Origin of the sequence: Bradyrhizobium sp. SZCCHNR3119, assembly GCF_032487775.1 — a bacterium.
Lineage (GTDB): Bacteria > Pseudomonadota > Alphaproteobacteria > Rhizobiales > Xanthobacteraceae > Bradyrhizobium.
The window spans coordinates 1248082-1304893 of record NZ_JAUEUV010000002.1 but is presented as its reverse complement, the minus strand read 5'-3'; the positions used below and the strand labels follow the sequence as shown (position 1 = coordinate 1304893).

Below are 56812 nucleotides of genomic sequence, written 5' to 3'. Positions count from 1 at the left end.
GCCGCTATGGCGGCGAGGAGTTCGTGATCGTGATGCCGGAGACCGATCTGCATGTCGCGGGCATGGTCGCGGAGCGGCTGCGCCGGTCGATCGCCAATGAGCCGTTTGCAGTCCATAAGGGCGTGAAGCGCATCGACGTGACGGTCTCGATCGGACTGTCCACGCTCGAGCACAAGGGCGAGCCGATCAGCGACGTGCTCAAGCGTGCGGATACGGCGCTCTATCGGGCCAAGCACGACGGCCGCAATCGCGTCGTCACCATCGCGCCGCCGAACCAGGCGAGCTATCTGCCGCAGGTGGCCGGACGAAGCCGCTGAGGGGCAGGGCGGTGCTGCGGCTCGGTTGCCGCGAGCGCCGACGGCGATGCGTGCTCGCATCTCTCTCCACCTGTCATTCCGGGGCGCTCACGACTTTGTCGCGCGCGGAATGACAGCGAGTTTGTTGTAAGAAACATCCCGACATAAATCTCGTCCTCGCAACGCATTTTGCGATCGAGCTTTGAAGTTCATTCCCTCTTCGAGACGGAACGTCTGAAGACGACTTCACGTCGGCTCGGGAGAGCTCCTGGCGAGCAACGCGGTACGTGCCTTGATCTTGCACGACCTCCGTGGTATGCATGTAGCATGATCAACGTCGTGCGCAATCGTACCCGTAAACACATGACCCGCTCTCGCTGGGCCGTGGAAGGAGTCGTGCGCTAGGAATTCGACGACGCGATCTTTTCACCAGGCCCCGCCGGCATCGGACGGGGCCTTTTGTTTGGCCACGCTCTCTGCCGGCACAACAGCAGGAGCATCCGATGCCACCCCAACAGACGAACAGCACGTCCGAGATCGAGCCCAATGCCGCAGGGCTCGGCCTCGATCCCATCGCGCTGACGAGAAACGCCGCAGGCCACGCTTTGGCAGCGGCGCGCCCCGATGCGTCCATTGCCGCGCTGAGAGACGCCTTGTCGGAAAAGGACGCTGCCGGACCACCGGCCGCATCGACGCGGAGTCTGTTCAGCTTGCTCGAGCGATACTGGCGCGCGTTTCAGGAAGGTCGCCGGCGCCGGAGGGGGAGAGCGAGCTTGCTTGAGCTGAGTGAGAGACAGTTGATGGATATCGGCCTGACACAAGGTGACATCGACTCCATCACCGCTCACCAAGCGATTGAGAGGCTCAAGGACAGCACGACGTATCTGTTGCTGTCCCGAGGTGTGATGTAGCTGATGGCAAGTCGCCGCGCGTTTGACTTGGCGCCGTCATATGCGGACATGTGCGTTGCGAGCGATTTGGGCCCGCAACGCGCTTCAAGAAAATGAGATGTCACGTAGAGAGAGCGTGTCCATGAGCGCCGATGTCATGATCCGACGCCTAAGGCCAGACGACGCGAATTCGTTCAGAGCCATTCGCTTGGAGGCACTGACGGTGAACCCGGAAGCGTTTGGGAGCACCCTTGCGCTTGAAGATAAGCTCGACGTGCCGTGGTTTGCGAGCCGACTTGAAAACTCCCACGTTATGGGTGCGTTTCGAGATGACGAACTTGTCGGGACGGCGGGTTTCGCTGTTCAGCAGGGGCAGAAGCATGCTCATAAGGGCAGGCTTTGGGGGATGTATGTTCGACCGAGCTCAAGAAACATCGGCGTCGGACGCTTGTTGGTGAGCGCCGTGCTGGATGTCGCGCGCGAGAAAGTCGAACTGATCCAATTGACCGTCGTCAGGGATAATCGACCTGCCCGGAGGCTCTATGAGAGTGTAGGTTTCGTGGAATTCGGTATGGAGCCGAAAGCCTCAAAGCTTGGCGAAAAATATTACGACGAAGCACATATGGCGCTCGACTTCAGTCAGTCAGGGCGGATCAGCGAAGCGTGATCCGCCGCTCTTCTACAATCGTTGTGGAATCCGCCCCACGGGCTGGTTCGCGCGTCAAACTCGCCGCAGCGGCCGTGGCGGCTGCGATGCGGCTCTGGCCCTGGGCCGTCGATACAAAACGGCCGGCGCGGGACCAATTCCCGGCCGGCTGTCGATGTGTCCGGATGAAGGGCTATTACGCCGCGCGCACGCCCTTGAGAAACTTCTCGAGTTCGTCCTTGAGCAGGCTGCTGTCCTTAGAGAGCGAGTGCGCTGCGGCCAATACCTGCGCGGATGCCTTGCCGGTCGCGCTGGCACCCTGACTGGCGTCGCCGATATTGCTGGCGACGCGGCTGGTGCCGCTGGCGACGTCCTGCACGTTGCGGGAGATCTGTCCGGTGGACGCGCCCTGCTGCTCCACGGCCGCGGCGATGCCAGCGGCGATCTCCGAGATCTGCTTGATCGTGCCGCCGATCCGCTTGATGGAGGCGACCGAAGTCTGCGTGGCGTTCTGGATGCCCTCGATCTGCTGGCCGATCTCCTCGGTCGCCTTGGCGGTCTGCGAGGCCAGCGCCTTGACCTCGGACGCGACGACGGCAAAGCCGCGGCCGGCGTCGCCGGCGCGGGCGGCTTCAATGGTCGCGTTGAGCGCGAGAAGATTGGTCTGGGCCGCAATCGAAGTGATCAGCTTGAGCACGTCGCCGATCCGCTCGGCCGTGCGGGAAAGCTCGCTGATGCCGGCATCCGTCTGCTCGATCTGTCGCACCGCTTCCTCCGCGATGCCGGTCGACTCGGTGACTTGCCGGCCGATCTCGTTGACGGAGGAGGCCATCTCTTCCGTGGCGGAAGCGACCGACTGCACCTTGGTCGAGACTTCGGTCGAGGCGGAAGCCGCACTCGACGACAGCACCTGGGTGTTCTCCGCGGTCTTGCTCAGCGTGGTGGCGGACGCCTCGAGTTCATGCGAGGCCGTGGAGACCTTGTTGATGATCTGTCCGACGGTGGCTTCGAACTCGTCCGCCAATTTGCGGACCGCAAGGTGCTGTTCCTGCTTGGCGGCGTCGAGATACACGGAGATCGCAAGATCCATGTCGAGCATGGCCGCGCGCGTGATCGCCGCCTGCAGCACCGCCTTCTTCTCCCGCGCGCCTTGACCGGCGAACCAGCCGTTTGCCATTTCGGTTTCGATGGCTTTCTGCAGACCGGTTACGATCATCGAATAGCCGGCAATATACCAGCGCGGTTCGATGCCAAGACGGTTGTGGGTCATGCCGATCCGCGTCACCGACTGCACATAGGCGTCGTCGAATTTGGCGGCCGCGAGCGAGCTCCAGTGATCGATCTGAGCCTGCTTGGCGTGGCGAATGACGGCCGGGTTGGGAAACAGCTTGGCGAGCTGGGGGTACTTGGTGACGTGGGCGTAGAACTGGTCGAGGATGCCGGGCAGGACGCGGCCGATCAGCGGGCGCAGCTCGCGTAGAGCTTCGCGGGTGGCGTTATCGATACCGATGAAATCGAGGCGGGACAAAATGGCATTTGTGTCGTTCATCGGCGAATCCATCGGTCAAAGCAAAACAGCAGGCCGCCCCTATCAGGGCCCCTATGGTGCTAAGCGTGAATTGCAAATGTTTGGTTGACGTTTCCCTAAGCGGAGAGATGCTCCGGTATTATTATCGGGTGGCGAGGTAGGCTGAGGATGGTGAGCGGGGAAGAGCCGACGCTGTGGGACGCGGGGCCGTTCACCGTGCGCCCCTGATCGTGATCCGTCGAGCCCAAGCGACCAAAAGTCAAAACCCAAATAAAAACGGGGCCTTGAAGGCCCCGTCAAAGTCGGCAGATACCCGCGATCTTACTTGATCTTGGCTTCGCGGAATTCGACGTGCTTGCGCGCAACCGGGTCATACTTCTTCTTGACCATCTTCTCGGTCATGGTGCGCGAATTCTTCTTGGCGACGTAATAGAAGCCGGTGTCGGCCGACGACACGAGCTTGACCTTGATGGTGACCGCTTTGGCCATGACTTGAACCTTTGTGGACGGAATCGGTGGGAGTGGGCGCCGGCCAAAGAGGGGGCGCAGTTGGTGGGCAACCTACCCAGCCAGCCTCCAAAGTCAAGGTTTCCGGGCCGGATTCTCCGGCCTTTAGCCCTCGAAGAAGCGGTTTTTCGGCCGGGGCAGGCCGAGATTTTCCCGCAGCGTCGGCCCCTCATACTCTTTACGGAAGATCCCGCGCCGCTGGAGTTCGGGAATCACCTTATCGACGAAGTCGTAGAGCCCCTGGGGCAAATACGGGAACATGATGTTGAAGCCGTCGCTGCCGCGGCTGGTCAGCCATTCCTCCATCTGGTCGGCGATGGTTTCGGCCGTGCCGACGAACGACAATCCGCCGTAGCCGCCGACCCGCTGGGCCAGCTGGCGCACCGTGAGGTTCTCGCGGGCGGCGAGATCGACCATGCGCTGGCGCCCGCTCTTGGATGCATTGGTCTCCGGGATCGGCGGCAGCGGCCCGTCAGGATCGAAGCCGGAGGCGTCGGTGCCGAGGATCACCGACAGCGAAGCAATGGCGCTGTCGTAATGCACCAGACTGTCCAGCTTCGCGCGTTTCTCCTTGGCCTCATCGACACTGTCGCCGACCACGACGAAGGCGCCGGGCAGGATCTTCAGATGCTCCGGATCGCGGCCGACCTTCTCCATCCGTCCCTTGATGTCGGCGTAGAGCGTCTTTCCGTCGGCGAGGTTGCCGCCGCCGGTGAAGACCGCTTCGGCGGTTTCGGCCGCGAGCTGCTTGCCGTCCTCGGAGGCGCCGGCCTGCACGATCACCGGCCAGCCCTGCACGGGGCGCGCGATGTTCAGCGGCCCGCGGACCTTCAGATATTTGCCCTTGTGATCGAGCACATGCATCTTGGCGGGATCGAAATACAGGCCTTGGTCGACGTCGCGCACGAAGGCGTCATCGGCAAAGGAATCCCACAGGCCGGTGACGACGTCGTAGAACTCCCGCGCCCGCTTGTAGCGCTCGGCATGCTCCATGTGATCGTCGAGGCCGAAGTTCAGCGCGGCGTCCGGATTGGACGTCGTGACGATGTTCCAGCCGGCGCGGCCGCCGGAGATATGGTCGAGCGAGGCAAAGCGGCGCGCGACGTGATAGGGTTCGTCGAAGGTGGTCGAGCCGGTCGCGATCAGGCCGATATTCTCGGTGACGGCCGACAGCGCCGAGAGCAGCGTGAACGGCTCGAACGAGGTCACTGTGTGGCTGCGCTTCAGCGCATTGATCGGCATGTTCAGTACGGCCAGATGGTCGGCCATGAAGAAGGCGTCGAACTTGCCGGCCTCGAGCTTGCGGATCAGCTGCTTCAGATGGGAGAAGTTGAAATTGGCGTCAGGCCACGCTCCAGGATAACGCCAGGCGGCGGTGTGAATCGAGACCGGGCGCATGAAGGCGCCGAGCTTGAGTTGACGTGGGGCCATAGGCTGCACTTTCCTGGATGTTATTTGCAAAGACATGGGAACGTTTGGTTCGTGAGTCATCGGCCGTCTCGGGGAGGAATGTTGCCATTTGCATTCCGTATGGGGAATATCGTTCCCCTGGTCGAACATGTCCGATGCATCGAACCGTCCAGCGGAGTCGCCGACAAACTGCCCAGTCACTGAGAGTACCTCATGGCAGCTGCAGCGGAAGCTGACATCATTCGCCTCGAACTACCGATGCCTTTGCTTGGGCGGGCGATCGCTTTGCCGCTGATTGCGGCCGGCTGCTACCTGCTTTGGAATGTGGCGGTTGGTCTTGGCGAGGTGCTGGCAAGCCCCAGCTATCCCGGGGGAGATTGGGCAGCAATCGCCATTTTTGCCGGACTTGGCCTCGCGGTCATCATTCCGGGTCTCCTTATTGCGACGTTTCGCGGGGCGCCACGGTGAGTCCGAGCGCTGGCGAAATCGTCATCTCGAGGAGTTTCGGGCCATTCCAGCTTCGGAGTGTCCGACGGCTCTCGAACTACAAGCTGATCAGCATTACCGATGATGGCGACGCCAACGCACGCGGTGTACGAAGTCAATTTGTGCGGCGGCAAAGGCGCTGAGCCGCTCAATGTGCGCGGTTTCAGCCGTTGCGAGGACGCAAACGCCTTGGCGCGGCAGTTCGCCGGCGCGCTCAAAATCCCGGTTAAGGACTTTGTCGATACCGAGCCTGATGCGGACGATGTCGACGGCTGATTATGCCAGCACGTCCTTGCATCTTGCCGCCGTCGGAAGTGGAAGAACGACTGACGCCGAATACTCGGAATGGCGTATTTGCCGAAGCGGTCGTCGTCCAATCCGCCACGGATACGTCATTTGAGACTGATCGACAATCGCGAAGAAGAGACGTGGACATCGTCCTTTGCACGCAAACTCATGCTGCGGAAGAGAGGGAGCAGTTGGCGGTTATCGCCCTTCGTGCGACTGCCCTCGCTCCGCGATCTCGAAAAAGTTCAGCCCTTGCTGGTGGCCTTGACGAAAGCGCCGATTTGGGCGGAAGCCTCGTCTGGATATTGATGATGCGGCCCGTGTCCGGCTCGCGCATAGGTGATCAGATGAAGGGTCGGCAGTTGTCGATTCAACGCGTACCAGTTCTCGATCGGGAACACGATGTCGTGGTCGGCTCCCAGGTGCAGGATTGGAACCGACGTCGTCTTCAAGAGCTGCAAAATCTGGTCTGACGGAAACACAGGATTGCGCGGCGTGTTGCCGATCTGCGCCATGGCCCAGTCGGCCGGAACGTCGGGGCTGCGGTCCTGCTTTCGCGCCATAATGCGATCGAACGAGCGCTTTGAAGCCGCCCGGCTGCCTGCGTCCGCAGGTTCGAAGAACACAGTCGTGAACTGCTCCAATGCGATGCCGGGGATTGCCGCGGTATCATAGAAGAGTTGCTCGCCCGTCTTGACCAGCGGGCCCGGAGGCGTCGTGGCCAACAGAACCACATGACTTGCCATCGGACCGGTCATTGCCAGCAAGATCTGCGCGGCGATCCCTCCGATCGACCATCCACCGATCGCGACGTCCTTGAGGCCGAGTGCCTCGATGAGATCCTTGCCATCCTTGGCGAGCGACATCGGATTGTAGGATTTTTCGCCAGTCGACTGGCCAAGACCTGAATAGTCGAAGGTTACGACCTGAAAGCCCTGTGCGGCCAATCCGTCGATGAAGGCGGGATCCCAAAGATCGAGGACGCCGCGAAAGCGGTTGCACAGGACCAGCGGCTTGCCCGTACCGACGGATCGATAGGCGAGGCGGCGTCCGCCAACGTCGACGAACTGGGTGGGGGCGGTCACCGAACTGGCGGCGGCCTGCGCCTTCAGCGGCAACGCAAGTGCCGCAGCGCCCAGCGCTCCGGCAGTGATCATCGTGCGACGAGATTGAGAGTTCATGTCCGTAATTCCTGCTAAGGCAGCATCGAGGCTGCTGGCTGGATCGACGGGATGGTTACGCGTTTCGAGATGAGGCTGGAGTACCGATCGGCCGGTATCGCCGACCGATCGGAGCGTTGGGACTAGGCGCTGGCGCACGCGCGGTAGCGCTCGGCGGGCTGCGCACCCAAACCTGAGGGCAGAACCGCGCGTGCGCCCTCGAACGCCTCCCAGAGGCCAAGGTCCGAAAGGGGCGGTATCGTCACGGCTTCGCGCCGATCGAAGCCGACCAGCGCCGCGTCGACCAGGTCCTCGACGCCCATGAGATTGGGAATTTTCGAGAGATCGGCACCCGCCCGTTCCCAGATTTCGGTCCTGGTTGCCGCCGGTACCACGGCCTGGACGTAGACGCCCTTAGGCCCGACCTCGGCCGCCAGCCCCTGCGAAAAGGTGAGCACGTAAGACTTGGTTGCCGAATAAATCCCCGGGAAAAACGCGGGCATGAACGACACCACCGAACCGAGATTGATGATGGCGCCGCTTCCGCGTTTCACCATGCCCCCGATCGCCGCCGAAGCCAGCAGGGTCGGCGCAGTCACATTGAGCTTGAGCAGTTGCTCCATAGCGGCGGGATCCGCCGCTTCGAACGGGCCGAGCAGCGCCGCGCCAGCGTTGTTGACCAGAATCTCGACTGGGCTGCCCGAACGCAGCCGGTTCGCCACCATTTGCAGCTGTGCGGCATCTGTCAAATCCGCTGTCAGGACTTCGACGGCAATCCCGTGCGCCTTGTGCAGTTCCGCCGCAAGGGCCGCCATTCGCTCCGTCGCGCGAGCGACGAGGACGAGGTCATGGCCGCGCGCGGCAAGGCGCCGCGCATAGACGGCGCCGATGCCGCTGGAGGCGCCAGTAATGAGTGCAGTGGACATGTCTTCTTCTCCATGGGAGGGGCCATCTGTCCCCAAATGTAGATGACGATCATCATCTAATTGCAAAGATGATGGTTGTCATCTACATTTTTTTGAACTGGGGGAGATTTATTTTGGCGAGAAGCCGGGAGCAGAAGGCGGAGAGCAGGCGGGCGATCGTGAACTCGGCCGCTAAGTTGTTCCGGGAAAAGGGAGTTGACGGTGTTACCGTCGCGGAGATCATGGACGCAGCGGGACTGACGCACGGCGGCTTTCCAAGGCACTTCGCGAGTAAACAGGAGCTCGTGACCGAGGCCCTGGCGGACATTTTCGAGTCCAGCAATCGTCAACCCTTGCTGCCGACGGATGTCCGTGGCTTCGCCCGCGCGTATCTGCGGCCAGAACATCGGGATGCGGCGGGGGCGGGATGCGTCTTCGCGGCGCTCGGGCCCGAGATGTCGCGGGCGCCGGCGCCCACACGCCGCGTCCTGACCGAGGAGATGCGACGGCAGATCGAACAATTCATAGCCTCGGCGCCTGGTGACGATCCGCACCAGAAGCGTGTCGCGGCCATCGGCAGTTGGGCAGCGATGATTGGGGCGATGTTGCTCGCGCGCATCTCCGATTCAGAAGAGCTGTCGGACGAAATCCTACAGGCGACCCGCGCCTTTCTCGGCGCGGAGCCCTGAGAGTTGCCGATATCGGAGCGCTTCGACAAGTAAGCGAATGCCTGCGCCTGCTGCCTGCGGCTCGGTCAATGCAAGTGATAGCCGGAAATTGGTGGGCACCAATCCTCCAGCACGCGCGAAGACGCCCCTGCGCGCGACCTCGGCCTTGACCTGTTCCTCGGGAGGCAGGCAAGTCCGAGCCCAGCCCATAGCCACCACCGCCCGCGGAAGTCTTGGCCGATCCGCACTGCGATCATGTCCTTCGCGACTTGCTCGCCGAGGCGGACCCCGGCGTCGATGGAGACTGACGTCTACGCGCCCAGCACGTCCCTGTGCATCTTGCCGCTGTAGAAGTGGAAGAATGGCACCGGCGCATCGTGGCGCAGCGGACCGGTGGCAAGGCGCCGCTCCAGTTCGTTGAGCACATTCTTCGTCATCGGGTGCAGATCGGCGAGGGGTTTCGAGCCGAGCTCGACCCACACGAGCTCGACGAGCTCGGCATCCGGATGCACCACACCCTCGACGCGATGGGTGATCGAGGAGGCGTCCGCCGTGAAGAAGCGGGTATCGAAACGCTTGATGCGGCCGGGCGGAGTGATTGCGCGCGCGATCAGGAACAGGCTGGACGGATCGGGCAGCAGGCCCGCTTGAGCAAATGGGGCCCAGGGCCCATCGAGTGTCGGCAGCGCGCCGTCGATCCGCCGCCCCAGGCATAGGCCCGTCTCTTCGCAGGCCTCGCGGATGGCGGCGACGGCGAGCGACTTCGCGCGCGATACGCTCGTCTGCGGCCGTCCCTTGAACAGATTGGCTTGTAGCTCCGGCGGAATAGGAGCCGCCACGGGCACGCGATGGTCCGTCTTGTCGACGCGTCCACCGGGGAAGACGAACTTGCCGGGCATGAACACCACCTTGTCGTGGCGTTTGCCCACCAGCACCTTCGGCGCATGTCCGCTGCGGTCGATCAGGATCAGCGTCGCCGCGTCCCTCGGCTTGGTGTAGGGATGATGATCGGCCTCCTTCTCGGCGGGCTTGCCCGCCGGCGCTCCCGTGGTCTGTGCCGTCTCGCTCATGTCCTCCCCATTTCCATTCGTTTGTTGGCCGTTCACACCGGCGGGATGCCTTCCGCGGGATTGTCGTCGAAGCCGTGCATGCGCAAGGCCCATTGCAGGCCGACGACGGTGCCCTTGACGGGTTGCAGCAGCGCCAGCGAGGCGAACAGCGTCAGCGGCAGATAGATCGCCAGCTGCAGCGGGACCGGGGGCGAATAATTGGTTTCGATATAGAGCGCGAGCGGCACCACGATGTGACCGACGATGACGATCACGAGATAGGCCGGCAGGTCGTCGGCGCGATGGCCGGAGAAATCCTGGCCGCAATTGTCACAGCTGTCGGCGACCTTGAGAAAGGCGCGAAACAGCTTGCCTTCGCCGCAGCGCGGGCAACGGCCGCGACAGCCGCGCTTCATCGCGCTCCAGACGTCGCGCGTCTCGACCAGACCGGTGTCGCGCGTCCAGGTCGTCGGGCGCACGCTCTTCGGGGTCGTGCTCATGGCGTCCATGATTTGCCTTTCTTCGATGTGCCGGACTTGCGTTTAGTCTTCGGCTTCGCGTTTTTCTGACGTTTGGTCCGTGTCCCAGCCTTCGCGCGCTTCGATGTCGCCTCTTTGCCCTTTTTGGCTTCCGATTTCAGCCTGCCTCTGACGCTCTCGCGCGCCTTGGGACCTTCACGCCGCCGATGGCGCGGGACCAGCACGTCGGCCTCGGTCAATAGTTCGAACCGCAGGGCGCCGGCCACGGGCTGAGCTTCTACCAGACGCACGTCGACGACGTCACCCAGCCGGTGCATGGCGCCGCTGCGCTGGCCGATCAGCGCGTGCCGCGTTTCGTCGTAATCGAAATATTCCGTGCCGAGGGTGCGGATCGGCACCAGCCCGTCGGCTCCGGTGTCGTTGAGCTTGACGAACAGGCCGGCGCGGGTGACGCCGGAGATACGGCCCTGGAAGGTGGCGCCGACGCGATCGGCGAGGTGATGCGCAATGAGACGGTCGGCGGTCTCGCGCTCGGCCTTCATGGCACGGCGCTCGGTCACCGAAATCTGCGCGGCGACTTCCGCGAGATGATCTCCCGTCTCGCTGTCGGGCAGGGCGCCATCGCCGAGGCCCAGCGCCCGGATCAATCCACGATGGACGACAAGGTCGGCATAGCGGCGGATCGGCGAGGTGAAATGCGCATAGCGGCGCAGGTTGAGGCCGAAATGCCCGTAATTCTCGGCGGAATATTCCGCCTGCGCCTGCGAGCGCAGCACCACCTCATTGACCAGCTGCTCGTAGTCCTGCCCCGCCACCAGGGTCAGCACGTGGTTGAACAATGACGGACGCAGCGCGCCGGACTTGGCGAAGGGGACATCGAGCGTCTTCAGGAATTCCTGCAGAGCGTGGACCTTCTCGACCGCGGGCTCGTCATGCACGCGGTAGATCAGCGGCAGCGATTTCTTCTCCAGCATTTCCGCCGCTGCGACGTTGGCGAGGATCATGAATTCCTCGATCAGCCGATGCGCATTGAGCCGCTCCGGCACGACGACGCGGTCGACCGTGCCATCGGGCTTCAACAGGATCTTGCGTTCGGGAAGATCGAGATCGAGCGGATCGCGGGCGTCGCGGCCGCGCTTGGCAACCTCATAGGCGGCGTAAAGGGGCTTCAAGATCGGCTCGAGCAGGGGGCCGGCGACGTCGTCCGGCCTGCCGTCGATCGCCGCTTGCGCCTGTGCATAGGCGAGCTTGGCCGCCGAGCGCATCAACACGCGATGGAAAGTATGCGAACGCTTGCGGCCGTCGGCGCCGAGCACAATGCGCACCGCGAGCGCGCCGCGCGGCTCGCCCGGCACCAGCGAGCAGAGATTGTTGGAGATGCGCTCCGGCAGCATCGGCACGACGCGATCGGGGAAATAGACCGAGTTGCCGCGCCGAAGCGCGTCGCGGTCGAGCGCCGAACCTGGCCGTACATAATAGGCGACATCGGCGATGGCGACATGGACGATGTAGCCGCCCTTGTTGTTCGGATCGGGATCAGGCTCGGCGTGGACCGCGTCGTCGTGGTCCTTGGCGTCGGGCGGATCGATGGTGACCAGCGGCAGCTCGCGCCAGTCTTCGCGTCCCTTCAAGCTTGCAGGCTGGGCGTCCTCGGCCTCCTGCACTGCAGCGGGTGAGAAATCGAGCGGGATTTCATGCGCGTGGATCGCGATCAGGCTGATCGCCTTTTCCGTCGCGATCGAGCCGTAGCGCTCCTTGACGCGGCCGGCGGGCAGACCGAAACCGCGTCCGCGCAAAAGGTCGACGCTGACGAGATCGCCGTCCTTGGCCTCGCGGCTGTCCGCGGGGGCGATGCTGAGCTCGCGTCCGGCCTGCTTCTTGTCGACCGGGATCAGCCGGCCGCCGCCGCCGGGCGATGCGCGGAAGATGCCGAGCACACGATGCTTGGCATGATCCAGCACCTTGATGACGCGGCCCCGATAGGACACGCCTTCGGCGGTTTCGCTGGAGTCGATCCGTAACAACGCGCGGTCGCCGACCCCGGCGGTGGCGCCGGGGCGGGCATGGCGCGGCGTGTGAATGCGGATGCGCGGTGGTTCGGATTGTTCGGCCTCGTCCCATTCGGCCGGGGTGGCGATCAGTTCGCCGTCGCTGTCACGACCGGTGATGTCGGCAATGAGCGTCGCCGGCAGGGACGCGGCCTCCGTGATCGCTCGTCGGCCGCTCTTCTTGACGGCGCCCTGATCGACGAGATCGCGCAAAATTCGTTTCAGCTCGGCGCGATCGGCATTCTTCAGGCCGAATTCGCGCGCGATTTCCTTGGTGCCAACCTTGCCCGGATTGGCGCGGATGAAGGCGACGATGGCCTCCCGCGAAGGGAAGCCGATGTCGCGCTTTTGGCTCATTTTCTCATCCGCGGGCCTTGCCGGCGCTTTTCTTCGCAGGCGCCTTCGCGCCGGAGGACGGTTTGGCCGAGGTCTTGACGGCCTTGCCGACCGGCGCGCGCGCCTTGCTGGTGGACTCTGAGTTCGATTTGGCTGCGGCCTTCTTCACCGCTGCTTTCTTGGCTGGCTTCTTCGCAGGCTTTGGCGTGTCGCCATCCTCTCCTTCGGCCTCGGCGGCCTTGGATTTGGCGGCCTTGGCTGCGGTCTTCCCTGGCGTCTTGGCCTTTTTCGCAGCCTTGCCGCCACCCTTCGCGGCCCGTTCATCGAGCAACGCAATGGCCTCGGGCAGCGTGATCGTATCCTTGTCCTTGTCGCCGGGGATCGTCGCGTTGACGCCGCCGGCCGTGACATAGGCGCCATAACGCCCGCTCTTCACGGCAACAGCGCCGAGCGAGGGATGGTCGCCGAGCGCCTTGCCGGGATCGGCGCCGAAGCGCTTGCTTGGACCCTTGGCGACCTTCTCGGCGATCAGCGTGACGGCGCGGTTGAGGCCGATGTCGAACACCTCGTCGCCCGCTTCCAGGCTCGCATAGGTCTTGTCGTGCTTCACGAACGGGCCGAAGCGGCCGATGCCTGCGGTGATCGGCAGGCCCGTCTCCGGATGCCGGCCGATTTCGCGTGGCAGCGACAGCAGCTTCAGCGCGAGCTCGAGGTCGACGTCGGACGGCTGCGTGCCCTTGGGAATGCCCGCGCGCTTGGGCTTCTCGCCTTCCGCATAATCCTTCTGGTCGCCGAGCTGGATATAGGGGCCGAAGCGGCCGGCCTTGATCGTGACGTCCAGACCGGACTCCGGGTCCTGCCCGAGCACGCGATCGGCCGCAGCCTCGCTGTCGGCGGCGAGCGGCCGTGTATAGCGGCACTCCGGATAGTTCGAGCAGCCGACAAAGGCGCCGAACTTTCCGGCCTTCAGGTTCAGCCGTCCGGTGCCGCAGGTCGGGCATTGCCTGATATCGCCGCCATCGGCGCGCGGCGGATAGATGTGCGGACCCAGCATCTCATCGAGCGAGTCCAGGACCTGCGCGACGCGCAGGTCCTTGATGTCGTCGACGGCGCCAATGAAGTCGCGCCAGAAATCCTTCAGCACCTGCTGCCAGGAGATCTCGTTGTTGGAGATGCGGTCGAGCTGCTCCTCGAGATCGGCCGTGAAGTCGTATTCGACGTAGCGGCGGAAGAAGTTCTCCAGGAACGCGACCACGACGCGGCCCTTGTCCTCGCCGTGCAGACGCTTCTTCTCCAGCTTCACATAGCCGCGGTCCTTCAGGACCTGCAGGATCGAGGCATAGGTCGAGGGCCGGCCGATGCCGAGCTCCTCCATCCGCTTGACCAGCGAAGCTTCCGAGAAGCGCGGCGGCGGTTCGGTGAAATGCTGGGTGACGGAGAGGTCCTGCCGCTTCAACGGCTCGCCCTGGCTCATCTGCGGCAGACGGCGGCTGTCCTCGTCCTCCTCGTCGTCGCGGCCTTCCTGGTACAGTGCCAGGAAGCCGTCGAACTTGATCACCTGGCCGGTGGCGCGCAGCTCCAGCGCGCGCGAACCTGCCTTGGCTGATATGTCGACCGTGGTGCGCTCGAGCTCCGCCGATTCCATCTGGCTGGCGATGGTGCGGGTCCAGATCAGCTCATAGAGCTTGGCCTGATCGTCGTCGAGCCGCCGGCGCAGGTCGGCCGGGCGGCGCGACAGATCCGTCGGGCGGATGGCTTCGTGCGCTTCCTGCGCGTTCTTGGCCTTGGTCTGGTACTGGCGCGGGCTGTCCGGCACATAGGCGTTGCCGTAGATCTCGCCGATCACCTTGCGCGCCTGCGTGATCGCCTCGGGTGCGATCTGCACGCCGTCGGTTCGCATATAAGTAATGAGGCCGGTGGTCTCGCCGCCGATATCGATGCCCTCATAGAGCCGCTGCGCGATGCGCATGGTGTGCGCCGGCGCAAAGCCGAGCTTGCGGCTCGCCTCCTGCTGCAACGTCGAAGTCGTGAAGGGCGCTTGCGGATTGCGCCGTGCGGGCTTGGCGTCGACGGACGTGACGGTGAAGGTCGCCGCGTTCAGCGCCTGCTTGAAGTCTTCGGCTTCGGCACCGGTGCCGATATCGAGGCGCTGGATTTTCTTGCCGTCGGCCCCGACCAGACGCGCCTCGAAGGTTTCGCCGCGGGGCGTCGCCAGCGTCGCGATCAATGACCAGTATTCGCGCGGAACGAACTTCTCGATCTCCATCTCGCGGTCGCAGACCAGCCGCAACGCCACCGACTGCACGCGCCCAGCGGAGCGCGCGCCGGGGAGCTTGCGCCACAGCACCGGCGAAAGGGTGAAGCCGACCAGATAATCCAGCGCACGGCGCGCCATATAGGCGTCGACCAGCGCGCCGTCGATCTGGCGCGGATGCTTCATGGCTTCGGAGACGGCCTGCTTGGTGATGGCGTTGAACACCACGCGCTCGATCTTCTGATCCTTCAGCGCGCGCTTTTCCTTCAGGACCTCCAGCACGTGCCAGGAGATCGCCTCGCCCTCGCGATCAGGGTCGGTGGCGAGAATCAGCCGCTCCGCTCCCTTCAGCGACTTGGCAATCTCGTTCAGTCGACTGGCGGCCTTGGGATCGACCTCCCAGATCATCCGAAAATTGTGGTCGGGATCGACGGATCCATTTTTTGCCGGGAGGTCGCGGACATGGCCGAAAGAGGCCAAAACCTCATAGGAGGAGCCCAGATATTTATTGATCGTCTTGGCTTTCGCCGGCGACTCCACGATGACGATATTCATGCAGTTCCAGTAGCTTACGGGAAAGATTGAAGCCAGTTTCGCGGATTCGCCAAAGGCCTCGTTGACCCGAACATGGGTGGTGAGACGGTTCCTGTCAAATCGAAGCGTGTTGAAAGCCGGGGCGAGAAGGCTACCGACGTATAAGCAGGGTTGCAGAGAGGTGCCCTGGAGTTACGCTCGCACCAGGAGTACTTTTACAACGATGCACGTAATTTGATCAATTTGATTAAATCAGCGCGAAAGCGAAACATGTCATCCACCGGCGCAGGACGGCGCTCTTCCCATGAAGGCGTGGAAGAGATCGGAGTGGACGAGGCGATCGCGTTCATTGCGGAAACGACGGAGAGCTTGGCGCGGCTGGCACGTCGCCACGACCTCGACATGCTTGATTATATATTGCGCATGGCCCGCTTGGAGGCGGAGGAACATTGGCGGCGTCGCGATCGCCGCACCTTATCCTGAGCTGTGCCTCCCCTGAACGCGGTATGCCTTCAACTCGGATGGCGCGAGCCTGGATGCCGCGGCCGCAGGGTCGTATCGCCGACGGCCAGGAGCTGTTTGTAGATGGCGGCGCAAGCGCATCGCCGGCCGGCGCGCCGATCTATCGAGGCTAGCTAAGCAGAAGGGCGCAGGGAACTTCAGCTCAGAGTGCGCGTGTCCGCGGGCACTCTGAGCTTTCCGCTGAATTTGCTTCTCACTTGAACCTTTGTCGCGGCCGGGCAGACCCCCAAGGGGGACAAGGGAGGACAAGCAAGGGGGACAAGGGGGAGCGGAGTTCATTTGACATATTCATATTCGGAGAGTTGCGATGACAAAGCTTGCGCGCGTCTCTGCATCAGTGCCCGTTTCGGCTGCTCCATCCAACAAGGCGACTGCAAACAAGGCGGCAGCCGCACGATCTGACTGGGACAGTTTTCTCTCGATTCTGTTGTTCTGCGCGCTCGGCCTTCTGGTCTCGCTGGGCGCTTTGCTGCTCGGCGCGCCCTTGGTCTGGGATTGACCGGATCGACTGTCGCGGAACGGCTGCCGCCTCCGGCGAGGCAAGCGGCAGCCGGATATTGTCAAGCCGCCCGCAAGCTGCTGGCAGCCTCGAGCGCGCTCTTGACCGCCTGCTCGCGGTGCTCGGGGCTGACCTGGATGCCCTCGGCCGCAATGAATTCGATGTCCGTCACGCCGAGGAAGCTGAAGACCCCGCGCAGATAAGTCTCCAGATGTTCGAAGGCCGCCATCGGGGTGTCCGCGCCGTAATAGCCGCCGCGTGAGATCGCGACGATCACGCGCTTGCCTCCGGAGAGCCCTTCCGGGCCCTGCGGGCCGTATTTGAACGTCTTGCCCGGGACCGCGATCCGATCGATCCAGGCCTTGAGCTGGCTCGGGATGGAAAAATTGTACATGGGGGCGCCGATCACGACGATATCGGCTGCCAGGAACTCCTCGAGCACGGCCTGTGCCGTCGCAAGGTCCTGCTGGATGGCGGGATCGCTCGGCGAAATGCCCTGAGCCGCGGCCAAATGCGCGCCGGACAGGTGGGGCAGGGGCACAGCCGAGAGGTCGCGATAGGTGATTTCAAGGCCGGGAGCCGTTTGCCGCAGCCGTTCGACGACGGCTGCAGAGACCTGCCGGCTGACGGAGTGGGGGCCGAGGACGCTTGAATCCAAGTGGAGGAGTTTGGGCATGACAGTCACCTTGTGTCGGTTTAAGTTTGTAACCGACGCTATATGAGTGACTGCTGGCGCAGCGCACAAGAACGCACAATTTTCAAACCTGAGCACATCCGTGAAACCAGAGAACATGGAAGTTGCCGCCCAACGGCCACAGCCCGAGCATAATGATTGCCGCGGCGCTGCCTCGATTCTCGCGCGGGTCGGGGACAAATGGAGCGTGTTCGTCATCATGATGCTGGGCGACGGCCCGAAGCGCTTCAACGAACTCAAGCGGCTGGTCGGCGGCATTTCGCAGCGAATGCTGACCTTGACCCTGCGCGGCTTGGAGCGCGACGGCCTGGTGACGCGAACGGTGTTTCCCACCATTCCACCGCGCGTCGATTACGAACTCACCGATCTCGGCAGGGGCCTGTCGCAGCCGGTCAAGGCGCTTGGCGAATGGGCGATTGCGCACCGCGACCAGATCGAAGACGCGCGTATGCGATTTGATCTGCGCAGCGGGAGCGACTGATCGCTTCGGTTCGGCTCAGCTGAGCGACACCAGGCTGCCGCCGTGGCGCTCGAGCCTGCCGGCAAGTTCGAGCTCGAGGAGCACCGTGCGCAGCACGGCGGGCGCGAGGCCGCTGATCCGGATCAGGTCGTCGATCGAGACAGGGGTGGGCCCGAGCAGAGCGAGGATCTGATCGCGATCGTGGCTCTCCGGATCGGGCGCGAATGGCTCCTCATCATCTTCGTACAAGGGAAGCTGCAGCGGCCGCTCCATGATCGGTTCGACCGCGCGGATGATGTCGGCGACCTCGGTGACCAGCGTCGCGCCCTGCTTGATCAGATCGTTGGTGCCGGCCGCGCGCGGGTCGAGCGGCGAGCCCGGCACCGCGAACACTTCGCGGCCCTGTTCGCCGGCCATGCGTGCGGTGATGAGCGAGCCGGAGCGGTGTGCCGCCTCGACCACGACGACACCGAGCGCGCTGCCTGAGATCAATCGGTTGCGGCGGGGAAAATCGCGGGCGCGAGGTTCATGGCCCAGCGGCATTTCCGAGATCGCCGCGCCGTGCTCCGTGACGATGGCCGTGAGCAGGCCTTCGTGTTCCGGCGGATAGATCCGGTCATGACCACCGGCGAGCACGGCAACCGTGCCGCTCGCCAGGCTGGCGCGATGCGCGGCCTGATCGATGCCGCGGGCAAGGCCGGAGATCACAACGAAGCCGGCCTCGCCGAGCTCGCGGGCGAGTTGGCCAGCAAATTTCAACCCGGCGGCCGAAGCGTTGCGAGACCCGACAATGGCGATGATCGGCCGCATCAACGCCTCGCTGTCGCCGTGAATCCCGAGCAGGGGCGGCGCATCGTCCAGCATCGCGAGCCGTGGCGGGTAACCGGCTTCTTCAGGCGCGCGCAGGCTGATGCCGAGCTTGCGGCAGGCGAGAAGCTCGGCGCGCGCTTCGTCCGCATTGCAGATGCGCGCCGAGGCTGCGGCTCCTCCCCGCCGCGCCAGCTCCGGAAGCCGCTGCAGCGCCGCCCGCGCGCTGCCGAAATGGAGCAGCAGCGAGCGGAAGGTGCGCGGGCCGACATTATCGGAGCGGATCAACCGGAGACGGTCGAGCCGCTCGGCTTCGCTGAGTTCGGTTGTCGTGCTGACTGCGTCCACGCCTGCTCTCCGGTTCGGTGCAGCATGGAACAACCGCAGCGCGTGGGGAAGAGGGTAGCTGGGTGCCGCGCGGCCTTTGAGGCGAATCCCAACACGCGAATTAGGCCAGCACGTCCTCGATAGCGTCCTCGGACGGGAAGGCCGGGCGCGTCTCTTGCGCAACGAGCGTTGTGCCGGCCGGCGCCCGCTGCAGCCAGCGCTCGCAAGCATCGCGACCGCGCTGATGCAGCATTGCGATGAAGCTGTGTCCGAGGTCGGTGGCGCTGTGCTGGGCGAGGCCGTCGATCTCGTCCTCCGCGGCCAAGCGATGAATCCGCGGCGGATGCAGGCCGTCATGGCGGGCCCATTCCAGCGCCGCAAGCTCCGCATTGAGCACGGCATTGGCCGTGATCTGGTCGAGCCGCCGGTCGATCGCGGCTGATGTCACGGGGATATAGTTGTTGCGCGTCGGGGTCACCTGGACCACGAGCAGATCGGCGGCGCTGGATTCGTGCGCGACGCTCACAACCGGAGGATTGGCCCCGTAGCCGCCGTCCCAATAGGCGTCGCCATCGATGTCGATCGCGCAGTGAAGTTGGGGCGGGCAGGTCGAAGCCAGCAGCACGTCCGGCGTGATCTCGGCATTGCGGAACAGTTGCTGGCCGCCGTCGCGGACCCGCGTCGCCGCAATTATGAGCCGCGGCGCGGCAGCGCTCTGCAGCGCGCCGAAATTGATGATGCCCGCAAGCAGATCGTGCAGCGGCTCGATGTCGAGCGGATTGAACCGTCCCGCGCGCAGATGCTGGCCGAATGCGACCGAGCTGCCGGCCGGCGAGAAGCCGCCGAGCAGCATCACCGAGCGGAACGAGGCTTCGCTGGCCATGCCATTCCAGAAACCCGCGAGCAGTTCTCGCGCCCTCTCGCGGCCGCCTTCAGCCAGGCCGCTGGCGAGCAGGGCGGCATTGATCGCGCCGGCGCTGGCGCCGCTGATCGTGTCGAAATCGCAGGCAGGCTCCTCCAACAGGCGCTCCAGCACGCCCCAGGCAAATGCCGACAAGCTGCCGCCGCCCTGCAGCGCCAGCGAGAGCTTGCGCGGCGGCCAGATCCGCGGTGCCGGCGAGAGGGCCGGGGTTGCGATCGTCTCGGCGAGCGATTTTTCCGGCGTCGCCGCGGGTTTGGCGTCCGTTGCGGCCGATTTCGGTTCAGCCGCGAGCGCAGGCTTCGCACCCGTCGCCAGGATCATTTCGGCGACCACGGTCTCCGGCTGCGACGGTTGGGATGATGGTGGCACGTTGGTGGCCGCAGCCGGCTCCGTCACTTGCGCGGCAGGGCTCGTGGCGTCCCCGGTCGACCAGATCTGGGCGGCCGAGAGAAGCGCGCTGGCGCTGGAGCGCACGGGCACCGCCTGCTGCGGCACCGGCTCCTGCTCTGTGCGGTGATCGGGTGTGGCCGATGAACCGCTGGAATTGGGCTTGCGAAACCACATGCGTGAATCATGACAGGCAATGATGATTCCCGCCAGAGTCCCGCGCGGATTTGAGTCCGGATCTGCTATGGGTGTTGCTGCGCTGCCGCTGTGATTTACGGGGTCAAATGTACGTCGCCCGTAACAATGCGGGTCACTGTTTCTTTGCGCCGATCTTGCTTTCGGTGCCGGCCTGCAGACGCCTGATGTTCTCGCGATGCATATAGATCAACAGCAGCGTCAGAAGTGCAAACAACGCTGCGAGTGCGGTGTGGCCAAATGCCCACAGCATGATCGGCGTGAGCAGGCTTGCAACAAACGCCGCGAGCGACGAGTAGCGAAACGCGAAGGCGGTTGCGAGCCAGACCAGGCAAAAGAAAATTGCGCCGGGCCAGAACAGGCCGAGCAGGATGCCGATATAGACCGCGACGCCCTTGCCGCCGCGAAACTTCAGCCAGACCGGGAAGAGGTGGCCGAGGAAGGCGCCGAGACCGGCGAGCATCGCCGCATTGGGGCCGCCCAGATAGCCCGAGATCACCACCGCAGCCGTGCCCTTCAGGGCATCGCCGAGCAATGTGGCCGCGGCGAGCCCCTTGCGCCCGGTGCGCAGCACGTTGGTTGCCCCGATATTGCCGGAGCCGATGCTGCGCAGGTCTTGCGTGCCGGCAAGCCTCGTCAGGATCAGCCCGAACGGGATCGAGCCCAGGAGGTAGCCGATGACCAGGGCAACGGGGAGAAACGCCTCAGCTCCCATGACACAGCACTCCCTTGTTCAACGCTCCTGTGCAGGCTCTCGTGTCAGACATGCTCGTACACGGTGCGGCCGCCGACGATCGTGCGCACCGCGCGTCCCGTGAACCGCGCCTCGTCGAAGGGGGTATTCTTGCACGAGGATTTCAGATCGGCGGGATCGAGCACCCACGGCACGTCCGGATCGATCACGACGATATCGGCAGGCGCCCCCGCCCGCAATGTTCCGCCGGGCAGGCCCAACAGTTCCGCCGGCCGGGTCGACATCGCGCGGATCAGCGCGGTCCAGGTCAGTTCGCCATTGTGCACGAGGCGCAAGGCCGCCGGCAGCATGGTTTCCAGCCCGATCGCGCCGCTCGCCGCTTCCGCGAACGGCAGCCGCTTCACCTCGACATCCTGCGGATTGTGGTCCGACATGATGACATCGATGAGGCCGGAGGCCAGCGCCTCGACCAGCGCCCGCCGGTCGGTTTCGGAGCGCAATGGCGGCGACAGCTTGAAGAACGTGCGGTAGGGGCCGATGTCGTTCTCGTTCAATGTGACGTGGTTGATCGAGACCGAGGCGCTGACGGCAAGCCCGGCATCGCGGGCGCGTTTGAGGACGTCGAGCGAGTCGCTCGAACTGAGCGAGGCCGCGTGATAGCGGCCGCGCGTCAGTGCGACCAGGCGCACGTCGCGCTCCAGGATCACCGCTTCGGCGGCTGCCGGAATGCCCGACAGCCCGAGCCGCGAAGCGAATTCGCCTTCGTTCATCACGCCTTCGCCGACGAGATTGGGATCCTCGGTGTGGTGCACGATCAGCGCATCGAAATCACGTGCGTAGGTCAGTACGCGCCGCATCACCAGCGCATTGGTGACGCTCGTCTCGCCGTTGGAGAAGGCGACTGCGCCGGCCGCCTTCAACAGGCCGATCTCGGTCATCTCCTCGCCGTGCAGGCCTTTGGTCAGCGCCGCCATCGGTTGGATGTTGACGATCGCGGTGTCGCGGGCGCGGCGCAGCACGAAGTCGACCGTCGCCGAATTGTCGATCACGGGTTCGGTGCCGGGCTGGCAGATGATCGTGGTGATGCCGCCGGTCGCTGCGGCCTGGCTCGCGCTGGCAAAGGTCTCCCGATGCACATAGCCGGGCTCGCCGACAAAGGCGCACATGTCGATCAGGCCGGGCGCGACGATCTTGCCGGAGCAGTTGATGACATCGGTCCCTTCGGGAACGCCGGCCGCGCCGATGCCGCGCTTGAGATCGCGGATCACGCCGTCGGCGATCAGCACGTCGCCAAGACCATCGAAGTCGCGGGATGGATCGATCACGCGAGCGTTGGCGAGCAGGATCGGGCGACGGTCGGTCAGCATGGCATTTCGTCCGATTGAGCTGTTACGCGTTGGGCAGGTTGCGGGCGAGTGCTTCCAGCACCGCCATGCGCACTGCCACGCCCATTTCCACTTGTTCCCGGATCAGGGATTGCGCGCCGTCGGCGACGATCGAGTCGATCTCGACGCCGCGGTTCATGGGACCGGGATGCATCACCAGCGCGTCGGGCTTGGCGTAAGCGAGCTTGCGCTGATCCAGCCCGAAATACTGGAAATATTCCGATGATGACGGCACGAAGGAGCCGTTCATCCGCTCACGCTGCAGCCGCAGCATCATGACGATATCGGCGCCGTTCAGGCCCTCGCGCATGTCCCGCGCGACCTCCACCCCCATCCGCTCGATGCCGGATGGCAGCAGCGTGGAGGGGGCGACGACGCGGACGCGCGCGCCCATCGTGTTGAGCAAGAGGATGTTGGATCTCGCCACGCGCGAATGCAGCACGTCGCCGCAGATCGCGACCACGAGACCTTCGATCCGGCCCTTGTTGCGGCGGATCGTGAGCGCGTCGAGCAGCGCCTGCGTCGGATGCTCATGCGCGCCGTCGCCGGCATTGATCACGGAGCCGTCGACCTTGCGCGCGAGCAGTTCCACCGCGCCGGAGGCGTGGTGGCGCACCACCAGAATATCCGGATGCATCGCGTTCAAGGTGACCGCAGTGTCCATCAAGGTCTCGCCCTTGCGCATCGACGAGGACGACACCGACATGTTCATGACGTCGGCGCCGAGCCGCTTGCCCGCGATCTCGAACGAGGACTGGGTCCTTGTCGAGGCCTCGAAGAACAGGTTGACCTGGGTGCGGCCGCGCAGCACCGTGCGCTTCTTGTCGACCTGGCGGTTCAGTTCGACATATTCCTCGGAGAGATCGAGGAGACCGGTGATGTCGGTAGCGGAAAGGCCCTCGATGCCCAGCAGATGCCGGTGTCCGAGGACGAATGTGGATTTCGATGAGGCTGTCATTAAAGCCAGAGCTATAGGCGCGGTTTCCACATGGGGCAAGGGCGAAAGCCGCGGTTCCGAGTTATCCCCGGTTCGGTTCGTGCGCGGCCCCGACGGCTCGCTTGTTGCTTCCTGATGGCGGGTCCGAGCGCGGCTTCATGCTCACGCCCAGTCGCTCGGAAAGGCGACGGTCGACCCGGGGCGAGCATGCCCATGCCGCGGCAAAAGGTATCACGCTGTCGCAAGCCGCGCCGGCGAACCACGCTCGAGGGCCGCGATGGCGCGGCAAGGCTTTGTGAACTATGCCGGTGTTCCGGCGCCAACATTCGCGTCCGGTCTGGTAGGCATTTGCGAGTGTCTGCCACGCCGCAATTGATCCGATCGAGGACACGGCCATGACCCAGTCTCCCTTCGCGACCCATGAGGTCTTCAACCAGTCGCCGCCGTTCGAGGACGTGAATTTGTATACTGCCGACCAGCCGCTCGTCGCGGCGGTCAGGGCCAATGGCGGTATCAGCGCCGAGCAGGAGCTGTCGGATTTCGGCCGTCACTGGGGTTCGGCTGCGATGGCTGAGCGCGGCCGGCTCGCCAATGAGAATACGCCGAAGCTGCGCACCTATGACTCCAAGGGCTTTCGCCGCGACGTGGTCGAGTTTCATCCGGCCTATCACGAGGTGATGGCGCATTCGGCGCATGCGGGGTTGCACAATTCGACCTGGACGGAACAGGGCCGGCCGGCGGGCGGCGCGTCCGAGGTCATCCGCGCGGCCAAGTTCTACATCGCCTCGCAGGTCGAGAGCGGCCATCTCTGCCCGATCACGATGACCCGCGCCGCGGTCGCGGCGCTAGGCTCGCAACCGGACCTTCTGGCTAAAGCGATGCCGGTGATTGCGACCCGCAGCTACGATCCAAGCTTTGCGCCGTGGTGGGGCAAGCGCGGCATGACGCTCGGCATGGGCATGACCGAGAAGCAGGGCGGCACCGACGTGCGCTCGAACATGACGCGGGCCGAACGTGCGGGCGACGGCTATCGCATCACCGGGCATAAATGGTTCATGTCGGCGCCGATGTGCGATGCCTTCCTGGTGCTCGCTCAGGCGGAGGAGGGGCTGACCTGCTTCTTCATGCCGCGCTTTGCGCCCGACGGATCGGTGAACGCGATCCAATTCCAGCGGTTGAAGGACAAGCTCGGCAACCGCTCCAATGCCTCCTCCGAGGTCGAGTTCGTCGGTGCTTATGCGCAGCCGGTCGGTGAGGCGGGCAAGGGGATCAGGACCATCATCCAGATGGTGCAGCTGACGCGGCAGGATTGTGCGATCTCCTCAGCCGGCTTGATGCGCTCGGGGCTGGCACATGCGCTGCATCACGCGCGACATCGCAGCGTATTCCAGAAGCATCTTGCCGATCAGCCGCTGATGCAGTCGGTGCTGGCGGATATGGCGCTGCATGTCGAGGCGAGCGTTGCGTTGGTGATGCGGTTGTGCCGCGCGTTCGACCGCACGCCGGCGGACGCGACCGAGGCGGCCTACATGCGGCTGCTGACGCCGGCGATCAAATACTGGGTCTGCAAGAGCGCGCCTCCCTTTCTCTACGAAGCGATGGAATGCCTCGGCGGCAACGGCTATGTCGAAGACGGAATTCTTGCTCGTCATTTCCGGGAGTCGCCGGTCAATGCGATCTGGGAAGGCTCGGGCAATGTGATGTGCCTCGATGTCCTGCGCGCGCTGTCGCGCGAGGCTGAGGCTGCCGCTGCGATCCTCACATCGCTGGCCGGCGAGACCCATGGCCTTCCCGGCACTGCGGAGGCCGTCGCTTTCATCGCGCAGTCTTTCCGGCGGCCCGATAGCGAGCGCGTGGCGCGGCTTGCGGTGGAGAAGCTCGCTCTGCTGGCGGCCGCCGCCGCGCTGAACCCGATCAATCCGCGGCACGCCGAGCTGTTCGCCGCAACCCGCCTTGCCGCCACCCATCCCAGCATGTACGGCGCCATCGATCTCGATCCCGCCGATATCCGCGCGCTGCTGGAGCGCGCGCTGCCGTGATGAATACGCCCGAAAGTGCTGTTATGGATTCACTCACGCCCTCGAATGAGCCCGCCATCGTCGCCCAAGCCGAACGGCAGCCGCGGACGCTCGGCTTCTGGCTCACGGCATTGTGGGGCGTCGCGATCTTCGTCGCGCTGTTTGCCGGGCAGGTCGCTGTCGTCGGCTATTTCCTGCTGGTGCAGGATGGCCCGGTCGACAGCAGTGCGCTGATCCATGTCGTGAGCCGCGGGCTCACCATCTCGCTGTCGGTGATCATGGGTGTGCCGGCGGTGCTGCTCGCGGTTTATCTCGCGGTTCGCCACACCCGAACGCGGTTCGCCGATTACCTTGGGCTGCGCCGGACCTCGTGGAAATATCTCGCGCTCGGCATCGCCGGCATGATCGCCATCGTGATGGGCTGGGACCTGATGTCGCGCGCCACGGGTCACGAGGTCTCGCCGGGCTTCATGCTGGACGTCCTGAAGACGGCGCAGGGCGACGGCACCGTCTGGCTGCTGGTGATCGCCTTCTGTATCGCCGCGCCGATCTCGGAGGAATTGTTCGCGCGCGGATTCCTGTATCGCGGCTGGACGGATTCTGCGCTGCGCGTGCCAGGCGCGATCATCCTGTCATCGCTGGTGTGGACGGCACTGCATCTGCAGTATGATTGGTACTTCTTCTTCGAGGTGTTCTGCCTCGGCCTGTGGTTCGGCTATCTGCGCTACCTGAGCCATTCGACCTTGCTGACGATCGGGCTGCATGGGCTCAACAACTTCGCCGCCGTGGTGCAGACCATGTGGCTTGCGAGCGGCCATAGTTGAGCCGCGGTCCTACAGCCCGGAGTTCCGCAACTTTGCGAGGCGGTCGAGCGCGCCCTGCAGGATGAAGATCGCCGCATGGGTGTCGATCACCTCGGCACGCTTGGCTCGGCTGACGTCCATGCCGATCAGTTCGCGCTCGACCGCCGCGGTCGATAGCCGTTCGTCCCAGAGCCCGATAGCCAGGTCGGTGAGGCCAGCGAGGTTGCGGGCGAAGGCCCGGGTCGATTGCGCGCGCGGGCCCTCGCTGCCATCCATGTTGATGGGCAGGCCCAGCACGAAACCGACCACCTTGCGCTCGGATGCCAGGGCGAGCAGCCGCGCCGCATCGGCCTTGAAGGCCTTGCGCTGAATGGTCTCGACGCCGGTGGCGAGCTTGCGATCCGGATCGGACACGGCGACGCCGATGGTCTTGGTGCCGAGATCGAGACCGATCAGCGCGCCGCGTTCGGGCCAGAGCGCGGCGGCTTCGACGAGGGGGAGAATGGGAGCGGGCATGACGATGCGCTTAGCACGCAGGCGCGTGGCGAGCCAGCTTGTACGCCGCCCGGTTGCTCCAGTATCCGGATCGGCTTACATTATATGTCGAACCCTGAAGAGGAGTGGTGCCGTGGATATCCGGATCAACATCGCAAGCCGCCTTGTTTGTTCCGAACCCACGGTCATCCATGCCAACCTTCCTCACGCTCGAGGCGGTCGCCGCCGCCAGCCCTGACCGGCAAGCTCTCTTCGATCATCTCACGCTTTCGATCGGCGCCGAACGCGTCGGTTTGGTCGGCCGCAACGGCTCCGGCAAGTCGACCCTGCTGCGGATCATCGCCGGATCGGCAGAGCCGTCGGCGGGGCACATCGCCCGTTTCGGAACCATCGGCTCGCTCGCGCAAGGCTGGGAGGAGCGCTGGACCATTGCCGAGGCGCTCGGCGTCGCCGACAGCCTTAAGGTGGTCGAGCGCGTCCTGGCCGGACAAGCACAAGACGCCGATTTGGATGCGGCGGATTGGATGCTCTCGACCAGGATCGAGGCCGCGCTGCGCGATGTCGGCCTGGCCGCGATCGCTCTCGATCGCGCGATGGGAACGTTGAGTGGCGGCGAGCGGACGCGGATCGGCATCGCTCGCTTGCTGCTGGAGGCGCCGGATCTGCTGCTGCTCGACGAGCCCACCAATAATCTCGATGCGGCCGGGCGCGCGGCGATCCAGTCGCTGATCCGGAGCTGGCGAGGCGGCGTGCTGGTCGCAAGCCACGATCGCGAATTGCTGGAAATGATGGACCGCATCGTCGAGCTGACGCCGATCGGCGTACGGATCGTCGGTGGCGGCTGGTCGATGTTCGCAGAAGCGCGGGCTGCGGCCCGAGCGCGTGCCACCGGCGAACGTGAGCGGGCCGACACGCAACTGCGTCATGCCAGGGAGGAAATTCAACGCCAGCGCGAAGCCAAGGACAGGCGGGATAGGACCGGACGCGCGGCCGCCGCGCGGGGATCGGCGCCGCGCATTGCGCTCGGCGCCCGCGCGGAGCACGCCGAGAACAGCGGTGGCCGTGCGCAGCGTCTTGCCGAGCGGATCGTCTCGGATGCTGCCGAGAAAGCGGAGCAGGCGCAGGCGAAGATCGAAATCTTGACGCCACTGACCATCGACATGCCGCCAACCGGTCTTGGCAGATCAACCGAGGTTCTGGCGATGGAGGCAGTCACCGTAGCGATCGGCGATCGGACCTTTGGTCCGTGGACGTTGAGCATCACCGGCCCCGACCGGATCGCGGTCAGTGGACCCAACGGTGCCGGGAAGACCACATTCCTGAAATTGGCGATGGGTCGGATCGTCCCCGCAGCCGGGACGGTACGCCATGTCGAGGGACGAGGAGCGATGTTGGATCAGCACGTGGCGCTGCTTGACGGGCAGCAGAGTATTCTCGCCAACGTCCGCCGGCTCAATCCGGCCCTCGACGCGCAGGCTGCTCACGCCGCGTGCGCGCGGTTCGCCTTTCGCAACGCCGATGCGCTGCAGGCGGTCGGCACCTTGTCCGGTGGCGAGCGGTTGCGGGCGGGATTGGCCTGCGTGCTCGCAGGCGAACGGCCGCCATGGCTGCTCCTGCTGGACGAGCCGACCAATCATCTCGACATTGAGTCCATCGAAATTCTCGAGCGGGCGCTGCGCGACTTTGACGGCGCACTCGTCGTCGTCAGCCACGATCCGGCATTCCTGGCCGCGATCGGGATCGACTGGACGTTTACGATCGCGACCTAGCGGGCACGGCGATGTGCCATGCCCGCCAAGCAAAGTGGGATTGAGAGGATCAGCGGATCGCGATCGGGTTGATCATGGCCTGCACGCCGCCGCGCCAGCGTGGCTGCCCCAGCACGAACAGGAATTCGTAGCCCTTGTCCTTGGCGAGCGCGGCGGTATCCATGTTCTCCAGGATGTAGGTCCCGTTCATGGCGAGCAGGATCTGGTGCACCTCGAAGATGTTCGGCGATTCGAACGGTAGCACCTCCAGCGCCCAGGTGTCGGCGCCGATCGCCACCACGCCCTTGGAGGTCAGGTATCTGGCGCCGTCGACGCCAAGCCCGGGCTCGCCGGCGCTGTAGCGCTTGTCGTCCTTGCCGACCAGGCCGAGCCAGCCGGTGTGGAAGATCACCACATCGCCCTGGCGGATCTCGACGCCTTGCTTCTTCGCGACCTCCTCGATCTCCTTGCTGTTGAAGGCGGTGCCTTCCTTGACGACGTCGGTGTTGTAGTAGGCCGCCATGTCGAGCAGCACGCCGCGGGTGACGATCGGCGGTATCTTCTCCACACCGAGCTTCTTCAGCCCGGTCGGGTCGGCAAAATCGGCAAGCTTGTTGCCATTGTAGTAGACGTGCTCGACGCCGAGATGGCCGAGCCCGTCGATCTGGCTGCCGATGCCGACCCAGGTGTCGATGATGTCGTCGTTATAGGTCGCCTTGTTCGGTCCGAGCCCGGGGCTGCCGGCCTGTCCCGGCTGCACGATCGTGATCTTGAAGCTGCGCGGCGGATAGGCCGGCGTCTTGGTGTCGACGATCATGCCGAGTGGGTAGGTCTTGCCGGTTTTCACCAGCGAGGCCGCCTTGACGACGAGGTCCGGCGTCATGTTGTTCGCGGCGCCGATTTCGTCGTCGGCGCCCCATTTCGACTTGGTCCAGTCTTGTGCTTTCTCTTGCGCGTTTGCCGTTCCGACCGCAGCCAACAAGGCGATCGAACAGCACAACACCAACGTGTTGCGCATCGCTAATCCTCCCGATGTGGACATATGCTTGTGGTTCGCGCTGGCCAGCGCTGCATCCTAACGTAGTGTCGGAGCGCGAGCCAAAATGTTTTTAGCGTGTGCGTTGCACTGCGCTGGAACGCCGCACGACACACGCATCGGCGCGTCACAAAACTGTCGGCGGCATTTCACGTTGCGGAATGCCAGCCTCATTCTCCATGTGAAGTCGTTGCCGCATGCGTCACGCCGCAATCTCGTGATCCCTGTTGGCCAGGCCGGCCATGAAGGCCGCAAGCGCACTCGACGGATGGGCGGCGCGCCGGCGGATGAACAATGTCTCGACCCGCGCATAGGCGGGCTTCAACGTGTGCAGGCTGATATCTTTGATGAGCTCGCTGTGCTCGACCACGGCGCGCGGCAGCAGGGTCACGCCCATGCCGGCGGCGACGCAGCCGATCATGCCGTCGAGCGTGCCAAGCTCGAAGCGGGCGGCCGTTGGCCAACCGAAATCGTTGAAGATCTGCTCCAGCCGTTGCCGGTAGGTGCAGCCGGTGCGGAACACCAGCGCGGTCGGACCTGAGGCCGGTGTGCCGGCGCGCAAGCTTGCGAGGCTGTCGAACTGCCTTGGTGCCACCATCACCAGCTCCTCGCTGAACGCGGTCACGCTGGCGAGTTCGGGATGATCGATCGGAGCCACGACAAAGGCGCCGTCGAGCGCCCCCTCGATCACCGCCGTGACGAGGTCCGCAGTCGTGGCCGTCCGCAGGCTGAGAGCCACTTCGGGATAAGTGCGATGGAAGGCGGCGAGCAGCGTCGGCAGGCGGACCGCCGTGGTGGTCTCGATCGAGCCGATCGCCAGCGGGCCTTTGGGCGTGCCGTCGTCCCGTGCTGCGAGCAGCGCTTCGCGCGCGAGCGCGGCCATCTGTTGCGCGTAGGGGAGCAGCCGCCGTCCGGCTGGGGTCAGCGTCATGCCGCGGCTGTGACGTTCGAACAGCACGGTGCCGATCTCGGCCTCCAGCGCCTTCACGCGCTGGGTTACGTTCGATTGCACGGTGTTGAGCGCCTCTGCGGCTCGTGTGATGCTGCCGGTGCGGGCCACGGTCGCGAAAGTGAGGAGATCGTTCAGTTCCATGGCGCTCGTTTTCTTTTCGTGATGGCAGCGTTCTCAACAATTCATTTATTGAGAAGGCTAAACCCGCCTACACTTGGCGTCCAGCGCAGGCTCGGTGCTCCGGCGTCTCACGCCGTGCCCGCCAGCCGCGACCTCAGCAGCAGGATCAGACCATGTGGCCCGACCGCCGTCTCCTCGACCTTCTCAAGATCGAACATCCGATCGTGCTGGCGCCGATGGCCGGCGTCATGGATGCCGAGCTGGTGATCGCGGTCGCCGAGGGTGGAGGACTTGGGTCTCTGCCTTGCGCGATGCTCTCGGCCGAGAAAGCGCGCGAGCAGATCAACATCATCCGCCAGCGCGTTTCTGCCCCAATCAACATGAACTTCTTCTGCCACCAGGCGGTGGCAGCGGATCCGGCGCGCGAAGGCGGGTGGAAGCAGCGGCTCGCGCCATATTACCATGAGTTGGGCGTGGATCCGGCTGCGCCTGTCAACGCTGCCAACAGGGCGCCCTTCGATGCGGCGATGTGCGCCGTGGTGGAGGAGCTGAAGCCGGAAGTCGTCAGCTTTCACTTCGGTCTGCCCGAGCGCGCGCTGCTCAAGCGCGTCAAAGCGGCCGGTGCATTGGTGCTGGCTTCGGCGACGGTGGTGCGTGAGGCTGTATGGCTGGAGCAGAACGGCGCCGACGTGATCATCGCGCAGGGTGCGGAGGCCGGCGGCCATCGCGGCATGTTCCTGACCGAGAAGTTAGCCGAACAGGTCGGCACATTTGCGCTGGTCCCGCAGGTGGTCGATGCGGTGAAGGTGCCGGTGATCGCGGCGGGTGGCGTTGCCGATGGACGCGGCATCGCGGCGGCCTTGGCGCTTGGGGCAGCCGGCGTCCAGATCGGCAGTGCTTTCCTGCGTTGCCCCGAATCCAAAGTCAGCGTGCTGGCGCGTGCGGCCTTGGCTCAGGCGAGCGATGAAACGACCGTGATCACCAATGTGATGACCGGCCGTCTCGCACGAGGCGTGGCCAATCGCGTCATGCGCGAGGTGGGACCGATCTCGCCGGATGCGCCGGCCTTTCCCTATGCAGCGACTGCATTGGCGCCGCTGAAGGCCGCGGCCGAGAAGCTCGGCCGGGTCGATTTCACCAATCTTTGGGCAGGGCAGGCGCTGCCGCTCGGTAGCGAGCTGCCAGCGGCTCAATTGACGCGCAAATTGGCCGCCGACGCGCAGGCGCGGATGCGCCGGATCGCGGGCTGACGCCAGGGCGACTCGCGCGCGATCTCGCCTGCCGCACCGGCCGGCGCGGTTGCGGCGCGAAAGCGGCCTCTGCTATACGGCGGGTTCCTAATTCCCGCCTGAGGCCTTATATAATGTCCGTCGATGCCGCCACCGTCCGCCGTATCGCCCATCTGGCGCGGATCGCTGTCTCCGAGGCAGAGGTTCCGCACCTGCAGGGCGAGTTGAACGCCATGCTGGCGTTCGTCGAGCAGCTCTCGGAGGTCAACATCGAAGGCGTCGAGCCGATGACCTCGGTGACTCCGATGGAGATGAAGAAGCGGCAGGACGTGGTCACCGACGGCGAGATCGCCGACGACATCGTCAAGAATGCGCCGGCGACCGAAAACCATTTCTTCCTGGTGCCGAAGGTGGTGGAATAGCCGCAACGCCGTAAGGAACCGACGAGTCCAGCCATGTGCCTGCTCTGCGACGACGAAAAGGCCTATCAGGCCTACATGAATTATCTCGACGCGATGGAGCGCCAGGGCAAGAATGTTGACCCGGACAAGGCGGTCGATGCGGTGCTCGACGAACTCCAGGCGGCCGACAAGGCGCGGGCCAAGAAGAATAACTTCTTCGCCGACGACCCGGCCGACGACAAGACGCTTTCTCCATTCTTCTGCAGCCCGATCAATAAATGACCGATTTGACTTCGCTGACGCTCGCCGAGGCCCGAAAGGGTCTTGCGGCCAAGACTTTCACCTCGCTCGAACTCACCGACGCCCATCTGAAGGCGATGGAAGAGGCGCGCGCGCTCAACGCCTTCGTGCTGGAAACGCCGGACCAGGCGCGCAGCATGGCACAAGAGGCCGACGCCAAGATCGCCAAGGGCGAGGGCGGCCCGCTCGCCGGCATCCCGCTCGGCATCAAGGATCTGTTCGCGACCAGGGGCGTCCGCACCACGGCCTGCTCGAAGATCCTCGGCAATTTCGTGCCGACCTACGAGTCGACCATCACCTCCCAGCTTTGGCGCGATGGCGCGGTGCTGCTCGGCAAACTCAACAATGATGAGTTCGCGATGGGCTCGTCGAACGAGACCTCCTGCTTCGGTCCAGTCGGCAACCCCTGGCGCCGTGAGGGCTCCAACACGACGCTGGTGCCGGGCGGCTCGTCCGGCGGCTCGGCCTCGGCGGTGGCGGCTCTGCTCTGCATGGGCGCGACCGCGACCGATACCGGCGGCTCGATCCGCCAGCCCGCTGCCTTCACCGCAACCGTGGGCATCAAGCCGACTTACGGCCGCTGCTCGCGCTGGGGCATCGTGGCCTTTGCCTCCTCGCTCGATCAGGCGGGGCCGATCGCACGCTCGACCCGCGATGCCGCGATCCTGTTGCGTTCGATGGCCGGGCACGATCCGAAGGATACGACCTCGGTCGATCGTGCCGTGCCGGACTACGAGGCGGCGATCGGCAAGTCCGTGAAGGGAATGAAGATCGGCATCCCCAAGGAGTATCGCCTCGACGGCATGCCGGCGGAGATCGAGAAGCTGTGGAGCGAGGGCGCGGCCTGGCTGAAGGCCGCCGGCGCCGAGCTCGTGGAGGTGTCGCTGCCGCACACCAAATACGCTCTGCCGGCCTATTACATCGTGGCGCCGGCGGAGGCGTCGTCGAACCTCGCGCGCTACGACGGCGTGCGCTACGGCCCGCGCGTGCCCGGGCGCTCGATCGGCGAGATGTACGAGAATACCCGCGCCGAGGGCTTCGGCGACGAAGTGCGCCGCCGCGTCATGATCGGCACCTATGTGCTGTCGGCGGGCTATTACGACGCCTATTATCTGCGGGCGCAGAAGGTCCGCACGCTGATCAAGAAGGATTTCGAGGACTGCTTCGCCAAGGGCGTCAACGCGATCCTCACGCCTGCGACGCCGTCGGCCGCCTTCGGCATCGGCGAGAAGGGCGGCGCCGATCCGGTCGAGATGTATCTCAACGACATTTTCACGGTGACCGTGAACATGGCGGGCCTGCCCGGCATCGCGGTGCCCGCGGGCAAGGATGCGCAAGGCTTGCCGCTCGGCCTGCAGTTGATCGGCCGCCCGTTCGACGAGGAAACGCTGTTCTCGCTCGGCGAGGTGATCGAGCAGGCGGCGGGACGCTTCACGCCGGTCCGGTGGTGGTGAGCCTCACCGAATTCAAGGCAAGTTTGGCGGGCGATGCACCCGCGCCGACGCTCTCGCCTCCGCTCGCCGGCCTGTGGTGGATGGCGAAGGGCGATTGGGACCGGGCGCACAAGATCGTCCAGGACGATGATGCGCGCGAGGCGGCCTGGGTGCATGCGCATCTGCACCGGGTCGAAGGCGATCTCGGCAACGCATCCTACTGGTACCGGCAGGCCAGCCAGCCGGTCGCAAAGGACGCGCTGGATATGGAATGGGAGCGGATCGCATCCGCACTGCTTGGGAGTTTAGAGCCATGACGGCAACCAGCGGCAAGCTGATCAAGGGCGCAACCGGCGACTGGGAGGTCGTGATCGGCATGGAGATCCATGCCCAGGTGACCTCGAAGTCGAAACTGTTCTCCGGCGCCTCGACCGCGTTCGGTGGCGATCCCAACAGCCATGTCTCGCTGGTCGACGCGGCGATGCCCGGCATGCTGCCTGTGATCAACGAGGAATGCGTGCGCCAGGCCGTCCGCACGGGGCTCGGGCTGAACGCGAAGATCAACCTGCGCTCGGTGTTCGACCGCAAGAACTATTTCTATCCCGACCTGCCGCAGGGCTACCAGATCAGCCAGTACAAGTCGCCGGTGGTCGGCGAGGGTGAGATCACGGTCGAGCTCGACGGCGGCAAGACTGCGACGATCGGCATCGAGCGGCTGCATCTGGAGCAGGACGCCGGCAAGTTGCTCCACGACCAGTCGCCGTCGATGTCCTTTGTCGATCTCAACCGCTGCGGCGTCGCGCTGATGGAGATCGTCTCCAAGCCCGACATCCGCGATTCCGAGCAGGCCAAGGCCTATGTGACCAAGCTGCGCTCGATCCTGCGCTATCTCGGCACTTGCGACGGCGACATGGAGAAGGGCAGCCTGCGCGCCGATGTGAACGTTTCCGTGCGCAAGCCGGGCGGGCCGCTCGGCACCCGCTGCGAGATCAAGAACATGAACTCGATCAATTTCATTGGCCAGGCGATCGAGTACGAGGCGCGGCGCCAGATCGAGATCATCGAGGATGGTGGCACGATCGACCAGGAGACGCGGCTGTTCGACCCCAACAAGGGCGAGACCCGCTCGATGCGCTCCAAGGAGGAGGCCCATGACTACCGGTATTTCCCGGATCCGGACCTGCTGCCGCTCGAGTTCACCCAGACCTTTGTCGATGAGTTGAAAGCGCACCTGCCGGAACTACCGGACCAGAAGAAGGCGCGCTTCATCGCCGATCTCGGCCTTTCGCCCTATGACGCAAGCGTCCTGGTGGCCGAGCGGGAGAGTGCCGCCTTCTATGAAGCGGTGCTGGCGAAGCTTGCCGACCGCGCCCGCGACGGCAAGCTCGCCGCCAACTGGGTGATCAACGAGCTGTTCGGCCGTCTCAACAAGGAAGGCCGCGACATCGCGTCCTCGCCGGTGTCGGCCGAGCAGCTGGCGGCGATCATCGACCTGATCGGAGAGGGCACGATCTCCGGCAAGATCGCCAAGGACCTGTTCGAGATCGTCTGGACCGAAGGCGGCGATCCGCGCGCGCTCGTCGAACAGCGCGGCATGAAGCAGGTGACGGACCTCGGCGCCATCGAGAAGGTGGTCGATGAGATCGTCGCGGCCAATCCCGACAAGGTCGCGCAAGCCAAGGCGAAGCCGCAGATGGTCGGCTGGTTCGTCGGTCAGGTGATGAAATCGTCCGGCGGCAAGGCCAATCCGCAGGCGGTGAACGACCTGCTGAAGAGCAAGCTCGGCATCTGAAACGAGATCACGCCGTCTTCGTTCCCGCGGTGCGCACGGTGCGCGCCGCGGTCTTGGCACCGCTCCGGTGCGAATCGTTTTCGCGCAATTCTCAAAAAAGCCGCCTTTGACAACGCTCCGATCAAGCCCGGATCGTCCGCGCGGACGCTATCAACGAAATTTTTTTTCACCGCCAAAAATCCCGACTCGGAGGCCGTCCGACGCTCCGTTCGTCTGAGTCCGTCGATCGCCGTCGTGTTGCGCGCGCTGCCTCGGCATTTTGATCGCGTGCAGGAAATGCCTGCAGCGAAGGCCTTTCCTGCGCACTTTATTAGTTCGATCGTTCGGCATTCATGCGCAGCCCGCATCATCGACGGTGTTGCGCGTCGGCGCATCCGGCGAACTGCGTCGCGCGCGTGCGCGTTCGCGTGTCAACACTTCCTTAAGCCGGAAGCTGTTTTTTTTCGTCCGTTGGTGTATTCGAGAAGGAGTGCATCTCGATTCCCGAATGCACGCAGCGACTAAGCCAAACTCATCGGAGGGCAACATGGCGAAGAAAGCGAAGAAGGCGAAGAAGGCAGTGAAGAAGACCGCGAAGACCGCGGCCAAGAAGACTGCGAAGAAGACCAAGAAGGTCGCCAAGAAGAAGTAACTCTCGCGCCTCGCGAGATGAGCCGGCAGCTTGATGCCGGCACGTCGTTGGAACGTCCGGCCTGTTTGCTCGTTATGAGTGGTTCAGGCCAAGGTGTCCCAACTGGCGAAGAGGGTGTCGGCGAGACATCAGGTCGACGGCCGGATCGAACTTTCGGGAGCGTTATGCGCTTCGGCAGGCCGGTCCGGTAGAAGAAACGAGTTTTCTTCGTTCGGTGCAGATCCGTTGTTCGGTCTGCAATCTCATGGATGGCCTCGTTGCCAAGGTGAGATCCGGTCCTGACGTGTTCGCCGACGCCCTCGTTGTTTTTTTGAAGACGCGTTTGCGGCGTCGCCCGACTGTCCCCCCATTCACTTTTTTCTCTTCGACCCGACCTGCGCGGTCGCCTCATGCGATTGGCGGAGCACGCCGCGCTCTTGCCGCGATGGTTAGGGGTTCGCCAATCGGTACGGTGAAGCAATCCTGATCGGCTCTGAAAAGCTGAATAGAATCAGAGATCTTTGATCTGCTGCGGTCGCCTGCGGGCGAAGACGGTTCAGTTTCCGTTCAGCACGATGCTTAAACTGCCTTTCAAACTTGATCGGTCATCCTGCCTCCATAAGCCGGCAAACGGCATGGGGACGACGAACAGTGGACGGGGGCCGCGCGCGGTGACGCAACGCCTCCAAGGATGGAGAGCGACAATGTTTCAAGGACAACTCAATCTCGATGACGTGACGGCCGTGGAGCAGGCGGCGAGCGGCGATGTGCTGTACGAGCTGGGCTTGCTGTATGCGAGCGGCCGGCTGGGGTCGGTCGACCTGGTCGCCGCGCACAAATGGTTCAATCTTGCCGCGCTCAAGGGCCGCAAGGATGCGATCGAGATGCGCCGCGAGATCGCCGAGCAGATGTCGGCGGCTGAGATCACCAAGGCCCTGCGCGAAGCGCGCGCCTGGATGACGGCGCACTGACGGCTTTGGCGCCGCCGGCACTCTCGCCGGCCGCCGTCAAATGACCTATCTGTGGCTCGATGCGAGCGCGCCACGGACGTCGAGCGGATGGGACAGAATAAACGTCGGGAGCTGATCGGCTGCCATGATTGCGGGGAGCAGGTTTCGTTCTCCGCAGCGTCCTGTCCGCATTGCGGCTCGACCGAGCCTGGCGGTCCGTACATTCAGAATGCGCGCGAGCGCCGTAAGCTGCGGGCCGAGGCGATGAACGATCGCCGGCTCGTGACGGTCACCCTGATCTGCTGCGCCATCGGCGGCGCCTATGGCGCGGTGATGGCGCCGGGTGGCATCGCCTCCTGGTGGGGCGCGCTGTCCTATGGCTTCATCGGCGCGGTGATCGGCGTACCCGCGGCCTTCATCGTCAATGTGAGCCGCAGCCTGTTCGATTGATATCGCGCCGAGCCATTCGTCGCGGATATTTGGCCGGCTACGCGTAACGCCGGGCGAGGGCGACGCAGAGAACCACGAGACCCGTCGTCAGGATCATGGTCCAGGCCACCGGCTCGCCGAGCACGAGACCTGCGAGCGCGAGGCTGAGGAAGGGCTGCAGCAGTTGCAGCTGACCGACGCTCGCGGTGCCGCCGACGGCAAGCCCGCGATACCAGAACATGAAGCCGATCAGCGAAGAGAAGACTGAAACATAGGCGAGCCCGGTCCAGGCGCCGCCGCCGATCGCCTGCCATGAGGCAGGCCGCGCCGTGGCCGCGAGGACCAGCATGACCGGCAGTGCGAGCAGCAAGGCCCAGCACATCACCTGCCAGCCGCCGAGCCGGCGGGCGAGCGTGGCGCCTTCGGCGTAGCCCAATCCGCAGAGCACGACCGCCGCCACCATCAGGAGGTCGCCCGTGATGGAGACCGTGTCGTCGCCGATCAGCGCGAAGCCCACGACGACGGCGCTGCCGAGCATGGAGAACGGCCAGAACAGCATTTTCGGCCGCTCACCGCCGCGCAGGACGCCGAAGATCGCCGTCGCCAGCGGCAACAGGCCGATGAAGACGATCGAATGGGCCGAGGTGATGTGTTGAAGCGCCAGCGCGGTCAGGAGCGGGAAGCCGATCACGACACCGAGCGCGACGATCACGAGCGAGCCGATGTCCCGCTTCGCCGGAGTCTGCTGGCGCAGCAAGTGTAGCATCGCCGCGCCCAGCAGCGCCGCGATCACCGCTCGCGCGGATGTCAGGAACAGCGGAGAAAAGCCGGCGACGGCCACGCGAGTGGCCGGCAGCGAGCCGCTGAAAATGATCACTCCAAGGAGACCGCTCCTCCATCCGTCCGTCGTGCTCGTCATGTCGTCGCCTCGCGCGTTCCGAGGCGATCGTGGAGTCTGATGAGTGGCGGGACCAGCCACAATTCAGTACAATCTGGCAGAACTGTATTGATATGGAAGCCAATACACTTTCGATGAGCAGCATGGACAGGCGAGGGCGGGGCGGAGCGCGCACCCTCGAAGTGATGGAGGTGATCCGCTCGCGTGTGGCTGGCCGCACATTGGCGGCCGGCGATCGGCTGCCGTCGGTCCGCCGCTTCGCCGCGACCATGGGCGTCTCGCCCTCGACCGTAGTGGAGGCTTACGAGCGCCTGGCCGCGGAAGGATTGATCCGCGCCCGCCGCGGCTCCGGCTTCTACGTGTCAGCGACGGCGGCTACGCTGCCGCTGCAGCTTGCCGAAACAGAGTGGCGTCGCGATCGCGCCGTCGATCCGTTCTGGGTCTCGCGTCGGTCGCTCGAGGCGGAGCCTGCGGTTCTCAAGCCCGGCTGCGGCTGGCTGCCGCCAGAGTGGATGCCGGGTGCGCTCTTGCGCCGAGGCCTTCGCACCCTCGCGCGTGCCGAGGATGCGCTGCTCCTCGACTACGGCGGCACGCGTGGCTCGCTTCCGCTCCGCCGCTTGCTGCTGGCCCGCTTCGCTGAAGAGGGGCTCGACGTTTCGGCCAACCAGTTGCTGCTGACCGGCTCGGGCACGCAGGCGATCGATCTGATCTGCCGCTTCCTGCTTCGTCCGGGCGATACGGTGTTGGTCGACGACCCCTGCTATTTCAATTTCAGGGCGCTGTTGCGCGCGCATCAAGTGACGATCGTCGGCGTGCCCTACACGGCATCGGGGCCCGACCTCGCGCGTTTCGAAGCGATCCTCACCGCAGAGCGGCCACGGCTCTACGTCACCAATTCCGCGCTGCATAACCCGACCGGCGCAACGCTATCGTTGCCGACCGCTCATCGGCTTCTGATCGCGGCGGCCGCGCACGATCTCACCATCGTCGAGGACGATATCTTCGCGGATTTCGAGCCGGAGTCTTCGCCGCGCCTTGCGGCGCTCGATGGGCTGAACCGGGTGATCCGGATCGGCAGCTTCTCCAAGACGCTCTCTGCCTCGCTGCGGTGCGGCTATATCGCCGCGCGGGCCGATTGGATCGAAGGGCTCATCGATCTTCAGCTTGCCACCAGCTTCGGCGGTCCGAGCCCGGTCGCAACGGCTGTCGTCGCCGATGTGCTGGCCGGCGGAGGCTACCGCAAGCACATGGAGGAGCTGCGGCGGAAGCTTGCGCGCGCGCAGCGTGAGACCACGCGCCTGCTGCACGCGTTCGGCATCGAGCCCTGGCTCACGCCGCGCGGCGGTTTCCACCTCTGGTGCCGTTTGCCCGATGGATATGACTCCGCCGCCCTGGCAAAGGCCGCGCTCACGGAGGACGTGCTGCTTGCGCCCGGCAATGTCTTCAGCGTGTCGCAGACCGCCGCTGCCTTCCTGCGCTTCAACGTCGCGCAATGCGGCGATCCGCGCGTCTGGGACGTCATGCGCCGGGCGATGGGGAAGCGACCCGCTGTGACAGGCACGGAACCTGAGCCGGCTGACCTGCGCTCAAGTTTTCGTTGAGTGACAATTCAACGAACTCGGCATTCGCTCGTGCATTGGATGTCCCGGTCAACACGAGCAGCGGAAGGTCTCGCCATGGATTATGTTCCCCTCGGTCGTTCCGGTATGAAGGTCTCGCGCTACATCTTGGGCACGCTGACCTTTGCAGTCACCCATGGCTTCGAAGCCTTGCGCAATGTCGACGTTGCGAACGCGAGGCGCCTGTTGGACATGGGGCTCGACGCCGGCATCAATGCGTTCGATACCGCCAATCTCTATTCGAAGGGCGATGCCGAAAGGGTGCTTGGCGAGGCCTTGACCGGCCGGCGCGACAAGGTGCTGCTGTTCAGCAAGGGCCGTTCCGAAGTCGAGGAGGGGCCCAATGGCGGCGGCGCCTCACGCGTTCATCTCACGCGCCATCTCGATGGATCACTGTCGCGGCTCAAGGCCGACTGGGCTCGACCTTTATTTCATCCATCAGTGGGACGGCGTCACCCCGATCGAGGAGACGGTCGAGACGATGTCGAGCTTCGTGAAGGCCGGCAAGATCCGCTATTGGGGCGTCTCCAACTACAGCGGCTGGGCGCTGGCCAAGACGGCCATGGTCGCGAAAGAACCGGGCTTCGTGCCGCCGGTTGCGCATCAGATCTACTACACCCCGGAGGCGCGCGAGGCCGAATATGAGCTGATCCCGGCCGGTGAAGATCTCGGCATCGGCGCGATGATCTGGAGCCCGTTCGGCCAGGGGCTGTTCGGCGGCAAGGTGAAGGCGGACGGCTCGGCGCCGCAAGGCACGCGCCAGGGGGCAGAGGGTTGGAAGGAGCCGTTCGTCTCCGACTGGGATCGTTTCGCCCGTGTGCTGAAGGCGGTCGAGCAGGTGGCGGCCGAAACCGGGCGCTCGATTCCGCAGGTGACGCTGGCCTGGCTGCGCGGCCGTTCCGGCGTCAACTCGATCGTGTTGGGCGTGCGCACCGCCGAGCAACTCGCCGACAATCTCGCATCCTTCGACCTTAAGCTTTCGCCGGACCAGGCGGCGCATATCGAGGCGGCTGGCCGGCCCTGGCCGCTCTATCCATTCTGGCACCGCGCCATGTGGGGCATGGATCGGCCGAGCCCATCGGAGCGCATCTATCTTGAAGGTCATCGCCGAACGGTCGGCATGTAGACGGAATATCGGGCTCCGTTTCGGTGCGGCGCTGCGTCCCGGAGGATTTCCGACCCTCGGTTCTTGGTTGCACCTGCCATGCGGCGGGTTGTGCGGCTCGCCGCCCTGACGGCCATGCTCCGGCGCGCTCGGACCGATTGGGAGATCGAGGAAATCGATTTCGTCCACAATCTGCCGCTTGCGGCGCGGCGCGGGGTCGGGCATACCGACCGCAGCCGGAGACGTGGCCGAGTGGCTGAAGGCGGCGGTTTGCTAAACCGTTATAGGGTTGTAAAGCCCTATCGAGGGTTCGAATCCCTCCGTCTCCGCCAGCTCCCCGTCCGACCAAGGTCCTCTTGACCCCCGCTGTAGGTCGAGTTCCGGGTGAATCGCGCGGTATTGCATCACCCTGCCACTGGCGCTTTGGATGGTCGAAGGCGACCGATTCCGGCCTTTAGTCATGGATGGCCTTGAGCGCCACGCGCCGTCCGGGCGACCTCGAGAAAAGCCGTGACGACCGACGACGGATCTGCCCAGGGCCATGTCGGCGCGCAGTGAGGCGGGGGCGGGATCGCAGCGGCGGTAGACCACGCCGGGCTGATGCAGGTGGCGAAGCGAGGCGGGCACCAACGCAATGCCGAGCCGGGCCGCGACCATGCTGACGAGCGTATGCATCTCGGTCGCCTCCTGCGCGACATTCATCACGAACCCTTCCTCCTCGCAGGCGGAGATGATCCGGGCGTAGAAGGCCGGCGCCTCGCGCGCAGGAAACATGACGAAGGGTTCGCTTGCCAGTTCGCCGAGGCCGATGACGTCGCGCGGCGAGAGTGGATGTCCGTCGGGCAGGGCGACCAGGAACGGCTCGCTGTCGATGATTTCGAAACGCAGGTCGGGGGCTTCCGGCACCGGCATCCGCACCAGGCCGATGTCCGCTTCCCCGCGCGACAGCGCTTCGATCTGTGACGCGGTCGTGCGTTCGGTGATGTCGATCGCGACCCGCGGAAAAAGCGCGCGATAGGAAGCGATCAGGCGCGGCAGCAAGGCATAGCTCGCGGTGCCGACATGGGTGAGGCGCAGGATGCCGGAATGTCCGTCGGCCGCGGCGCGCGCCTTCGCGGCTGCCCGCCCGATCGCATCGAGGATGAGGCGAGCTTCGCCAAGGAATGCGTGCCCTGCCTCGGTGAGGCTGACCTGGCGGCGCGAGCGATCGAAGAGCTCGACGCCGAGCGCAGCTTCCAGCCCGGCGATCGATTGCGACAGGGGTGGCTGGGTCATGCCGAGGCGGGTCGCGGCACGCCGGAAATGCAGCTCTTCAGCCACCGCAATGAAATGGCGAAGGTGGCGGAATTCGACGTTCGATATGTCTGCCATATCAAACAATATGATCCAGGATGTAGATCGGATCAATTTGGAAGACCAGTTAGGTCGGGAATTGGTTTGATGAGGTGCGGCATGCGTCGGATCTGCTTTCTGGCTGTCGTCTGTTGCGCGCTGGGCACGGCCGGTCCAATCGAGGCTGGAGGCATTGAAGTGAGAAGAAACGATTTCAAGGTCGCTAGCGATGCCGGGATAACTCTCGCGGTGCGCGAGGTCGCATCGTCCGACGCGGCGCCGGCGGGGCCGCCTCTGATCCTCGTCCACGGTGCGCGCGTGCCCGGCATCGCCTCGTTCGATCTGGACGCGCCGCATGGATCGCTCGCCGCCGATTTTGCCGCCGCAGGGCTGGATGTCTTCATTATGGACGTGCGTGGTTACGGCGGCTCGACGCGGACGGGGCAGGAGGGTGATCCGGCCGGCCGGCCGCCTCTCGTCCGTTCCGGCGAGGTCGTGCGCGACATCGCGGCGGTCGTGCAAGATGTTCAAAGGCGAACCGGCGCGCATCAAGTCGCCCTGCTCGGATGGGCGACGGGCGGCCATTGGGCGGGAATGTTCGCAAGCCTTCATCCGGACGCCGTAAGTCACCTCGTCATCCTCAACAGCCTGTATGGCGGGCATGTCGGCCACCCGACGCTGGGGCCGGGCGGTCCGCTCACCGATTCCGCCGACCCGTCGCGCCTTGATGGGACCAAGGTCGGGGCCTTCGGATTCAGCACGGCGGCCTCTCTCACACCGTCATGGGACGCCTCGATTCCGCTTGCCGACAAGCCGGCGTGGCGCGACCCGGCGGTCCTGCGGGCCTATCAGGCTGCTGCGCTCGCCTCCGATCCCACGAGCGCGCAACGCGAGCCGCCATCGTTCCGCGCGCCAATGGGGGCGATCGCGGATTCCTTCGAACTCGCGTCCGGGCGAAAGCTGTGGAACGCCTCCGCGATCACTGCGCGGGTGCTGGTCCTGCGGTCCGACCATGATTTCTGGAGCCGGCCGGAGGACCTTGAGAATCTCCGTCGCGATCTGACCCAAGCCCGGTCGGTGAAGGCGGAAACGCTGCAGGGAGCGACCCATTACGTCCATCTCGACCGGCCGGAGCGCGGGCGCGACAGGTTGTTGTCCGACGCGATCGCCTTTCTCCGAGACCGTTCTTGATCGAAAGGCGCCGCCCATTCCGACGTTGACGAGGGGCGGTGTCGGCCCAGCTGCATCGCTTCCGCCGCGACGTACCATTGTCGCTCGGGGCAGGATTCGGAAAAACGAGTGTAGCAGAAGTCCTTAGCGCCAAACGCGACCGCGTCGGCGCGGTGACGATGCTCGACTAGCTAAAATCTGAATTGGTGTGTGCGATCGCGCTTCGCCGATCGCAGCTTGCGTCGGTCCTCGTCTTGCTGCGCTGCGGCACGGGCGCGCTGGCTGCGAGGTTTCGAATCCAACCAAGGTGTGGCGGGCGGCGGACGATTCTCGCCAAAAAAGGAACGTGAGAGCGGCGAGACGCGCGCGGTGGCGGATCGACCCAAAGAGCACGGTCGGGCCACAAGGACTTCGGTCGCTCTGCCGAAGTGAAAGAAAAACTAAGGAAAACAAAATCTTGTCAGGAGCCCTCGCGGAAACGGCCGAGTGCTATTTGTGCAACACCATTTCAAAAACGAGCCGCATTGCCTTCACTGTGGCGGTTCCTTTGTTGCGTGTGCAATGGGGTTCGGTAATTCTGGCGATGCGACGGAGGGGGGCATCCCTGCGTCGTCCCGTTTAGGTCGTTCGCTCAAGTTCCTCGCGTTCACGCGGGTGTCCGAGTGCGCGATGCGGCTGAGCGACGGGTCGAAGGGGATCGGGGTACGAAATCCAAGGGTGTCTCACACCCAGCGGAGGCGGAACCTTCCCTGACTGAGCAACTTGGAGGTTTAACATTATGAACGTGATCAAGAGCCTTGCCCTGGGCTCGGCGGCGACTCTGCTTGCCGTTGCTGGGGCTCAGGCAGCTGACCTTCCGATCAAGGCCAAGGCGGTCGAGTATGTGAAGGTTTGCTCCCTCTACGGCGCCGGCTTCTACTACATCCCCGGCACCGACACCTGCATCAAGCTCGGCGGCTATCTGCGCGCCGAAGTGTCCATGCGCAGCGGCGGCGAGTACAACAGCGCGCTCTCCGGCGCTCCTGGCGCCAACAACCGCCTGAGCAACTACTACTACACCCGCTCCCGTGAAGACCTGAACATCGACACCCGCACCGCGACCGAATATGGCGTGGTTCGTACCTATTTCGATGCGACCTTCACCTGGACCACCGGTAACTTCACCGGCACGGGCGGTGGTGCGACCGGTTACGACGTCATCTCCGGCACGACCTCTTCGGCCCCGGGTAACGCGAGCGGCGGTACCGTTGCTGGCGGTTCGCTTGGCGTGTACTACGCCTTCATCCAGTTCGCCGGGTTCACGATGGGTAAGGCGGTGTCGCAGTTCGACGCGCCCTGGACCAACTATCCCGGCAATAACTTCGATGGCCTGTGGGGCGGCAGCGGCACGGTCACCGGTGTGAACCAGTTCGCCTACACCGCTGACTTCGGTCAGGGCATCACCGCCTCGATCTCGGCGGAGGATCCGACCGGCTACTATCAGACCAACCTCTGGAACACGTCTCTCGCGACGGCCGGTGGCGTGCTGGGCGGTTCGTACGGTGGCAATTCGTACGGCGGCACCCGCTCGCCCGACATCATCGGTTCGGTTCGTGTCGACCAGGCCTGGGGCCTGTTCCAAGCGTCGTTCGCAGCGCATGACAACCACACGGGCTATTACGGCGCGAGCGAGGTCACTGGTCATCCCAGCGACAAGTGGGGCTGGGCTGGTCAGCTCTCTCTGTCGATCAAGAACATCCCGACCGGACCTGGCGACACCATCAACGTCCAGGGCGTCTACACCAACGGCGCGAGCCGTTACAACGCTCAGAGCCTCGTGCCGACCGCCATGGCCGTTTACGGCAGCAGCGGCAATGCGCTCGCCTATCAGAGCCTCGGTATTGCTGGCCTGGCTGACTCCGTGTTCGGTGTCGGCACTGGCCAGGAGCTGACCACCACCTACGGCTTCCGTGGCGCCTACACCCACAACTGGAACCCGTACTGGAACACGGCGATCTACGGTTCGTGGGCCGCTGTGAGCTACAGCTCCACTGCCAAGGGTCTGATCTGCAGCAGCCCCGGCATGCTGGCGATCGCCGGTCCCGGCTTCGCCTGCAACCCGGACTTCAACATCTCGTCGCTGGGTATCATCACCCGCTGGACCCCGGTCAAGAACCTGACCTTCTCGGGTGACTTGGTCTGGACCAACATCGACCAGAAGTACTCCGGTCTGGCCACCAATGCGGCCACCGCCACCGGCGTTGCCAAGCCGGCTGGCCTCTACGAGATGAAGGACCAGAACTCGATCAGCCTGCTGCTGCGCGCTCAGCGCAACTTCTGATCTGATCCTTTAAATACGTGATCAAGAGCCCCCGGCAGGCGACTGCCGGGGGCTTTTTTCTGATGTGCGACCGTTGAACTCTGTCGTGCTCGTTGAGGTTGTTAATGTAACTTATTGTATTGTATTGGTTGTTGCGTCATTGCGCGACGAACCAATAGTCCGCCGGCGAAGACAAGCAATACCACTGGCGTTTCAGGCTTTTTGTTCTTTACCTGGCGCGCAAGGCCTTGCAGGATGGAAGTCTAAAAACGCGGCCGCGTGTGTTTGCAGACAGGCGGATTTGGGAGGACGATGTTCGAATTGGTTCCGGCGACATCACCCGTTTCGCCATCGCAGTCAGCGCACAAGGTTCGGAACTGGATTCTGGCCACTCTTCCGGAACCGGATTTCGCGCTGCTCCGTCCTCATCTCTACGCCGTGCCGTTGCGGCGCAACGATGTCGTGTATGACGCCTTCCGCTGTCCGAATGCGGTCTATTTCGTCGAGAGCGGTCTGATCTCGCGGGTGATCCGCAGCCCAAAGGATGGCGCGGTCGAAGTCGCCAGCATCGGACGTTGCGGCTTCATCGGCGTCTCGGTCGTGCTCGGGACGATGATTGCGATCCAGCGCACGGTCGTGCTGGTGCCGGGGCTGGCGCTTGGAATCGAGGCCGAGAAACTCCGCGCGGTGATGGTGGAGCGGCCGTCCATCAAGGAGCATCTGCTGAGATATGTGCAGGTGCTGATGGCGCTGAAGGCGCAGATCGCGATGTGCAACGCAAAGCACGAACTGTCCGAGCGGCTCGCGCGATGGCTGCTGCTTGCGCATGATTTGGTCGAGACTGACGTGCTGCCGGTGACCCACGGTTTACTCGCGGACGCCTTGGGAGTCCGGCGGCCGGGCGTCTCCGTTGCTCTTGCGGAACTTGAAGCCCAGGGGATTGTGGCGCGGACGCGTGGCGCGCTGCGAATCCTGGATCTGGATGGATTGAGGCGATGTGGCTGCGACTGTCATCGCTTTGTCCGGGACCGCTTTCGGCTCTTTACCGACATGCCCCGGCACGAGCACTCGCTCTAAGTGAGTCGCGGTCTCACCAAGATTGAACCGGATTAAACTGCGCGAAGTGAAGCTGATCCAAGTGACGGTGAGGGCGTAGCCTGTCGCCGTGACTTGGCTCTCTGCCACAGCCCCCTGATGGTCGCGGGTGGGAGAGAAAAGCGAAAAAAAGTGCCGGCGTCTTCAAAAAAGATATTGAAGACATATGAGTTGATAAGCTAATTTGCTGTGGTATCGTGGCTCACCGAAGAGCGGCAACTGGAGAGACATAACCTCTCTAATGTTAGACCTCCGAAACCTCCGGCGATGCCCCGCTGGAGGTTTCTTCGTCCAGTATTGTGCGTTGCTCTCAAGAGAGCTCGTTGACATTCTTGAGAGCGTTTGTTCCCTGCGCTTGTTTTTGATTTCATTTGCATATGAGCGCTCGGTCGCGCTGAGAGCGCCCAGTTCGAGCCGTCGATTTCTGCGGCCTTCTGTCTGATATCGTACCAACAAAGGGCGGTCCGTTATCTTGACGGGAAATTCTCCCGTCGGTCACTCTGCGTCAAAATATCTCAACATGACGTGGGGAACCGCCTAGCGGGAAAGTGGTCTTCGATGAGGACGGAAAACATCTTGAGGCGTGCGTGGAGCCTCTGGCCGGGGAGGGAGTATCTTTCCGACGAGTTCGCGCGGCTCTTGGGGAGCCTGCCCGGTGGTGGCGATGATATCGCCGAATGCATGGCGACGGCGGGCCGCATCGATATCGCTGACGACGATTCCTGGTACCGCGAATGGATGCGGATCGGCGATCAGGCGCGTTTGGTTGCGGAGACCTCTGCCGAGTGCTGCGGGGAAGCGGCCCGTAGCGGCTGGCTCCGCGCAATCAACTACTACGAAGCTGCGGCCTTTCCCTTCGACGGCTCGAGCGATCGGCACCAGGTGGTGCTCGCGCGCTTGCGGGCCTGTGCTGAGGCTTTTCTGCGCGCTAGCGACCCAAAGGGCGCGGTCGTCACGATTCCCTGGCGCGTGGATTATCCGCTCCAGGGCTATTTTCTTCCGGCGAGAGGGGAATCCGGAAAGGCGGCAACGGTCGTCTGTTTCGTTGAACCGGGGCGCCGCAAGGAGCCGGCGCTGTTGAAGCATGCCGGCTACGCCATCGATCGTGGCCTCTCCCTTCTGGTCGTCGATCTGCTCGGCGCCGACCCAGGTGGTCGGTTCGAGGAGCTGGTGGGCAGCCGCGATCTCGAATCCGCGGTCGGCAGCGTGATGGATTATGTCACCTCCCGCGACGATGTTGACGACGCGCGGATCGCCATCCTGGCCGACGATTGGGGATCCTCCTTCGTCGCGCGCGGGATCGCGCTGGATCAGCGCTACGCGGCGGCTGTCTGCGACGCCGGGCTATGGGACATGCATGAGCGGGCGTTTGTCACGCGGCGGTGTATGCCGGGCGGAAGCGCAATTGCGCTGAGTATGGGGGCGAGCAGGGTGACGCGCCACATTATGTGTCCTGTCCTGATTGCGCTGCCAAAACGAGGCTGGCTGCGCCCCGATCATGCCACCGATTTGGTCGCGCAGATGAAACGCGAGCACCCGGACGTCACGCTCAAGATCTTCTCCGGCGAGTCCGGCAGCGCCGAGTTTGCGGCAGTGGCCAATGAGTTCGCGTTCGACTGGATTGCAGCACGCCTTCGCGACTGCAAGCGCCTGCAAAGCTGATTGCGCGGAACTGGTCAGCTGGTCCGGTTAGAGACCTAGCGCCAGCTTCATGCAGGCTTTTTCGATTCGCTCCTTGAGAGCAGCGAGCTTGTCGGTGAAGGCCGCCAGGTCGCGCTTTTCGAATTGCTCGAAAATGAAGCTGTGGATCTCGTCCTGCTGGGCGGCCAGGGCGGCGAGTTGCCCGTAGGTCTTTTCGGTGAGCGACATCCTCACCACGCGTGCATCTTCCTGCGCCGATTTCCTGCGCATGAAGCCTTTCTTCTCCAGAAGCTTCGACTGGGTGGTGACGAAGGAGGGATCGACGTGCAGCATTTTTGCAACGCCGTTGACCGGAATACCGTCGCCCTGATCCAGGTCAGCGATCGCCATCAGAATCATCCATTGCGGTCCGCTGACGCCAAGCGCTTTGGCCCAGAAGTAGCGAAGCTCCTCCAGATGCACGCTGATGGAAGCGATCTCCCAGGTGAATCGGCGAACCGCATCCTGATTCTTGTCGGCTGTTACGAGAGATGACAGGGGAGCCGTAGTTGGCGTCTCGCTTTTGGGTTTCCTGATGGGCGCCATAGCTCGCAATCATCCAATTTTCCCTCACGACCCTAGTTTAAACAAATCCATAACAAAATCACTTATCTAGGAGATGCGCGCTGGCCTGCCATGCACTGCACCATGGCCCCACAAGTGTTGCGGCCAGGACACATCATCCGCTCATTCAATTAGCTGATCTCATAAACTATTTTGATTACGGAATGAGCGAAGGCATAGTTCCTGACGACGGTGGGGGATACTCGATCGTCCCGCGACAGATGTTTCGCTGAAGTCCCTCGCGTGATGCGGGTGTGTCCGATGGCGCGAGGCGGCTGGAGCGGTTTTTCGGGATGGGAAAGGCCGGAGCGTCCTGGGGGATCTTGGTTCGGTTCTTTCTCAGAGAGCAACTTGGAGGTTTAGCATGAAGACGGTTAAGAGCCTTATCCTCGGCTCAGCGGCGGCCCTGGTCGCCATGGGTGGGGCTCAGGCGGCCGACCTTCCGATCAAGGCCAAAGCGGTCGAGTATGTGAAGGTTTGCTCCCTGTATGGTGCGGGTTTCTACTACATTCCCGGCACCGACACCTGCATCAAGCTCGGCGGCTATCTGCGCGTCGAGACGGGCATTGCTTCGAACGGTATCTACAACAACGCGGTCACGCTTCCTTCTGGTGCGAAAAACCGCCTCAGCAACTATTACTACACCCGCTCGCGTGAAGATCTGAACATCGACACCCGCACCGCGACCGAATATGGCGTGGTCCGTACCTATTTCGATGCGACCTTCTCCTGGACGACCGGCAACTTTACCGGCACGGCGGGTGGTGCGACCGGTTACGACGTCATTGCCGGTACGACCTCTTCCGCACCGGGTAACGCGGGCGGCGGCAACATTGCCGGCGGTTCGCTTGGCGTGTACTACGCCTTCATCCAGTTCGCCGGCTTCACCATGGGTAAGGCCGTGTCGCAGTTCGACACGCCTTGGAACAACTATCCGGGCAACAACATCGACGGTCTGTGGGGCGGCGGCGGCACCGTCACCGGTGTCAACCAGTTCGCCTACACCGCCGACTTCGGTCAGGGCATCACGGCCTCGATCTCGGCAGAAGACCAGACTGGCTACTACCAGACCAATCTCTGGAACACCTCTCTCGCGACGGCTGGCGGTGTCGTCGGCGGTGCGTACGGTGGCAGCGCGTTCGGTGGCACGCGTTCCCCGGACATCATCGGTCAGGTCCGCGTCGACCAGGCCTGGGGCCTGTTCCAGGCGAACTTGGCTGCGCATGACAACCACGCCGCTTACTACGGCGCCACTGAACTCACTGGTCATCCCAGCGACAAGTGGGGCTGGGCCGGCCAACTGGCTCTGTCGATCAAGAACATCCCGACCGGGCCTGGTGACACCATCAACATCCAGGGCGTCTACACCAACGGCGCGAGCCGCTACAACGCGCAGAGCCTCGTTCCGACCACCTATCAGATGTATGGTAGCACCGGAAACCCGCTGGCCTATCAGAGCCTCGCTTTCGCGGGCGTCTCTGATGCGGTCTTCGGTCTCGGCACCGGCATGGAGCTGACGACGACCTACGGCTTCCGCGGTGGTTACACCCACAACTGGAGTCCGTACTGGAACACGGCGATCTACGGTTCGTGGGCTGCTGTGCGGTACAGCTCCACCGCCAAGGGTCTGATCTGCGGCAGCCCGGGAATGTTGGCGGTCGCGACTGCCAGCTTCACCTGCAACCCGGACTTCAACATCTCGACGCTGGGTCTGATCACGCGCTGGACCCCGGTTAAGAACCTGACCTTCTCGGCCGACTTGGCCTGGACCAACCTCGACCAGAAGTATGCCGGTCTTGTCGCAAATCCGGGCGTGACGCCCGCTGCCAAGCCGACTGCCCTCTACGAGATGAAGGACCAGAACTCGGTCTCCTTGCTGCTCCGCGCTCAGCGCAACTGGTAATCCCGGTCGCCTGACAACGATCCAAGAAGCCTCCGGCAGGAAACTGCCGGAGGCTTTTGTTTGCGTTGATCGCTTCGAGGGTATCGCAGCGACGGCCACTGTTCTCTCCGATTGCGCGCTGTCTCTTCCGGTCAGCGAACTCGAAATCTCACTGGAGAGCGTCGCTGCCAAATCGTCCAACATTGCGGAGAGCTCGTGGACGGTCCGTGCTGATCTGATTTTGCTTTCGCGTTGACCTCGTGGCAGCCAAGCCCAGCATGTGGCGGGGCGGGCCAAACCTTTGTCACGCCCGCGGCGAGCCGGGGCGTTCTGCTCGCCAACTCCTTGTCGCAGCAGCTTTGAACTATGTCCGGCAACGAGAGCCTCGTGCCGCGAGCAGCCTTAAAGGGCCGATCACGCTCGTCGCGGGATGAGACGCGCTGTTTCGTCGCGGCCACACCTATTTGGCGCAAAGCGGGCGATCGGGATCAACGGCGACAAATCCGAGGATTATTGAAGTCTCACGCCGGGCGAGACCGTGTGCGTGTCCGAAGCGCAACCCGAGCGCCGTTGGGGCTCGTCACGATAATGGTCCGATAAAACACGAAAGGCGCCCCATCATTGTTGCGACTGCACCTCTAATGGCGGTCACCGTGTCTCCGGGTGATCGGGTTGGCACTGTGGGCAGAGAAACTTCGGATCGTGATCAAGGGTCCTGAGCAAGAGAGCAGTTTGGAGGTTGGAATGAATATGGGGAAGAGCCTTATTCTTGGCTCGACGGCGGTGTTGCTCGCGGTGGGGGGAGCACAGGCGGCCGATCTGCCGATCAAGGCAAAACCGGTGGAGTATGTGAAGGTCTGCTCTTTGTACGGCGCTGGCTTCTACTACATCCCCGGCACCGACACCTGCGTCAAGCTCGGCGGCTATCTGCGCGCCGAAGCTGCATTCGGCACTAACGCCGTCTTTCAGAACGCGACCAACGGTCCCGGCGGCGCAAATAACCGGCTGAGCAACTACTATACGACTCGTTCGCGTGCCGACCTGAACATCGACACCCGCACCGCCACCGAATACGGTGTGGTGCGAACCTATTTCGATGCCGTGTTTCAATGGACGACGGACAGCTACACCGGTAGCGGCACCACCCCCGGAGCCACGGTCTATTCGCAGCTCGGCGCTACTGGCGCCACTGCGCCGAACAATGCCAATGCGGGCGCTATCGCAGGCGGCACGCTCGGAGTCTTCTACGCGTTCATTCAGTTCGCCGGATTCACGATGGGTAAGGCCGTGTCGCAGTTCGACGCGCCCTGGACCAATTATCCCGGCAACAACTTCGATGGTCTGACCGGAGGCAGCGGCACCGTCACCGGCGTCAACCAGTTCTCCTATACGGCGGACTTCGGGCAGGGTATCACGGCTTCGATCTCGGCCCAGGATGCGACGGCGTATTCGCAGTCCAACATATGGAATACCTCGCTGCAGACGGCTGCTGGTGTCCTGACCGGTGCATACGGTGCCAGCGATTTCGGCGGCAACGTCGCACCCGACATCGTCGGTGCGGTCCGCGTCGACCAGGCCTGGGGTCTGTTCCAGGCGTCCGTTGCGGCGCACGACAATCATGCCGCCTACTACGGTGCGAATCAGACCACGGGCCATCCGGCCGACAAATGGGGCTTTGCCGGTCAATTGGCCCTGTCGATCAAGAACATCCCGACAGGCCCTGGCGATACCCTGAACATTCAAGGCGTCTACACCAACGGTGCGAGCCGCTACAATTTCCAGAGCCTGGCGCCGATCAACTACGCAATGTACGGCGGCAGCAACGTCGCCGGCGCCTTCCAGAGTCTCGGCTTCGCCGGCGTGTCCGATTCCGTGTTCGGCGTCGGCACCCAGCAGCAGCTGACGACGACTTATGGCTTCCGCGGCGCCTTCACCCACAACTGGGATCCCTATTGGAATACGGCGGTCTACGGATCCTGGAGTGCCGTCAAGTATAACGCCACCGCCAAGGGACTGATCTGCAACGGGGCCGGCATCGTCGCGCTGGGCATCACACCGGCGAACTGCAATCCGGACTTCAACATCTCCACGCTGGGTGTGATCACCCGCTGGACGCCGGTGAAGAACCTGACCTTCTCGGCCGACGTGGCTTGGACCCGCTTGGATCAGAAGTTCACGGGAAATGCGACGGCTCCCGCTGTTGGCGCGATTGCCAAACCGGCCGCCGTTTACCAGCTGAAGGACCAGGACTCGGTCTCGCTCCTGATGCGCGCTCAGCGCAACTTCTAGAGGCGAGTAGCCAGTAGGGAGTGGCGAATAGGCTTGACGGAAGAACCCCATCTTCCATCATCCTATTCGCTATTCGCTATTCGCTATTCGCTATTCGCTATTCGCTATTCGCTATTCGCTATTCGCTATTCGCTATTCGCTATTCGCTATTCGCTTATTTTATTCCACGATCGCGCCGCGATGCAGGTCGGCCTCGATCTGCAGCCTTGAGCCGCCGCCGAAACGGGCGCGGTAGACCTGCAGGTTCTCCATCACCCGCTGCACGTAGTTGCGGGTCTCCGAGAACGGAATCAGTTCGACCCAGTCGATCGCGTCGACCTTGGGATCGCGTGGATCGCCGTAGCGTTCGACCCACTTCTTCACGCTGCCGCGACCGGCATTGTAGGCGGCAAAGGTCATGATGTAGGAGCCGCGATAATCCTCCAGCAGGCCGCCCAGCTCAGCTGCGCCAAGCTGTGCGTTGTAGACCGGGTCGGTCTTCATCCGCGTGAGGTCGAAGCCGACGCCGGCGCGCTTGCAGACATAGCGTCCGGCCTCCGGCGTCACCTGCATCAGCCCGTAGGCCTGGGCCGGCGACACCACGGCTGGATTGAATGCGCTCTCCTGGCGCGCGATCGAGAAGATCACGCTCTGCTCAACTTCGGGGCCGATCGAGCGAAACGCAGGGACGCCATTGACCGGATAGGCGTAATGATCGAACGGCAGCCCGCGATTGAGCGCGGCCTTGCCGACCAGGAGCATGGCGCGGGCATCGCTTTGCCGTGCTGCGATCTCGCCAAGCCCCACCAGCGCATCGGGATCACCATTGTCGCCCAGATCGGCAAAGATCGGGATGGCGAACTCGCCCTCGTCGAGGTCGTAGAGCAGCTGCACGGCGCGCACGATTTCGAGCCGCTCGATACCGCGGCCCCGGCCGCTGGGGGTAGGATTAAGCGCAAGCTGCGGCAATCCGAGCTTGGCCCGCGCGAGTTGGCCGTAATAGCTGGTCGATTGCTCCGCCGCCGCGGCATAAGCCGCGCGCGCCTCCTGCATGCGCCCCATCGCCTCGGCGGCGCGGCCCTGCCAATAGCCGGCACGGGCGAGCGTGGTCGGGTTGACGCTGCCGATGCCGATGCGGGCAAAATGCTGTGCAGCGGTCGCGGGATCGTTGAGGAAGCGCAGCGCGATCCAGCCCGCCGTGAACTCCTGCTCGGTCTTGTAGATGTCGCGGGTGGGCAGCGCCGCATCGCGTGCGATCAGATAGGCGGTGCGATACCCGCCGGCGTCGATCATCTTGCGCGCCAGAAGGCGCCGTTCGATCCACCACTCGTCCAGATTATAGAGGCGGCCCGGATCCTTCGGTGCGCTCAGCATCAGCTGGGCGGCGTCTTCGAATTTCTCTTCGCGGCGCAGGAGCTGGATCTTGCTGAAGAGGTAGCCGGTATCGCCGTGCAGCTCGTGCGGCACCGCCTCGAGCAGAGCGCGACTGTTCGGCGCCTTGCGGTAGGTTGCGATTCGCGCTTTGGCCAGGGCCACGTAGCCCGTGCCGAGCCGTTTCGCCGCCCGCAGCGCCGCTTCGTGCTCGCTGCCATAGAGCAGCGTGTCCATCCGCGCCTTGTGGTCGCCGCCGGACAACAGCGCGCCGAACTGATCGAGCACGTTGTTCTCGGTTTCCTCCGACATCGCGTCGTTGCGCCAGGCCTCGCGCACCAGCCGCTCCGCATTGGCTCGGTCGCCGCGGTTGAGCAGCACACGCGCCAGCGTAAACCGGCCCTTGGCGGACAACGGCGATTCGTTCTCGAACCAGGACCAGACGACGGCGTCCTCGCGCTTGTCGTCCCACAGTGCGGCTTCGAGCCGCCTTCGCAGGAACGTCTGCGACGGCCAACTCGGATTGGCCGTAATGAAGGCGCGGTAGCGCTCGGCGCTGGCGTTGTTGTTGTCGCTGCGCAGGACGATCCATTCGGCGAGCTTGCGCGCGACCGGATCGGAGATCGCCGCTTCGACCTGGGTCGCATCGTCCGGCTTGTGCTTGCGGACCAGCTCGATCACGTTCTCGAGCGCGTCCCGGTCCGACTGCGAGGTCGACGACGTCGCGGCCACGGCAGCGGGTGTTATCGGCTTGCGCGGCGGGGGCAGGGCGGCGTGCTGGCGCGGCGCCGGGGGGATGCTTGCGGACGCTGAAAGCGCGTCCTTTCCCGCCTTGTGGTTCGTGATCGTGGTCGTTTTGGGCTCGGCCTTTGCCTCCGTCTTGCCCTTGGTTCCAGTACCGGCCGCGGCGGCCTTGGGGGCTGCACTCGGCGCGATCGGCCGTGCCTTTGGCAGGGGAACTTTGGATAGGGCGGCCTTGTCGCTCGCCCCGGACGCGCCGTCGAAGGCAACCAAGCCGAACAGAAGCGTCAGGCTGGTCGCCAGGGCGGTCGATCGCAATGCGGCTGCACGGGCAAAATAGGGCACGGCGTTCCTTTGCGGCGGATGACTTCGACCCCACTCCTACCGTCTCGACCTGACATTTCTGGGGGCGGGCTGTGCCTCGCGCGACCACCTTCAAATCGACGGTACTGGTCTTGGTCTATCGAAAAGGTGAACAAACACTAAATGTACCGCTCACAATTGCACTCTGCGCCAGGAGCACGGCAAAATCACGACCGGGAAAAGGCGGGTGCCTGTTGAGAAGGCATCTCAGCGGGTGGCGGCCCTTCCGCGGCGTTCTCGGACCCGGTATGAGTGCCTTTTCCGTGGGAAGACCACAACCAGCGTTGGGGAGGGAGTGTTATGGCGGCCAAGACGAATTTCCGGGGCTCTTTCACCGCGCTGGTGACGCCGTTCAAGAACGGTTCCCTCGATGAAGCCGCGTTTCGCAAGCTCGTGAGCTGGCAGATCGACGAGGGCACCCATGGCCTGGTGCCGGTCGGCACCACCGGGGAGAGCCCGACGCTCAGCCATGACGAGCACAAGCAGGTGGTGGAATGGTGCATCGCCGAGGCGAAGGGACGGGTGCCGGTCATCGCCGGCGCGGGGTCCAACTCGACCAAGGAGGCAATCGAGCTCGCCCAGCATGCGGAAACGGCGGGCGCCGACGCCGTGCTGGTGGTGACGCCCTACTACAACAAGCCGACCCAGGAAGGCCTCTATCAGCACTTCAAGGCGATCAACGATGCGATCGGCATTCCGATCATCATCTACAACATCCCGCCGCGTTCGGTCATCGACATGTCGGTCGACACCATGAAGCGGCTGTTTGATCTGAAGAATATCGCCGGCGTGAAGG

General features: G+C 64.0%; 50 protein-coding genes, 1 tRNA gene and 3 pseudogenes (2 of these 54 running past the window's edge). 31 read left to right on the top strand and 23 right to left on the bottom strand.

All coding sequences use genetic code 11. The annotated features are described in order from the left end of the window. The 3 genes from QX034_RS33475 to QX034_RS33465 all read left to right on the top strand — a co-directional run. On the top strand, positions 1–317 hold the final stretch of the coding sequence (locus QX034_RS33475) for a PleD family two-component system response regulator (RefSeq protein WP_315703290.1). It extends 1102 nt beyond the left edge of the window; the window shows 317 of its 1419 coding nt (coding positions 1103–1419); its start codon lies beyond the left edge, outside the window; its stop codon occupies positions 315–317. A 482-nt stretch (positions 318–799) separates the two neighbouring features. Then, entirely contained in the window at positions 800–1207 is a 408-nt protein-coding gene (locus tag QX034_RS33470; protein ID WP_316196326.1) for a DUF1127 domain-containing protein, read from the top strand. 121 nt (positions 1208–1328) lie between these two features. Then, the gene (locus tag QX034_RS33465; RefSeq protein WP_315730183.1) at positions 1329–1853 is read left to right on the top strand and encodes a GNAT family N-acetyltransferase; all 525 of its coding nucleotides are present in this window, start codon (positions 1329–1331) and stop codon (positions 1851–1853) included. A gap of 175 nt (positions 1854–2028) precedes the next feature. Here QX034_RS33465 and QX034_RS33460 read toward each other — a convergent pair whose 3' ends face one another. The 3 genes from QX034_RS33460 to QX034_RS33450 form a co-directional block, all read right to left on the bottom strand. Then, entirely contained in the window at positions 2029–3381 is a 1353-nt protein-coding gene (locus QX034_RS33460; RefSeq protein ID WP_315730184.1) for a globin-coupled sensor protein, read from the bottom strand. A 300-nt stretch (positions 3382–3681) separates the two neighbouring features. After that, positions 3682–3849 carry a 50S ribosomal protein L33 gene (rpmG, locus tag QX034_RS33455; protein WP_008960778.1) on the bottom strand — a complete coding sequence of 56 codons (168 nt, stop codon included), beginning with the start codon at positions 3847–3849 and terminating at the stop codon, positions 3682–3684. A 123-nt stretch (positions 3850–3972) separates the two neighbouring features. Continuing rightward, positions 3973–5298, bottom strand: coding sequence for an LLM class flavin-dependent oxidoreductase (locus tag QX034_RS33450; protein ID WP_315730185.1), 1326 nt, complete (start codon positions 5296–5298; stop codon positions 3973–3975). 192 nt (positions 5299–5490) lie between these two features. Between QX034_RS33450 and QX034_RS33445 the strand changes: the two genes are divergently transcribed. Beyond that, positions 5491–5745, top strand: coding sequence for a hypothetical protein (locus QX034_RS33445; protein ID WP_315703295.1), 255 nt, complete (start codon positions 5491–5493; stop codon positions 5743–5745). Positions 5746–5844: 99 nt separating this feature from the next. Then, positions 5845–6039 carry a hypothetical protein gene (locus QX034_RS33440; RefSeq protein ID WP_315703296.1) on the top strand — a complete coding sequence of 65 codons (195 nt, stop codon included), beginning with the start codon at positions 5845–5847 and terminating at the stop codon, positions 6037–6039. Positions 6040–6296: 257 nt separating this feature from the next. On the opposite strand, the gene QX034_RS33435 is transcribed toward QX034_RS33440, so the two are convergent. Together QX034_RS33435 and QX034_RS33430 are read right to left on the bottom strand one after the other, a co-directional pair. Continuing rightward, entirely contained in the window at positions 6297–7232 is a 936-nt protein-coding gene (locus tag QX034_RS33435) for an alpha/beta hydrolase (RefSeq protein ID WP_315703297.1), read from the bottom strand. A gap of 122 nt (positions 7233–7354) precedes the next feature. Then, a complete protein-coding gene (locus QX034_RS33430; protein WP_315703298.1) occupies positions 7355–8137 on the bottom strand; it encodes an SDR family oxidoreductase in 783 nt (260 codons plus the stop codon). Between the two features lie 68 nt (positions 8138–8205). On the opposite strand from QX034_RS33430, the gene QX034_RS33425 reads away from it, so the two are divergent. Then, on the top strand, positions 8206–8805 hold the full coding sequence (locus QX034_RS33425) for a TetR/AcrR family transcriptional regulator (RefSeq protein ID WP_315703299.1): 600 nt from the start codon (positions 8206–8208) through the stop codon (positions 8803–8805). Here the strand turns inward: QX034_RS33425 and QX034_RS33420 are convergent. The 5 genes and pseudogenes from QX034_RS33420 to topA form a co-directional block, all read right to left on the bottom strand. Beyond that, positions 8767–9080, bottom strand: a pseudogene (locus QX034_RS33420) (hypothetical protein); the annotation flags it as partial. The gene QX034_RS33425 and the pseudogene QX034_RS33420 overlap by 39 nt on opposite strands. Positions 9081–9095: 15 nt before the next feature. Continuing rightward, the gene (locus QX034_RS33415) at positions 9096–9854 is read right to left on the bottom strand and encodes an NUDIX domain-containing protein (RefSeq protein WP_315703300.1); all 759 of its coding nucleotides are present in this window, start codon (positions 9852–9854) and stop codon (positions 9096–9098) included. Between the two features lie 32 nt (positions 9855–9886). After that, on the bottom strand, positions 9887–10342 hold the full coding sequence (locus tag QX034_RS33410) for a DUF983 domain-containing protein (protein ID WP_315703301.1): 456 nt from the start codon (positions 10340–10342) through the stop codon (positions 9887–9889). Continuing rightward, positions 10330–12717, bottom strand: coding sequence for a ribonuclease R (gene rnr, locus QX034_RS33405; protein ID WP_315703302.1), 2388 nt, complete (start codon positions 12715–12717; stop codon positions 10330–10332). The genes QX034_RS33410 and rnr overlap by 13 nt, the downstream gene beginning before the upstream one ends. 4 nt (positions 12718–12721) lie before the next feature. Further along, a complete protein-coding gene (gene topA / locus QX034_RS33400) occupies positions 12722–15505 on the bottom strand; it encodes a type I DNA topoisomerase (protein WP_315703303.1) in 2784 nt (927 codons plus the stop codon). Between the two features lie 249 nt (positions 15506–15754). Here topA and QX034_RS33395 point away from each other — a divergent pair, with 249 nt between their 5' ends. Then, the gene (locus QX034_RS33395) at positions 15755–15967 is read left to right on the top strand and encodes a hypothetical protein (protein WP_315703304.1); all 213 of its coding nucleotides are present in this window, start codon (positions 15755–15757) and stop codon (positions 15965–15967) included. Positions 15968–16313: 346 nt separating this feature from the next. After that, positions 16314–16505, top strand: coding sequence for a hypothetical protein (locus tag QX034_RS33390; protein WP_315703305.1), 192 nt, complete (start codon positions 16314–16316; stop codon positions 16503–16505). 61 nt (positions 16506–16566) lie between these two features. Here QX034_RS33390 and QX034_RS33385 read toward each other — a convergent pair whose 3' ends face one another. Next, positions 16567–17181 (bottom strand): FMN-dependent NADH-azoreductase, encoded by a 615-nt coding sequence (locus QX034_RS33385; protein WP_315703306.1) that lies wholly within the window; start codon positions 17179–17181, stop codon positions 16567–16569. Positions 17182–17269: 88 nt separating this feature from the next. Here QX034_RS33385 and QX034_RS33380 point away from each other — a divergent pair, with 88 nt between their 5' ends. Beyond that, a complete protein-coding gene (locus tag QX034_RS33380; RefSeq protein ID WP_315704253.1) occupies positions 17270–17680 on the top strand; it encodes a helix-turn-helix domain-containing protein in 411 nt (136 codons plus the stop codon). 15 nt (positions 17681–17695) lie between these two features. Here QX034_RS33380 and dprA read toward each other — a convergent pair whose 3' ends face one another. The 5 genes from dprA to QX034_RS33355 all read right to left on the bottom strand — a co-directional run bounded on the left by dprA (position 17696) and on the right by QX034_RS33355 (position 23334). Further along, positions 17696–18814: a DNA-processing protein DprA gene (gene dprA, locus QX034_RS33375; protein ID WP_315703307.1), complete on the bottom strand. Its 1119-nt coding sequence runs from the start codon at positions 18812–18814 to the stop codon at positions 17696–17698. A 100-nt stretch (positions 18815–18914) separates the two neighbouring features. After that, positions 18915–20279 (bottom strand): patatin-like phospholipase family protein, encoded by a 1365-nt coding sequence (locus QX034_RS33370; protein ID WP_315730186.1) that lies wholly within the window; start codon positions 20277–20279, stop codon positions 18915–18917. A 133-nt stretch (positions 20280–20412) separates the two neighbouring features. Continuing rightward, entirely contained in the window at positions 20413–21012 is a 600-nt protein-coding gene (gene plsY, locus QX034_RS33365) for a glycerol-3-phosphate 1-O-acyltransferase PlsY (RefSeq protein WP_315730187.1), read from the bottom strand. Between the two features lie 44 nt (positions 21013–21056). Further along, positions 21057–22358 carry a dihydroorotase gene (locus tag QX034_RS33360; protein WP_315730188.1) on the bottom strand — a complete coding sequence of 434 codons (1302 nt, stop codon included), beginning with the start codon at positions 22356–22358 and terminating at the stop codon, positions 21057–21059. Between the two features lie 22 nt (positions 22359–22380). After that, a complete protein-coding gene (locus QX034_RS33355; protein ID WP_315703311.1) occupies positions 22381–23334 on the bottom strand; it encodes an aspartate carbamoyltransferase catalytic subunit in 954 nt (317 codons plus the stop codon). A gap of 374 nt (positions 23335–23708) precedes the next feature. Between QX034_RS33355 and QX034_RS33350 the strand changes: the two genes are divergently transcribed. Both QX034_RS33350 and QX034_RS33345 read left to right on the top strand, forming a co-directional pair. Further along, positions 23709–25352: an acyl-CoA dehydrogenase family protein gene (locus QX034_RS33350; RefSeq protein ID WP_316189239.1), complete on the top strand. Its 1644-nt coding sequence runs from the start codon at positions 23709–23711 to the stop codon at positions 25350–25352. A gap of 23 nt (positions 25353–25375) precedes the next feature. Then, entirely contained in the window at positions 25376–26155 is a 780-nt protein-coding gene (locus QX034_RS33345; RefSeq protein ID WP_315703313.1) for a type II CAAX endopeptidase family protein, read from the top strand. A 9-nt stretch (positions 26156–26164) separates the two neighbouring features. Here QX034_RS33345 and ruvX read toward each other — a convergent pair whose 3' ends face one another. Continuing rightward, on the bottom strand, positions 26165–26650 hold the full coding sequence (gene ruvX / locus QX034_RS33340; protein WP_315703314.1) for a Holliday junction resolvase RuvX: 486 nt from the start codon (positions 26648–26650) through the stop codon (positions 26165–26167). A gap of 170 nt (positions 26651–26820) precedes the next feature. Between ruvX and QX034_RS33335 the strand changes: the two genes are divergently transcribed. Continuing rightward, entirely contained in the window at positions 26821–28398 is a 1578-nt protein-coding gene (locus QX034_RS33335; protein ID WP_316189240.1) for an ATP-binding cassette domain-containing protein, read from the top strand. Between the two features lie 49 nt (positions 28399–28447). On the opposite strand, the gene QX034_RS33330 is transcribed toward QX034_RS33335, so the two are convergent. Beyond that, complete coding sequence (locus tag QX034_RS33330; protein WP_316184893.1) at positions 28448–29395, bottom strand: cyclase family protein; 948 nt, start codon at positions 29393–29395, stop codon at positions 28448–28450. Between the two features lie 220 nt (positions 29396–29615). After that, positions 29616–30506 (bottom strand): LysR family transcriptional regulator, encoded by an 891-nt coding sequence (locus QX034_RS33325; RefSeq protein ID WP_315744355.1) that lies wholly within the window; start codon positions 30504–30506, stop codon positions 29616–29618. 152 nt (positions 30507–30658) lie between these two features. Between QX034_RS33325 and QX034_RS33320 the strand changes: the two genes are divergently transcribed. The 8 genes from QX034_RS33320 (at position 30659) to QX034_RS33285 (ending at position 37650) form a co-directional block, all read left to right on the top strand. Beyond that, positions 30659–31735 carry a nitronate monooxygenase family protein gene (locus QX034_RS33320; RefSeq protein ID WP_315806612.1) on the top strand — a complete coding sequence of 359 codons (1077 nt, stop codon included), beginning with the start codon at positions 30659–30661 and terminating at the stop codon, positions 31733–31735. A gap of 113 nt (positions 31736–31848) precedes the next feature. Beyond that, positions 31849–32136 carry an Asp-tRNA(Asn)/Glu-tRNA(Gln) amidotransferase subunit GatC gene (gene gatC, locus QX034_RS33315; protein ID WP_315703319.1) on the top strand — a complete coding sequence of 96 codons (288 nt, stop codon included), beginning with the start codon at positions 31849–31851 and terminating at the stop codon, positions 32134–32136. Positions 32137–32169: 33 nt separating this feature from the next. Beyond that, positions 32170–32397 (top strand): hypothetical protein, encoded by a 228-nt coding sequence (locus QX034_RS33310; RefSeq protein WP_315703320.1) that lies wholly within the window; start codon positions 32170–32172, stop codon positions 32395–32397. Further along, positions 32394–33869, top strand: coding sequence for an Asp-tRNA(Asn)/Glu-tRNA(Gln) amidotransferase subunit GatA (gene gatA / locus QX034_RS33305; protein WP_315703321.1), 1476 nt, complete (start codon positions 32394–32396; stop codon positions 33867–33869). The genes QX034_RS33310 and gatA overlap by 4 nt, the downstream gene beginning before the upstream one ends. After that, positions 33866–34165 (top strand): hypothetical protein, encoded by a 300-nt coding sequence (locus QX034_RS33300; RefSeq protein WP_409977509.1) that lies wholly within the window; start codon positions 33866–33868, stop codon positions 34163–34165. Before gatA ends, QX034_RS33300 begins: the two co-directional genes overlap by 4 nt. Next, on the top strand, positions 34162–35640 hold the full coding sequence (gene gatB / locus QX034_RS33295) for an Asp-tRNA(Asn)/Glu-tRNA(Gln) amidotransferase subunit GatB (RefSeq protein WP_315703323.1): 1479 nt from the start codon (positions 34162–34164) through the stop codon (positions 35638–35640). Before QX034_RS33300 ends, gatB begins: the two co-directional genes overlap by 4 nt. Before the next feature lie 1314 nt (positions 35641–36954). After that, positions 36955–37221, top strand: coding sequence for a hypothetical protein (locus QX034_RS33290; RefSeq protein ID WP_315703324.1), 267 nt, complete (start codon positions 36955–36957; stop codon positions 37219–37221). An 87-nt stretch (positions 37222–37308) separates the two neighbouring features. Further along, entirely contained in the window at positions 37309–37650 is a 342-nt protein-coding gene (locus QX034_RS33285; RefSeq protein ID WP_316196325.1) for a hypothetical protein, read from the top strand. Positions 37651–37687: 37 nt separating this feature from the next. Here QX034_RS33285 and QX034_RS33280 read toward each other — a convergent pair whose 3' ends face one another. Continuing rightward, a complete protein-coding gene (locus QX034_RS33280) occupies positions 37688–38548 on the bottom strand; it encodes a DMT family transporter (protein WP_315703326.1) in 861 nt (286 codons plus the stop codon). A 122-nt stretch (positions 38549–38670) separates the two neighbouring features. Between QX034_RS33280 and QX034_RS33275 the strand changes: the two genes are divergently transcribed. The 4 genes and pseudogenes from QX034_RS33275 (at position 38671) to QX034_RS33265 (ending at position 41583) form a co-directional block, all read left to right on the top strand. Next, positions 38671–40128 carry a PLP-dependent aminotransferase family protein gene (locus tag QX034_RS33275; RefSeq protein WP_316196346.1) on the top strand — a complete coding sequence of 486 codons (1458 nt, stop codon included), beginning with the start codon at positions 38671–38673 and terminating at the stop codon, positions 40126–40128. Positions 40129–40167: 39 nt separating this feature from the next. After that, positions 40168–40500, top strand: a pseudogene (locus tag QX034_RS34120) (aldo/keto reductase); the annotation flags it as partial. Further along, the gene (locus QX034_RS33270; RefSeq protein ID WP_316196324.1) at positions 40490–41272 is read left to right on the top strand and encodes an aldo/keto reductase; all 783 of its coding nucleotides are present in this window, start codon (positions 40490–40492) and stop codon (positions 41270–41272) included. The pseudogene QX034_RS34120 and the gene QX034_RS33270, both read left to right, overlap by 11 nt. Before the next feature lie 217 nt (positions 41273–41489). Then, positions 41490–41583, top strand: a tRNA-Ser gene (locus QX034_RS33265). 283 nt (positions 41584–41866) lie between these two features. Here QX034_RS33265 and QX034_RS34115 read toward each other — a convergent pair. Then, positions 41867–42622: pseudogene (locus QX034_RS34115) on the bottom strand (LysR substrate-binding domain-containing protein); the annotation flags it as partial. A 159-nt stretch (positions 42623–42781) separates the two neighbouring features. Between QX034_RS34115 and QX034_RS33255 the strand changes: the two are divergent. The 4 genes from QX034_RS33255 to QX034_RS33240 all read left to right on the top strand — a co-directional run bounded on the left by QX034_RS33255 (position 42782) and on the right by QX034_RS33240 (position 48809). After that, complete coding sequence (locus QX034_RS33255; protein ID WP_315769121.1) at positions 42782–43774, top strand: alpha/beta fold hydrolase; 993 nt, start codon at positions 42782–42784, stop codon at positions 43772–43774. A gap of 757 nt (positions 43775–44531) precedes the next feature. After that, complete coding sequence (locus tag QX034_RS33250; RefSeq protein ID WP_315703330.1) at positions 44532–46073, top strand: porin; 1542 nt, start codon at positions 44532–44534, stop codon at positions 46071–46073. Between the two features lie 291 nt (positions 46074–46364). After that, positions 46365–47129 (top strand): Crp/Fnr family transcriptional regulator, encoded by a 765-nt coding sequence (locus QX034_RS33245; RefSeq protein WP_315769124.1) that lies wholly within the window; start codon positions 46365–46367, stop codon positions 47127–47129. Between the two features lie 576 nt (positions 47130–47705). Further along, on the top strand, positions 47706–48809 hold the full coding sequence (locus tag QX034_RS33240; protein ID WP_315703332.1) for a hypothetical protein: 1104 nt from the start codon (positions 47706–47708) through the stop codon (positions 48807–48809). Positions 48810–48836: 27 nt separating this feature from the next. Here the strand turns inward: QX034_RS33240 and QX034_RS33235 are convergent, their stop codons facing one another. Continuing rightward, positions 48837–49373 (bottom strand): MarR family winged helix-turn-helix transcriptional regulator, encoded by a 537-nt coding sequence (locus QX034_RS33235; RefSeq protein WP_315744346.1) that lies wholly within the window; start codon positions 49371–49373, stop codon positions 48837–48839. A gap of 382 nt (positions 49374–49755) precedes the next feature. Between QX034_RS33235 and QX034_RS33230 the strand changes: the two genes are divergently transcribed. Both QX034_RS33230 and QX034_RS33225 read left to right on the top strand, forming a co-directional pair. Then, complete coding sequence (locus tag QX034_RS33230; protein WP_315744345.1) at positions 49756–51294, top strand: porin; 1539 nt, start codon at positions 49756–49758, stop codon at positions 51292–51294. Between the two features lie 723 nt (positions 51295–52017). Further along, on the top strand, positions 52018–53562 hold the full coding sequence (locus tag QX034_RS33225) for a porin (RefSeq protein WP_315703334.1): 1545 nt from the start codon (positions 52018–52020) through the stop codon (positions 53560–53562). A 159-nt stretch (positions 53563–53721) separates the two neighbouring features. Here QX034_RS33225 and QX034_RS33220 read toward each other — a convergent pair whose 3' ends face one another. Further along, positions 53722–55998 carry a lytic transglycosylase domain-containing protein gene (locus tag QX034_RS33220; protein WP_316196323.1) on the bottom strand — a complete coding sequence of 759 codons (2277 nt, stop codon included), beginning with the start codon at positions 55996–55998 and terminating at the stop codon, positions 53722–53724. A 318-nt stretch (positions 55999–56316) separates the two neighbouring features. Here QX034_RS33220 and dapA point away from each other — a divergent pair, with 318 nt between their 5' ends. Continuing rightward, positions 56317–56812, top strand: partial view of a 4-hydroxy-tetrahydrodipicolinate synthase gene (gene dapA, locus QX034_RS33215; protein WP_315703336.1) — the 5' portion only. The gene runs 395 nt beyond the window's last position; the window shows 496 of its 891 coding nt (coding positions 1–496); the start codon lies at positions 56317–56319; its stop codon lies beyond the right edge, outside the window.

Excerpts from the sequence above, each read along its gene's own strand:
- QX034_RS33470 (WP_316196326.1), top strand. The coding sequence starts at position 800 with ATGCCACCCCAACAGACGAACAGCACGTCCGAGATCGAGCCCAATGCC.
- QX034_RS33465 (WP_315730183.1), top strand. The coding sequence starts at position 1,329 with ATGAGCGCCGATGTCATGATCCGACGCCTAAGGCCAGACGACGCGAAT.
- QX034_RS33460 (WP_315730184.1), bottom strand. The coding sequence starts at position 3,381 with ATGAACGACACAAATGCCATTTTGTCCCGCCTCGATTTCATCGGTATC.
- rpmG (WP_008960778.1), bottom strand. The coding sequence starts at position 3,849 with ATGGCCAAAGCGGTCACCATCAAGGTCAAGCTCGTGTCGTCGGCCGAC.
- QX034_RS33450 (WP_315730185.1), bottom strand. The coding sequence starts at position 5,298 with ATGGCCCCACGTCAACTCAAGCTCGGCGCCTTCATGCGCCCGGTCTCG.
- QX034_RS33445 (WP_315703295.1), top strand. The coding sequence starts at position 5,491 with ATGGCAGCTGCAGCGGAAGCTGACATCATTCGCCTCGAACTACCGATG.
- QX034_RS33440 (WP_315703296.1), top strand. The coding sequence starts at position 5,845 with ATGATGGCGACGCCAACGCACGCGGTGTACGAAGTCAATTTGTGCGGC.
- QX034_RS33435 (WP_315703297.1), bottom strand. The coding sequence starts at position 7,232 with ATGAACTCTCAATCTCGTCGCACGATGATCACTGCCGGAGCGCTGGGC.
- QX034_RS33430 (WP_315703298.1), bottom strand. The coding sequence starts at position 8,137 with ATGTCCACTGCACTCATTACTGGCGCCTCCAGCGGCATCGGCGCCGTC.
- QX034_RS33425 (WP_315703299.1), top strand. The coding sequence starts at position 8,206 with ATGATGGTTGTCATCTACATTTTTTTGAACTGGGGGAGATTTATTTTG.
- QX034_RS33415 (WP_315703300.1), bottom strand. The coding sequence starts at position 9,854 with ATGAGCGAGACGGCACAGACCACGGGAGCGCCGGCGGGCAAGCCCGCC.
- QX034_RS33410 (WP_315703301.1), bottom strand. The coding sequence starts at position 10,342 with ATGGACGCCATGAGCACGACCCCGAAGAGCGTGCGCCCGACGACCTGG.
- rnr (WP_315703302.1), bottom strand. The coding sequence starts at position 12,717 with ATGAGCCAAAAGCGCGACATCGGCTTCCCTTCGCGGGAGGCCATCGTC.
- topA (WP_315703303.1), bottom strand. The coding sequence starts at position 15,505 with ATGAATATCGTCATCGTGGAGTCGCCGGCGAAAGCCAAGACGATCAAT.
- QX034_RS33395 (WP_315703304.1), top strand. The coding sequence starts at position 15,755 with ATGTCATCCACCGGCGCAGGACGGCGCTCTTCCCATGAAGGCGTGGAA.
- QX034_RS33390 (WP_315703305.1), top strand. The coding sequence starts at position 16,314 with ATGACAAAGCTTGCGCGCGTCTCTGCATCAGTGCCCGTTTCGGCTGCT.
- QX034_RS33385 (WP_315703306.1), bottom strand. The coding sequence starts at position 17,181 with ATGCCCAAACTCCTCCACTTGGATTCAAGCGTCCTCGGCCCCCACTCC.
- QX034_RS33370 (WP_315730186.1), bottom strand. The coding sequence starts at position 20,279 with ATGTGGTTTCGCAAGCCCAATTCCAGCGGTTCATCGGCCACACCCGAT.
- plsY (WP_315730187.1), bottom strand. The coding sequence starts at position 21,012 with ATGGGAGCTGAGGCGTTTCTCCCCGTTGCCCTGGTCATCGGCTACCTC.
- QX034_RS33360 (WP_315730188.1), bottom strand. The coding sequence starts at position 22,358 with ATGCTGACCGACCGTCGCCCGATCCTGCTCGCCAACGCTCGCGTGATC.
- QX034_RS33355 (WP_315703311.1), bottom strand. The coding sequence starts at position 23,334 with ATGACAGCCTCATCGAAATCCACATTCGTCCTCGGACACCGGCATCTG.
- QX034_RS33350 (WP_316189239.1), top strand. The coding sequence starts at position 23,709 with ATGACCCAGTCTCCCTTCGCGACCCATGAGGTCTTCAACCAGTCGCCG.
- QX034_RS33345 (WP_315703313.1), top strand. The coding sequence starts at position 25,376 with ATGGATTCACTCACGCCCTCGAATGAGCCCGCCATCGTCGCCCAAGCC.
- ruvX (WP_315703314.1), bottom strand. The coding sequence starts at position 26,650 with ATGCCCGCTCCCATTCTCCCCCTCGTCGAAGCCGCCGCGCTCTGGCCC.
- QX034_RS33335 (WP_316189240.1), top strand. The coding sequence starts at position 26,821 with ATGCCAACCTTCCTCACGCTCGAGGCGGTCGCCGCCGCCAGCCCTGAC.
- QX034_RS33330 (WP_316184893.1), bottom strand. The coding sequence starts at position 29,395 with ATGCGCAACACGTTGGTGTTGTGCTGTTCGATCGCCTTGTTGGCTGCG.
- QX034_RS33325 (WP_315744355.1), bottom strand. The coding sequence starts at position 30,506 with ATGGAACTGAACGATCTCCTCACTTTCGCGACCGTGGCCCGCACCGGC.
- QX034_RS33320 (WP_315806612.1), top strand. The coding sequence starts at position 30,659 with ATGTGGCCCGACCGCCGTCTCCTCGACCTTCTCAAGATCGAACATCCG.
- gatC (WP_315703319.1), top strand. The coding sequence starts at position 31,849 with ATGTCCGTCGATGCCGCCACCGTCCGCCGTATCGCCCATCTGGCGCGG.
- QX034_RS33310 (WP_315703320.1), top strand. The coding sequence starts at position 32,170 with ATGTGCCTGCTCTGCGACGACGAAAAGGCCTATCAGGCCTACATGAAT.
- gatA (WP_315703321.1), top strand. The coding sequence starts at position 32,394 with ATGACCGATTTGACTTCGCTGACGCTCGCCGAGGCCCGAAAGGGTCTT.
- gatB (WP_315703323.1), top strand. The coding sequence starts at position 34,162 with ATGACGGCAACCAGCGGCAAGCTGATCAAGGGCGCAACCGGCGACTGG.
- QX034_RS33290 (WP_315703324.1), top strand. The coding sequence starts at position 36,955 with ATGTTTCAAGGACAACTCAATCTCGATGACGTGACGGCCGTGGAGCAG.
- QX034_RS33285 (WP_316196325.1), top strand. The coding sequence starts at position 37,309 with ATGGGACAGAATAAACGTCGGGAGCTGATCGGCTGCCATGATTGCGGG.
- QX034_RS33280 (WP_315703326.1), bottom strand. The coding sequence starts at position 38,548 with ATGACGAGCACGACGGACGGATGGAGGAGCGGTCTCCTTGGAGTGATC.
- QX034_RS33275 (WP_316196346.1), top strand. The coding sequence starts at position 38,671 with ATGGACAGGCGAGGGCGGGGCGGAGCGCGCACCCTCGAAGTGATGGAG.
- QX034_RS33270 (WP_316196324.1), top strand. The coding sequence starts at position 40,490 with ATGGCGGCGGCGCCTCACGCGTTCATCTCACGCGCCATCTCGATGGAT.
- QX034_RS33250 (WP_315703330.1), top strand. The coding sequence starts at position 44,532 with ATGAACGTGATCAAGAGCCTTGCCCTGGGCTCGGCGGCGACTCTGCTT.
- QX034_RS33245 (WP_315769124.1), top strand. The coding sequence starts at position 46,365 with ATGTTCGAATTGGTTCCGGCGACATCACCCGTTTCGCCATCGCAGTCA.
- QX034_RS33240 (WP_315703332.1), top strand. The coding sequence starts at position 47,706 with ATGAGGACGGAAAACATCTTGAGGCGTGCGTGGAGCCTCTGGCCGGGG.
- QX034_RS33235 (WP_315744346.1), bottom strand. The coding sequence starts at position 49,373 with ATGGCGCCCATCAGGAAACCCAAAAGCGAGACGCCAACTACGGCTCCC.
- QX034_RS33230 (WP_315744345.1), top strand. The coding sequence starts at position 49,756 with ATGAAGACGGTTAAGAGCCTTATCCTCGGCTCAGCGGCGGCCCTGGTC.
- QX034_RS33225 (WP_315703334.1), top strand. The coding sequence starts at position 52,018 with ATGAATATGGGGAAGAGCCTTATTCTTGGCTCGACGGCGGTGTTGCTC.